The organism is Luteimonas sp. A649, assembly GCF_054072735.1.
On the sequence record NZ_JBSVRQ010000001.1, the window covers coordinates 277,429 to 332,997 of the forward strand.

Here is a 55,569-nt window from a genome sequence, read left to right on the forward strand (position 1 = left end):
TGGATCATGGCGTCGTCCTGCGTGAGTGGAGGGGACGTGCCGCCGGCCCGGGCCGCGGCGGGACCCAGAGTGCGCCGTAACGCACGAAGGCGCCACAGGTTGACCGGAACGCCGTATTCCACGCCCGGGCCTCATGGCATACGTCGTCGACACGGGGTGTCGATAGAATCGACCGCTTCATCTTCCCGTCGCCCCCGCAGAACATGTCCGAAGCCTCCACCCCTGTCCCCAGCCCCAGCCTCCGGGCCTGCTGCGCCGCCGTGCTCGCCCTGGTCCTCGCGGCCTGCGGGGCCGAGGGCGATGCGGGCGGCCGGGGCGGTCCGGCGCCGGCGGTGGTGACCACGGCCGCGGTCGCGGTGCAGCCGTTCAACGACCGCATCCGCGCGCTGGGCACGGTGAAGGCGCGGGAGTCGGTGGAGGTCACGGCCAAGGTCAGCGAGATCGTCGAGCGCGTGCACTTCGACAGCGGCGACATCGCCGTTGCCGGCGCCCCGCTGGTCACCCTGAGCGGCCAGCAGCAGCAGGCCTCGCTCGCGGCGGCGCGTGCCACGGCCAACGAGGCTGACAGCCTGCTCAAGCGGCAGCAGGAGCTGGCCGCGCAGCAGCTGATCGCACGCGCCACGCTCGATACCCAGCGTGCGACGCGTGACAGCGCCCTGGCGCAGGTGCGGCAGATCGAGGCCAACCTGGCTGACCGCGTGATCCGCGCGCCCTTCGCCGGCGTGCTCGGCATCCGCCAGGTCAGCCCGGGCACGTTGATCACGCCCGGCACCGTGATCGCCACGCTCGACGACCTGTCCTCGGTGTACGTCGATTTCCCGGTGCCCGAGGCGCACCTGGCGCACGTCGCCGATGGCCAGCGCATCACCGGCACCAGCACCGCCTGGCGCGGCCGCGGCTTCGAGGGCGTGGTCAGCAACGTCGGTTCGCGCGTAGACCCGACCAGCCGTGCCTTCAGCGTGCGCGCCGATTTCGCCAATCCCGAGCGCCTGCTGCGCCCGGGCATGCTGATGCAGATCGAACTCGAGCGCGCCGAGCGCGAGGCCCTGCTGGTGCCGGAGATCGCCGTGGTCCAGGTGGGTCGCGAATCCTTCGTGTACCGGGTCCGGCCGGACGACACGGTCGAGCAGGTCGTGGTCGGCCTCGGTTCGCGCGCGGCCGGCATGGCCGAGATCGTGGCGGGCATCGAGCCCGGCGACCGCATCGTGATCGACGGCACCGGCAAGCTGCGCGACGGCAGCCCGATCGTCGAGGCCGGGCCGGGCGTCGTCGATACCGACGAGGCCGCCGCACCCGGCGAGGGCTGAGCCATGCTGCTGTCCGATCTTTCCATCCGCCGGCCCGTGTTTGCCACGGTGATGAGCCTGATGCTGATGGTGATCGGCATCATGGCGTTCTCGCGCCTGACCCTGCGCGAACTGCCGGCGATCGATCCGCCGATCGTCTCCGTCGACGTCAATTACCCCGGCGCCTCGGCGGCGGTGGTCGAGACCCGCGTCACCCAGGTGCTGGAGGACGCGCTGTCGGGCATCGAGGGCATCGAGACCCTGCAGTCGCGCAGCCGCAACGGGCGCGCGTCGGTGACCCTGGAGTTCACTCTCAACCGCGACATCGAGGCCGCCGCCAACGACGTGCGCGACGCCATCAGCGGCGTCGCCGACCGCATGCCCGACGAGGCCGATCCGCCCGAGGTGGAGAAGGCCGACAGCGATTCGGACACCATCATCTGGCTCAACATGAGCTCGGCGTCGATGGACACGCTGGAGCTGTCCGACTACGCCGACCGCTACATCGTCGACCGCCTGTCGAGCCTGGACGGCGTCGCCCAGGTCCGCATCGGCGGCCGCCAGCGCTACGCCATGCGGGTGTGGCTGGACAGCGCGGCGATGGCCGCGCGCGGCATCACCCCCAACGACATCGAGGCCGCGCTGCGCGCGGAGAACGTCGAGCTCCCCGCCGGTCGCATCGAGTCCGGCAGCCGCGACTTCACCCTGCGCGTGGAGCGCAGCTACGTCGAGCCGGCGGATTTCGAAGTGATGCCGCTGCGCAAGGGCGACGACGGCTACGTGGTGCGCCTGGGCGACGTCGCCGACATCGAGCTGGCATCCGCCGAGCGCCGCGCCTACTACCACAGCAACGGCCAGCCGAACATCGGCTTGGGCATCGTCAAGACCTCGACCGCGAATGCGCTCGACGTCACGCGCTCCGCACGGGCGGCGGCCGTGGAGATCCAGAAGTCGCTGCCCGAGGGCACCGACATCTTCGTCGCCTACGACGACACGGTGTTCATCGAGGAATCGATCAAGCGCGTGTACTGGACGCTGGCAGAGGCCATCGCCCTGGTGCTGATCGTGATCTGGCTGTTCCTGGGCAGTTTCCGCGCCGCGCTGATCCCGGCGGTGACGGTGCCGGTGTGCCTGCTGGCGGCCTTCATCCCGCTGTTGCTGTTCGGCTACTCGATCAACCTGCTGACGCTGCTGGCGCTGGTGTTGGCGATCGGCCTGGTGGTGGACGACGCCATCGTGGTGCTGGAAAACATCCAGCGTCGCGTCGACCTCGGCGAGCCGCGGCTGGTGGCCTCGGTGCGCGGCACGAAGCAGGTGGCCTTCGCGGTGATCGCGACCACGACCGTGCTGGTGGCCGTGTTCCTGCCCGTCGGTTTCATGGAAGGCAATACCGGTCGCCTGTTCCGCGAACTTTCGGTGGCGCTGGCCGGCGCGGTGGCGCTGTCGGCGTTCGTCGCGCTGACGCTGACGCCGATGATGGCCTCGAAGATGGTGCGCCCGCAGACCGAGGAGAAGTCGAACCCGGTGAACCGCTGGTTCAACGCGCGCCTGGCGTCGGTGACCGCGGGCTACGGGCGCAGCCTGCAGTGGATGGCCGGGCTGCGTTCGCGGCAGGTGTTCGGTGGCGTGATGCTGGTGATGCTGGCCTGCCTGGCGGCGGCCTGGGGCCTGTCGCGGCTGGTGCCCTCCGAGCTTGCGCCGGCCGAGGACCGCGGCTCGTTCTTCGTGTCCATCGTCGGCCCGGAGGGCGCGGGCTACGACTACACGGTGGAGCAGGTGCGCGAGGTGGAGAAGGTGTTCGCCGCGCGCGTGGCCGAGGACGGCTCTGCGATCCGCCGCTACAACACGCGTGCGCCGGGCGGCTGGGGTGCGAGCGAGGAAATGCACACCGGCAACGTGATCGTGTTCCTGGAGGACTGGGACAAGCGCGAGCAGAGCACGGCCGAAGTCGCCGAGTCGCTGCGCGCCGAGCTCGACACGCTCAGCGGCGTGCAGGCGCAGCCGCGCGTGGGCGGCGGCCTGGTCGGCAGCCGCGGGCAGCCGATCCAGATGGTGCTGGGTGGCCCAGAGTACGAGGAGATCGCGGCGTGGCGCGATGTCGTCATGCAGCGCATGGAGGCGCATCCCGGTTTCTTCTCGGTCGACTCCGACTACAAGGAAACCCGGCCGCAGATGCGCGTGGTGATCGACCGTGTGCGCGCCGCCGACCTCGGCGTGAGCGTCACCGACATCGGCCGCGCGCTGGAAACGATGATGGGCAGCCGCCGCGTCACCACCTTCGTGCAGGACGGCGAGGAGTACGACGTGCTGGTGCAGGCCGGGCGCTCGGGCCGCGCCGAGCCCGCGGACCTCGCTGCGATCGAAGTGCGCGCGCGCAGCGGCGAGCTGGTGCCGCTGTCGAACCTGGTCACCCTGAGCGAGCTTGCCGAAGCCGGCAGCCTCAACCGCTTCAACCGCATGCGCGCGATCACCATCAGCGCCGGCCTCGCCCCCGGCTACCCGATGGGCGATGCGCTCGCCTTCCTCGACGACCTGGTGCGCACCGAGCTGCCCGATTACGCCCAGGTCGCCTGGAAGGGCGAGTCGCGCGAGTTCCAGAAGGCCGGTGGCGCCGTGCTGCTGACCTTCACCCTGGCGCTGCTGGTGGTTTACCTGGTGATGGCGGCGCAGTTCGAGAGCTTCATCCATCCCTTCGTGATCATGCTGACGGTGCCCCTGGGCGTACTCGGCGCGCTGATCGGACTCGCACTGACAGGAGGCACGCTGAATCTCTTCAGCCAGATCGGCGTGGTGATGCTGGTGGGGCTGGCGGCGAAGAACGGCATCCTGATCGTCGAGTTCGCCAACCAGCTGCGCGACGAGGGGCGCAACGTGGCCCAGGCCATCGTCGAGTCGTCCACGGTGCGCCTGCGGCCGATCCTGATGACCTCGATCGCGACCGCGGCGGGCGCCCTGCCGCTGGTGCTGGCGGGCGGGCCGGGCTCGGCCAGCCGCGCCACCATCGGCGTGGTGGTGATCGCGGGCGTGGCCTTCTCGACCCTGCTGTCGCTGTTCGTGGTGCCGGCGTTCTACACCCTGCTGGCGCCGTTCACGCGCTCGCCCGAGGCCGTGGCCCATGAGCTCGCGCGCCAGCAGCGCGAGGTTCCGAGCGTGGGCGGCCACGCCTGAGGCGCTCCGCCCCGCGGGCGGCTGTGCATCCGGAGGGGTTGCGTCGCGCAGCCCCTTCGCGTTTGTGTCCCGATCGTGGAGAATCGGGACGGTTCCGGCCCGGGCAACGCGGCGCCGGTGCATCGACGTCGTCCATCCCGGAGCCAGCCTTTGGAACAGATCCTCGATTTCATCAACGCCATCATCTGGAGCAAGGGGCTGATCGCGCTCTGTCTCGGTGCGGGCCTGTGGTTCTCCTTCCGCACGCGCTTCATGCAGGTGCGCGGTATCGTCGAAATGACGCGCCTGACCTTCAGCGGCCAGAAGTCGGATGCGGGCGTGTCCTCGTTCCAGGCGCTGTCGCTGTCGATGGCCGGGCGCATCGGCATCGGCAACATCGCCGGCGTGGCCACCGCGATCGCATTCGGCGGTCCCGGCGCGATCTTCTGGATGTGGGTGATGGGCTTCCTTGGCGCATCGACCTCGTACATCGAGTGTTCGCTGGCGCAGATCTACAAGGAAAAGGACAACGAGGGCCGCTATCGCGGCGGTCCGGCGTACTACATCGAGAAGGGCCTGGGCCTGAAGTGGTATGCGGTCGCATTCGCGGTGGCCACGCTGCTCGCTGCCGGCCTGTTGATGCCAGGCGTGCAGGCCAATGCCATCGCCGACGGCATCGCCAATGCCTGCCAGGGCGGCGCGCTGTGCGGTGACCTCGGCGGCCAGTGGATGGGCATGCCCGCACGCGACGCGCTGAAGCTCGGCGTGGGCGTGGTGGTGGCCTGCCTGTTGGCGATGATCATCTTCGGCGGCGTGAAGCGCATCGCGGCCTTCGCCGAGCTGGTGGTGCCGTTCATGGCGATCGCATACATCTGCACCGCCGTGTTCGTGATGGTCGTGAACTACGAGTTCGTGCCGGACATGTTCCGCATCATCTTCAGCAGCGCCTTCGGCATGCACGCCGGCTTCGGCGCGATGCTCGGCCTGGCGGTGGAGTGGGGCGTGCGCCGCGGCGTCTACGCCAACGAGGCCGGACAGGGCACTGGTCCGCATGCGGCCGCGGCGGCCGAGGTCTCGCACCCGGCCAAGCAGGGCTATGTGCAGGCCTGGGCGATCTACTTCGACACCATGCTGATCTGCACCTCGACCGCGTTCCTGGTGCTGGCCACCGGCATGTACAACGTGCAGTTGCCCGACGGCACGCTGGTGCACGAGGCCCTGCCCGGCATCGAGGCCGGCGCCGGCTTCGTGCAGAACGGCATCGACACCGTGCTGCCGGGCTGGGGCTCGGGCTTCGTGGCGCTGGCGCTGTTCTTCTTCGCGTTCACCACGATCATGGCCTATTACTACATGGCCGAAACCAACCTCACCTACCTCAACGGCCACAAGACGCGGCCTTTGGCCACGACGCTGCTGCGCCTGGCGATCATCGGCATGGTCGTCTTCGGCGCGTACCACAACGCGAAGACGGCATGGGCGCTGGGTGACATCGGCGTGGGCCTGATGGCCTGGCTCAACATCGTCGCGCTGTTCCTGCTGCAGAAGCCGGCGCTGGCGGCGCTGCGCGACTACGAAGTGCAGAAGAAGGCCGGCAAGGAGCCGGTCTTCGATCCGGAGGCGCTGGGCATCCGCAACGCGACCTTCTGGATGCGGAAGAAGTAGGGATGGCAAAGGCCGGCGCTGCCGATGAGATCCGCCTGCACGGCTTCAACGCCGTGCAGGCCGTGTTTGCGCGCCGCCCGACGGCGATCCGCAAGCTGTACCTGGCGCAGGCGCTGATCCCGCGCCTGCAGCCACTGCTGAAGTGGTGCGTCGCAAACCGCGTCGGCTACCGCGTGGTGGAGGAAGACGACCTGCGCAAGCTGGCGGCCAGCAGCCATCACGAGGGCGTGGTCGCCGACGTGCTGCGCGAGGCACCGGTGGCGCTCACCACGTGGCTGGACGACCTGGGCGAAGGCCCGGCCTGCGCGCTGTGGCTGGATGGCGTCGGCAACCCGCACAACCTCGGCGCGATCCTGCGCTCGGCGGCGAACTTCGGCGCCTCGGTGCTGCTGCCCAAGCATTCGCCGCTGCAGCTGTCGGGCGCGGCGGCACGCGTTGCCGAGGGCGGCGCGGAAGCCGTGCCGCTGGTGCGCCTGGGGCGCGAGGACAACGCCATCGCCCAGCTGCGCGGTGCCGGCTTCGCGCTGGCGGCGACGCTGGTGCGCGGCGGCGACGACGCCTTCGCCGTGCCGCTTCCGCAGCGTCTGGTCTTTGTGCTCGGCCACGAAGGCGAAGGCATGTCGCCGGCGCTTGCCGACGCCTGCGACCTGCGCATGTCGATCCCGGGCACCGGCGCCGTGGAAAGCCTCAACGTCGCCGCCGCCACCGCAGTGCTCCTCGCCCGCTGGTGGCAGTCCGTCGCCAACGCGCCCTAGGCGGCTGGCGGGGAAAGCCTTTTGCCACGGATTTACGCGGATAACACGGATCCGTCCGAAGCCAGGGCCGGCACAACGCCATGCACCCAACGCTTTTTCCTTATGGCTCCCTGCACCACTCTTGCCTCGGCTAGATCCGTGTTATCCGCGTAAATCCGTGGCAAAAAAGCTCTTGCTCCATGTTGGCGAACCGAGCTGACGCGGCTTTGCCGCGGTGAAGTGTCAGGGAGCTGCGACCGGGGCGCTGCCGAAGTCGCCTTCCGCCTCGGCCGCCAGCCAGGCGAACACGGCATAGGCCGCCGCGTTCTGCGCCAGCGCGGCCGGGTCGATCTTGTCGAGGGTGTCGTCGGGCGTGTGGTGGAGGTCGAAATAGTCGCTGCCGTCCTGGCCAAGCCAGGCCCAGGCCGCGCCCTTGCCCGTGATCGGGATGAGATCGGGACCCGGGCCGCCCGCGTCGGAGCGTTCTATTCCCAGCGGCGCCAGCGCCTCGGCAATGCGCGCTTCAGCGGCGTCGGCATGCGCGGGCGCGCTGGTGTTGAAGGCATAGATGCGCCCGGCGCCGAAATCGCTCTCGGCCACGATCTGGTGGCGGGTGATGTCGGCGGCGTGCGCGTCGGCGTAGGCGTAGCCACCGTGCAGCCCCTGTTCCTCGTTGGCGAAGGCGACCACGCGGAGGCTGCGCGCCGGGCGGCGCTCGAGGGCGGCGACATGCACCGCCGCGGCCATGGTGATGCCGATGCCAGCGGCGTCGTCGACGGCGCCGGTACCCAGATCCCAGGAGTCGAGGTGGGCGCCGAGCAGCACCACTTCGTCCGGGCGGCTGGCGCCGGTCATCTCGCCGATCACGTTCTGCGAGGTGTATTCGCCGTCCCAGCCACTGTCCAGGGCCAGGCGCATCCGCACCGGCCCGCGCTGAAGCAGTCGGGCGAGCTGGTCGGCATCGGGTACGGCAAGTGCGGCGGACGGCACCGGCTGCAGGCCCTCGTCGAAGCGGGTGATGCCGGTGTGCGGATTGCGGTGCGAGTCGGTGCCGGCCGAACGCATGACGAATCCCGCGGCGCCGGCGCGGATCGCCTCCGACGGTCCGCGGCTGCGCACGCGCGAGCCCGGGCCGTAGCCGCTGCCGTCGCGTGCGCGCTCCATCCGGTAGTCGACGAAGGCGATCTTCCCGACCAGCGAGCCCGCGGACGCGGCTTCGAGCGCGGCGAGGTCGGCGAAGCGGACCACTTCGGCTTCCACGATGCCGCCGGGGCTGCCCCCCAGCGCGGTCAAGGCCAGCGGCTGCGCGTGGGCCCCAAGGACTTCAGCGCTTTCGCTGCGCCGGACCCACTTCGGGAAGGTGACGGGCTCGGTCCAGACGCGGTCGAACCCGAGCTCGGCGAACTTGGCCTTTGCCCATTCCACTGCGCGCGCATCGGCCTCGCTGCCGGCCAGGCGCGGGCCGACCTCGGTGGTGAGCGACTCGGTGATGTCCCAGGCCAGGCTGCTGGCCAGCGCGGTGTCGCGCAGACCCGCGACAAGGGCCATGGCTTCGTCCGGGATGCGGGTTTCAGCGCGGGGCGGCGTGGCGTCCACGGCAGCATCAGCGGCAGTGGCGGGGAAGGTGGCGGCGGCGATGGCCGCGGCGAGCAACATCGGGACCAGGCGCATGGCGCTCCGCTGCAAAAAGGACGGGGTCGCGAGCTTAGCAACTCGCGACCCCGTGCCAATGTGCGACAAGTCCCCCCTGCGGGCAGCGCGCTACTTCTTCAGCGAATCGCGGATCTCGCGCAGCAGCAGGACGTCTTCCGACGGCGCTTCCGGAACCGGCGCTTCCTCCGGCTTGCGGTTGAGGCGGTTGATCGCCTTGACCACCATGAAGATCGCGAAGGCGACGATGGTGAACTGGATCAGCGCATTGATGAACTCGCCGTAGCCGATCACCACCGCGGGTACGGCCTTGCCGGCGGCGTCCACCGTCGCTGCCTTCAGGGTGATGACAAGTTCGGAGAAGTCGACCCCGCCGATCAGCAGGCCGATCGGCGGCATGATCACGTTGTCCACCAGCACCGTCACGATCCTGCCGAAGGCCGCGCCGATGACCACGCCAACCGCGAGGTCGATGACGTTGCCGCGCATCGCGAATTCCTTGAACTCACTCATCATTCCCATCGCGGATCTCCCTGGTTGGCGGTGGTGGCGTGCCTAGCCTACACGCGGCGGCGCGATCCGGCAGCGCAGCACGATGGCATCGCCCAGGCGCGCTTCGCACATGTCGCCGGGCGACAGGGCGGCGACGCCCGCGGGGGTGCCCATGAACACCAGGTCGCCCGCGCGCAGTGCATAGAGCCTGGACAGTTCGTGGAGGATGTCGGGCACGTCCCAGATCAGGCCCGACAGCGGGGCGGCCTGGCGCTCCTGGCCGTTCACGGCCAGCGACAGGCGCAGCGGCGCCAGTGCGCCAATATCGGCGGCGGGCACCAACTCGCTCAGCGGTGCCGATTCGTCGAAGCCCTTGCCCGTGTCCCAGGGCAGGCCGGCCTTCTTCGCCGCGGCCTGCAGGTCGCGACGGGTCAGGTCGAGGCCGACGCCGTAGGCGAAGACCAGTGACTGCGCCGCATCCCGGTCCAGCACGCCGTCGGGCGCGTCGCGGCCCAGCGCCACCACCAGTTCCACTTCGTGGTGCAGGTCGGCGGTGGCGGGCGGGTAGTGCACCGTGCCTCCGGTCACCACGGCGTCGCCCGGCTTCATGAAGAACACGGGCGTGCCGCGCTCGGCCTTCGATGCCGGCGCCTGCGCGCCCATTTCGCGCGCATGGTCGGCGAAGTTGCGGCCCACGCAGTACACGCGGCGCACGGGAAAGCTGCCGCCGCCGCGGACCGGCACGCGGACGGGCGCCGGCGCGGGGATCACGTCGGACATGGAGTGCTCCAGGGAAGGTGTCGCAGGGGGCTCAGTAGGGCAGCGTGTGCACCGGCTTGTCGACGACGCGGTACTCGGCGTCGACCACGTTGCCGGCGCGCACCTGCGGCTTGGCGCGCCCGCCCAGCAGGCGGCGCGCGAGGCCGGCGGCGAGCATCGCCGTGCCGACCACCACGCCGACCACCAGCAGCACGCCCAGCAGCGCCAGCCCGAGCAGGCCGACGGCCAGGCGCAGGAGCGGATGCCGGGGCTTGCGCGGCGCGAACATGGCGCCGAACTGGCTGGCATCGAAGCGAGCGTGGGCGTGGCGGAAAGTGCGGTTGATCATGCGGAAGTGCCAGAATGTGAAGCATTGGTGATGGCACGAGTATCGGACCGATGGCCGCAAAAGATGTAAGTGAAGCGTTAACCGGACCGGCCGAGACGGCGCTGGTGGCGCTGGACGACCTGCCTCCGGGTGGCTTCACTGAAGGCGAGGGGCTGGTGGATGGCAGCGCGGAATCGATCATCGTCCATCGCGATTCCGCCGGATCCGTACGCGCCTGGCTCAACGTCTGCCCGCACGCCGGCCGTCGCCTGGACTGGGCACCGGGCCGCTTCCTGGTATCGAAGGAAGGATCCCTGGTATGCGCGGTGCACGGCGCCAGCTTCGAGACCGTGGGTGGCGTGTGCGAAGCCGGCCCCTGTCGCGGCGAGTCGCTGCACGCGGTGGCGATCGAGGTGCGTGACGGAATGGTCTGGCTGGCCTGAGTCAGAAGATCATGTTCACCATCGCCACCACCACCAGCAGGTAGGCGATCGACAGCGCCGAACCCACCCGCCAGAGATCGCGTGACGAATAGTCGGCGGGGCCGGTGACCATCGAGACCACCGGGTTCGACGAGGTGACCAGGTTGTTCGAGGCCGCCAGCGCCACGATGAGCGCGAACGACGTGGGGTCGCCGCCGGCCGCCAGCGCCAGGTTGATCGCCAGCGGCACCATCACGATGGTCGCGCCGACGTGGCTGATCACCAGCGAGAACGTGGCGGTGAGCGCGGCCACGGTGAACTGGATCACCCACACCGGCAGGCCGTCGGGCAGCTCCTCGATGGTGTGGCCGGCGATCCAGGCGGCGGCGCCGCTGGTGTCCATCGCCCAGCCCAGCGGGATCAGGCAGGCCATCAGGAACACGGTCTTCCAGCTGATCGCCGAATAGGCCTCGTCCATCTTCAGCACGCCGCAGACCAGCATGCCGGCGACGCCGGTCATCAGCGCGATCGAGGTCGGCAGGTCCGAGCCCAGCGCGACCAGGATCGTGACCGCGAAGATCGCCATCGCGACCTTGAACTTGTGCGGCCGCTGCTCGCCCTTGGGGAAGTCGGTGACCACCACGAAGTCGCGGTTGGCCGCCGTCAGCGCCAGGTCCTGCCAGATGCTGTGCAGCACCAGCATGTCGCCGGCGCGCAGCGGCAGGTTGCGGATGTCGTCGCGCAGCACTTCCTTGTCGCGGTTCACGGCCAGCAGGCTGATGCTGTAGTTCTTGCGCAGGGCGAGCTCGGCCGAGGTCTTGCCGATGAACTTCGAGGTCGGCGGCACCACGGCTTCGGAGATGCCCGCGCGGCTGGGGTTGAACAGGTCGCCGAACTCGCGCAGCCGGCTCGACATCCGCAGCATGTTGTTCTGCGCGAAGTCCGCCACCTGCTGGCGATCGCCCATGGCGCCGATCACGCTGCCGACCCAGATGCGGGCGTCGGCCGGCGGCGCCAGGCGTGAATCGTTGCCGGTCTTCAGCGCCAGCAGCAGCGGCGCGCCGTGCAGGTTCTCGGCTTCGCCCAATGCCATGCCCACCAGCGGGCTGTCGGCGCTGACGGTGAGTTCGAACACATCGCCCTCGATGCCGTAGGCGCGCGCGAAATAGCTCTGGGTGCGGGCCGGGGTCACGCTGCCGTCGCTCTCGCCGCCCCGGCCGAGCAGCCTGTCGCCGAAGAAGTGGAAGTAGGCCAGCGCAATCACCAGCAGGGTGAGGCCGATCGGCAGCGGCGCGAACATCGGCAGCGGCTCGAGCGTGGCCACGCCGGACGGCAGGTTGGCGTTGGCGGCGACCAGCAGGTCGTTGAGCAGGATCAGCGGCGAGTTGCCGACCATGGTCAGCGAGCCGCCCATGATGATCGCGGCGCAGATCGGGAGCAGGAAGCGCGACAGCCGCAGGCCGGTGCGCGAGGCCAGGCGCGAGGCCACCGGCAGGTACAGCGCCATCACCGACGGGTTCTGCATGAACGACGAGTTGAGGCCGGCGATCGCCGAGGTGTAGAGCAGCAGGCGTTTCTCCTGGCCCCTGGAGCGCCGCAGCAGCCACGCGGCCAGGCGGTTGAGCGCGCCGGTCCGGTCCAGGCCGGTGCCGAGGATCATGGTGGCGATGATGCTGATCACCGCGTTCGACGAGAAGCCGCTGAAGATGTCCTCGGAGGCCACGAGGCCGGTCAGGCCCAGCACCACCAGCACCACCAGGGCCACGAGGTCGGCGCGTACGCGCTCGAACAGGAACAGCACCATCACCAGCGCCACCAGCCCGAGGACGAGCTTCATGTCGGTGGTGAGGGCAAGCGTGTCCATGTGCTGCGTCTAGTCCCCGGTCCTGTCGTAGAGCAGGTCCCACACCCCGTGGCCCAGGCGCTGGCCGCGGCTTTCGAAGTGCGTCTGAGGCCGCCACTCCGGTCGTGGAACGTGGCCGCGCTCCCCGGCGCGGTTGCGGAGTCCTTCCGTCGCGTCGAGCACATCCCACATCTGCTCCGCATAGTCCTGCCAATCGGTGGCGAGGTGCAAGCGGCCATCGGGCGCAAGCTTGCGCACCAGCAGCGTGGCGAAGGCGTTGCTCACCAGCCGTCGCTTGTTGTGGCGTTTCTTGTGCCAGGGATCGGGGAAGTAGATGCGGACTTCGTCGAGGCTGCCATCGGCGATCTCGTTCTCCAGCACTTCCACGGCATCGTGGTGATAGAGGCGGACGTGTTCGTTGCCATCCTCGGCCAGTGCGTTGAGCAGGCGGCCGACGCCCGGTGCATGCACTTCGATGCCGATGTGATCACGCGCGTGGTCGCGCGCGACGGAATAGCGCAGTGCCTCGCCGTTGCCGAAGCCGATCTCGAGGATCCGCGGCGCGCTGCGGCCGAACACTGCGTCGAAGTCGCGCGGTTTGCCGGCATAGTCCAGCCCGAAGCGCGGCCACAGCGCGTCAAAGGCACGCTGCTGCGCGGGCGTGAAGCGGCCCTGGCGCAGCACGAAGCTGCGCACGCGGCGATGGCCGTCCTCGATGGTGAAGGGCTTGGGTGGTGCCTTCGATCCAGGACTGGAGAACGGGTCGGTCACGAGCGCTGCGTCATCAGCCGACGAGGCCGTCGACCGGCGACGACGCGCTGGCGTAGCGCTTGCGCGGGATGCGGCCGGCGCGGAAGGCGGCGCGGCCGGCTTCGACCGCGAGCTTCATCGCGTGCGCCATCAGCACCGGTTCGCGCGCGCCTGCGATCGCGGTGTTCATCAGCACGCCGTCGCAGCCGAGCTCCATCGCGATGGCGGCGTCGGACGCAGTGCCCACGCCGGCGTCGACGATGATCGGCACGCGGGCGTTGTCGACGATCTCCAGCAGGCTCCACTTGTTCTGGATGCCCAGGCCGGAGCCGATCGGCGCGGCCAGCGGCATCACCGCCACGCAGCCGATTTCTTCCAGCTGCTTGGCCAGGATCGGGTCGTCGGAGGTGTAGACCATGACGTCGAAGCCCTCGGCCACCAGCAGCTCGGCGGCCTTGAGGGTCTGCACCACGTCCGGATACAGGGTCTTCCTGTCCCCCAGCACCTCCAGCTTGACCAGCGTGCGGCCGTCGAGCAGCTCGCGGGCCAGGCGCAGGGTGCGCACGGCCTCTTCGGCGGTGTAGCAGCCGGCGGTGTTGGGCAGGATGGTGTAGCGGTCCGGCGGCAGGACGTCGAGCAGGTTGGGCTCGCCCGGGTCCTGGCCGATGTTGGTGCGGCGGATGGCCACGGTGACGATCTCGGCGCCCGCGGCCTCGGTGGCCAGGCGGGTTTCCTCGAGATCCTTGAACTTGCCGGTGCCGGTGAGCAGGCGCGAGCGGAAGGGCGTGCCGGCGATGACGAGCGCGTCGTCGCCGTGGGTGGGTTGGCTGTTCATTGCGCCATTATTGCGCAAGCTTCGCCTTTCAGCCGCCTCCCAGGGCGTGCACGATCTCGATCCGGTCGCCGTCCTTCAGCGCGTGTTCGGCATGCTGGCTGCGCGGCACGATGGCGCCGTTGACCTCCACAGCTACTTTGCGCCCGGCCAGCTCCCTGGATTCAAGCAGGGCGAGGATGGTGCAGGGGCCGGGCAGGGCCTGCGGCTCGCCGTTGAGGATGATGTCCATGGCGTCATTGTCGCCCGCCGGGGGCGTGATTGCATGTCGCATGGCCCGGACTTGCCGCAGTGCACATTGAGCGCGCGGGCCATGCCGTGGAACGATGGACGGTCACTGTCGGGCATCAGCGCCACGACAGCCCCCCGCAAGGAGCCCTCGATGTCGAAGTCCCGCACCGTCCGTACCGTACTTGCCGCCGCGCTCGCGCTGGCCGTGCTTCCCGTCGCCGCCAACGACCAGCCGTTCTCGCAGACGGTGTTCTTCGGCGATAGCCTGACGGATGCCGGCTACTTCAGGCCGCTGCTGCCTCCGGAGGTGCAGGGCGTCACCGGCCAGTTCACGACCAACCCCGGGCTGGTGTGGGCGCAGTGGCTGGCACAGTTCTACGGCACCGATTCCAGCCCCAACGGCAACGGCCAGGTCGGTGACAACCATGCCGCCGGCGGTGCCCGCAACGGCGTCGACGTCACCGGTGCGCTCGGTTTCACGCCCTCGCTGGCGACGCAGGCCACGCGCTACCTCGTCGCCAACGGCGGCCGGGCCGACCCCGACGCGCTGTACACGGTCTGGGGCGGTGCGAACGACCTGTTCGCCGTCGCGGCCGATCCGGGCAACGCCCAGGCGATCATCGGCGGCGCCGTGGCGGCGCAGGTGGGCATCATCGGCAGCCTGCAGGCCGCGGGCGCGCGCTACGTCCTCGTCCCCAACATCCCCGACCTCGGCCTGACCCCGGCGCAGGTCGCCCAGGGTCCGGGCGCGCAGGCGCAGGCCACGGCGCTGGCCGCCATGTACAACGACGCCCTGTTCGGCACCCTGGCCGCCAACGGCCTGAGCGTGATCCCGGTGGACACCTTCAGCTTCCTGCGCGAAGTGGCCGCGAATCCGGCGGCGTTCGGCATCAGCAACACCACCGGCACCGCCTGCATGCCGCAGATCACCGCGCAGTCGCTGACCTGCAACCCGACCAGCCTGGTCAGCCCCGACGCGCCGCAGACCTACCTCTTCGCCGACGGCGTGCATCCGGCCAGCAGCGCCCATCGCGCGCTGGCCGACCTGGCCGTGGCCGCGATCGAGGGTCCGCGGCAGATGGCGGTGCTGCCGCATTCCGCCGCCGGCACCGGCCGCAACCGCGCCGCGCGCGTGGGCGCCCAGCTGGCCGGCCGTGGCGATGCCTCCGGTTCACGCTGGTGGGCCGACGCGCGCGGCGATTTCCAGCGCTACGACCACGGTGACCACTACGATGGCGTCGGCCCGACGCTGACCGTCGGCATGGACTGGGGCGACAGCGGCCTGGCCTACGGTGGCTTCCTCGGCTACGGCGAGCAGGGCAACGACTGGGGCAAGCGCCGCGGCAACTGGGACCAGACCGAACTGTCGATCGGCGGTTACCTCGGCTGGACCGGCGAATCGGGCGCGTGGGCCAACGGACAGCTTAGCTACACCAGCATCGATTTCGACATCGAGCGCCAGGTCCCGCTGGGCCAGGTGCTGCGCACCCACAGCGGCTCCACCGATGGCAGCAACGTCACGCTGGCGGTGCAGGGCGGCTGGGACTTCGGCGAGGGCGCGCTGCGCCACGGCCCGGTGTTGGGCGTGGTCGCGCAGCGCATCGAGGTCGACGGCTTCAATGAAAGCGATCCGACGCTGTCGACCTCGCTGGCCTACCTCGACCAGGAGTTCGACTCCACCGTCGGCAGCGCCGGGTGGCAGCTGGCCTACACCATCCATGACCACCTGGCGCCGTATGCGCGCATCACCATGGACCGGGAGTTCGAGGACGAGGCTGAGCAGGCCTTCGCCCGCTCGCAGTCGATCGCGGGTTCGCTGCCCTATGCCGTGCCCGGCGTGGAGTACGACCAGTCCTGGGTGACGCTGACCTTCGGTGCGCGCACGCAGCTGTTCGGCATGGATGCCAACATCGGTGCCAGCGTCAACAACGGCCAGAAGGGCGGCAAGCACGCCATGGTGTTCGCCAGCGTCGGCGCCGGTTTCTGAGCGGCCCGGCGCCGCGCGGGTGGTCCCGCGCGGCGTTGCCAAGTCCGGCGGCCAGGTCCTAGACTGGCCGCCTCGTGCGGGCGTAGCTCAATGGCAGAGCTGTTGCTTCCCAAGCAACTGACGAGGGTTCGATTCCCTTCGCCCGCTCCAGCTCACGACCTGGTCCTTGGCCGTCGGGCGTGCTGCCGGCAGCCGCCCGGGCATGCGTCTGGTAATGGGATTCATTATCATCTGCTGCCCAGACCCGAGGAGTTCCCCATGAAGTTTCCGACCGCGCTGCTTGCCGGTGCCCTGCTTGTGTTGTCCCTGCCGTCCATCGCGCAGGCCGATGAGCGCCCCGACCACTTCAAGGGCGAGGCTTCGCCCACGCTGGACGCGGCGATCACCAACCTCGGCGAGTACAACGCGCAGCTCGCAGGGATCCTCGCCAAGGACGAACTCGGTCCGGAGGACACCGCGAAGATCCACGAGCTGACCTACACGCTCGAGAACGCGCTGGCGAAGATCAAGTCCGAAGTCGAGGACCTGGAAGAAACCCTCGAAGACGTGCACGTGGCGTCCGAGCGCTACGAGGTCGATACCGTGAAGACGCAGGGCCGCAAGTACCTCGAGGGTGCGGCGCAGCTGACCCGCTGACGTCACACGCACTGCGCGCATCGGTCTCCACGCTGTTCCAACCGCAATCCCCACCGCGCAGGCGCCCATGAAGCTCGCGATCCTTTCGCGCAACAGCAAGCTGTACTCCACGCGCCGGCTGGTCGAGGCGGCGCGGCAGCGAGGGCACACCGTCCGCGTGCTCGACCCGCTGCGCTGCTACATGCGCATCGGCAAGGACGGTTTCGCGCTGCACTACAAGGGCCAGTCGCTGGCCGGTTTCGGCGCCGTGATCCCGCGCATCGGCGCCTCGATCAACCGCTACGGCAACGCCGTGCTGCACCAGTTCGAGCTGATGGGCTGCCATACGCCCAACCCGTCGGCGGCGATCATGTCCGCGCGCGACAAGCTGCGCTGCCACCAGCTGCTGGCGGCGCAGGGCATCGACATGCCGGTGACCGTATTCGGCGACAACCCCGACGACACCGATGACCTGCTGGCGATGCTCGGCGAGCCCCCGCACGTGATCAAGCTCACCGAGGGCAGCCAGGGGCGCGGGGTGATGCTGACCGAAAAACCCTCGGCCTCGCGCGGCGTGGTCGACGCGCTGCGCGGGCTGTACGCGACTTTCCTGCTGCAGGAGTTCATCGCCGAAGCCGGCGGCGCCGACCTGCGCTGCCTGGTGGTCGGCGACGAAGTCGTGGCGGCGATGCGCCGGCAGGCACCGGAAGGCGACTTCCGGGCCAACCTGCACCGGGGCGGGAGTGCCGAGGGCGTGCAGCTGGATGCGCCGGAGGTGGAAATCGCGGTTAGCGCAGCCCGGGCCCTGGGCCTGGGCGTGGCGGGAGTGGACCTGGTGTCGTCCGCGCGCGGCCCGCTGGTGCTCGAGGTCAACGCATCGCCTGGCCTGGAGGGCATTGAACGTTCCACCGGTGTCGACGTTGCCGGCCGGATCATCGACTTCGTTGCGGCAGGCGCAACCGGAGCCGGGATGCCGTCGCGCAAACGTGTGAGACGTGGTTCCGGAATGAAAGTTTAACGCTGCGTTTAACGCCTCTTTAATCGATCCGCGGGTAGCGTGGCCCGACCGAAATCCCTTAGTGCGTCATCGGATCTCTCCTGTCGTCAGTGGTGGATTGCGGCATCGGGGCAATACTTTTCGGCCCGGGCATTTGCCCGGGCCTTTTTCTGCGCGCGCCGCCATCGCGCCGGGCATGCGGCACCGTGTGCAAGAATCGGCCGCGGCGGAACGCGCGCGCCGCGCAGCGGTCCAACACCGACCCATCCATAGGACCCACGCATGCGCATCCTCGTGATCGAAGACAACCAGGACATCGCCGCCAACATCGGCGACTACCTGGAAGAACGTGGCCATACGGTCGACTTCGCCGCGGACGGTGTCACCGGCCTGCACCTGGCGGTGGTCCACGATTTCGATGCCGTGGTGCTCGACCTCAACCTGCCGGGCATGGACGGGCTGGAGGTCTGCCGCAAGCTGCGCAACGAGGCGCGCAAGCAGACCCCGGTGCTGATGCTCACCGCCCGCGACAGCCTCGACAGCAAGCTCGCCGGCTTCGACTCCGGCGCCGACGACTACCTGATCAAGCCCTTCGCGCTGCAGGAGGTCGAGGTCCGGCTCAACGCGCTGGCGCGCCGCGGCAAGGGCGTGCAGACGCGCGTGCTGGAAGTCGCCGACCTGGAATACAACCTCGATACCCTGGAAGTGCGCCGCGCCGGCAAGCTGGTGCAGCTCAACCCCACGGCGCTCAAGATCCTGCAGTCGCTGATGGAAGCCTCGCCGGCGGTGGTCACCCGGCAGGAGCTCGAGACCCGAGTCTGGGGCGAGGAACTGCCCGATTCGGACAGCCTGCGCGTGCATATCCACGGCCTGCGCGCAGTGATCGACAAGCCCTTCCCGACCCTGCTGGTGCAGACCCGCCATGGCATCGGCTACCGGATCGCCGCACCCGATGTCGCAAGCTGAGGGCGGCGCTCCGGCGCCATTGGTCTCCGGCCGGCGGCGTTATCGGCGCCGGCTGCGCACCCGCATCATCCTGTCGTTCGCGCTGCTCGGGCTCGGGTTGACGGCAATGTTCGCGATCGCGGCGGCCTTTGTGGGCGCGGTGGTCGAGGACCAGGCGGTCGGCGCGGTACTGAAGGAGAACCTCGACGACTACGCCGAGAATTTCTACCGCGACCAGTCCGCCCAGCTGTCGCCGCTGGGCAGCGTGCGCGCCTATGTCTTCGGGCCGGACAAGTGGCACAACGCACAGCCGGACTGGATCGAGCTCGAGTCGGGCGTCTACAACATGAACGGCGTCGAGGACGGCGAGCCGTTCGTCTACCGCCTCGTGGTGAAGAAGGACCCCGAGTACTGGTTCTTCGTCGCCCAGGACATGACCAGCACCGCCGAGGTGCGCGACCGCATCAAGCTGATCCTGATCGCCGCGGTGGTGCTGTTCACCCTGCTTGCCGGCGTGATCGGCTGGTGGTCGGCGGCACGCGTGATGCGGCCGGTGTCGGAGCTGGCGAACCTTCTCGGCTCGTCCGGCAGCAATGCCGGCCCCGGGATGCTGGCACCCCATTTCCCCGACGACGAAGTCGGCGAGCTCGCCACCGCGCTCGACGACTATGCCGCGCGCCTGACCGAAGTGGTGCAGCGCGACCGCGAGTTCAACGCCGACGTCAGCCACGAGCTGCGCACGCCGCTGGCGGTGGTCAAGGGTGCGGTCGAGCTGCTGCTCAGCCGGCCCGACCTGGACGACAAGACCGTCGCGCGCCTGCAGCGCATCCAGCGCGCCGAGCAGCAGTGCACGGACCTGATCAGCGCGCTGCTGCTGCTGTCTCGCGCCGAACGTGGCCACGGCAACACCGACGTCTGCCGCGTCGCCGAGCAGCTGCTGGACGCCCACCGCGCACAGATCGGCGGCAAGGCGCTGGAACTGCGCATGGAAGGCGAGGCGGGGACGCTGGTGGTGGACGCGCCCGAGGCGGCCGTGTCGGTCGCGCTGGGCAACCTGATCGGCAACGCGGTGAAGTACACCACCGCCGGCGAGGTCGTGGTCCGCCTGCACGACCGCGCCGTGGACGTGATCGACTCCGGGCCGGGCCTGAGCCCCGAGGACGCCGCGCACCTGTTCCAGCGCGGCTATCGCGGCAGCCACGCCGAGCACACCCACGGCGGCGGCATCGGCCTCTCCATCGTGCGTCGCCTGTGCCGGCTGTATGACTGGCAGGTGCGGGTGGTGCCGGGCGAGGAGCGCGGTGTGGTGGCGACGCTGCGCTTCGACGTGGATCCGGCGGAGGCGGGTTGAGGCTTACGCCTGCACCGGCTCCAGCCAGCCGTAGTGGTCTGGCGTACTGCCTTCGAACAGTCCGAAGAACAGTTCCTGCAGGCGCAGGGTGACCGGACCGGCCTTGCCGCTGCCGACCTGGCGGCCGTCGACCGAGCGGATCGGCGTGATCTCGGCGGCGGTGCCGCACATGAAGAGCTCGTCGCACAGGTACAGGTATTCGCGCGGCAGGTCGCGTTCGACCACGGTGATGCCGGCGTCGCGCGCCAGGCGGATGATCGAGTCGCGGGTGATGCCATTGAGCAGCGCCGCGCTGACCGGCGTGGTGTGCAGCGCGCCGTCGAAGACCAGGAAGAGGTTCTCGCCTGCGCCTTCGCTGAGCAGGCCCGTGGACGCCAGCGCGATGCCTTCGCCGAAGCCCAGTCGCCGCGCCTCGCGCGCGATCAGCTGGCCGGACAGGTAGTTGCCGCCGGCCTTGGCGCCGGCCGGGATGGTGTTGGGCGCGACCCGCTGCCAGCTCGACACGCAGGCGTCGATGCCTTCGGTGAGCGCGCCTTCGCCCAGGTATGGCCCCATGTGCCAGGTGGCCACGGCGACGTCCACCGGGGTGTCCGCGCTGAGCCCGAAACCGCCGAGGCCGCGCCACGCGACGGGGCGCAGGTAGGCCTGCTGGAATCCGTTCCTGCGCAGGACTTCGTGGCACGCGGCGTTGAGCTCTTCGAGCGTGTAGGGGATCGCCATGTCGTAGATGTGCGCCGAGGCGAGCAGGCGGCGGTTGTGGTCCTGCAGCCGGAAGATCGCGCTGCCCTGCGGCGTCGCGTAGGCACGGATGCCTTCGAACACGGAAGAGCCGTAGTGCAGGCCGTGCGACATCACGTGCGTGGTGGCGTCGGCCCAGGGCTTGATGCCGCCGTTGTGCCAGATCCATTCCGGGTACTGCATGGCGCTGCTCCGCTGTGTGGAAGGCCCATTGTGCCGCAGGCCGGAGTCTGGCCCGCAGTGCTCAGAGCGTGATCCACCAGCAGTCCATGTGCCGACGCAGGCCGAAGGTCGTGCTGGACGGCGTGATGCCGTCGGCCAGTGCCTGGTCGATGCGCAGCGCCACCGGTCGCCGTGGCGAGGGCGGCGTGGCCGGCATCGCTGCGCTGCCGTCGAGGGCCGCCAGCGGTGCGGGCTCCGCCGATGCGACCACTGCCTCGGCGGGGCGCAGTGCGGAAATGTTGAGCAGCGGACGCCGGGCGATCGCATCCAGGCGTTCGATCACCGCATAGCCATTGCTGTGCGACATCCCCACCCAGTGGTAGCTGCGCGCAAGCCGGTTGGTGTCGCCGGCGTCGATCGCCGCGGTGACTTCGAACACCAGGTCCTGCAGTCGCCTTGAACAGCCGCCACGATAGCGCAGCGCGGCGGCACTACCGCTGCCCTCGGTGCGCGGCCGGTTCTCCACCGCGCCCAGGGATTCGCAGCTGCGGTCGGTGTACACCGCGCCGCCATCGGGCGTGGTGCAGCGCCGGACCTGGGCGGCGGCAGGCGAGGGCAGGGCCGCGGCGATCGCCACGGCCGACAGCAGTGCGCCGGCCAGGGCGGGGTGTCGCAGGTACGGCATGGGCTCAAGGGTACAGCGGTGGCGTGCCGCGCAGAAGCGCGCGCAGGCGGTCAGCCGAGGCGGTCGAGCACCGCGATCGTCGGCCGGGCCAGGTTGAGCGTGTAGAAATGAAGCGCCGGCGCGCCGCCGTCGATCAGGCGCTGGCACAGGCCGGCCACCACGTCCGTGCCCAGCTTGCGCACGCTGTCGGCATCGTCGCCATAGGCCGCCATGCGCTTGGTCACCCAGCGCGGGATCTCGGCGCCGCAGGCCTCGGAAAAGCGGCGCAGCTGGGTGAAGTTCGAGATCGGCATGATGCCGGGGACGATCGGAACCTCGACCCCGGCGGCGCGGGCCTCGTCGACGAAGCGGAAATAGGCGTCGGGGTTGTAGAAGTACTGGGTGATGGCGCCGTTGGCCCCGGCATCGACCTTGGCCTTGAAGTGGCGCAGGTCGGCGATGGCGTCCTCGGCCTGCGGGTGGGTCTCGGGATAGCAGGCCACTTCGATGTGGAAGTGGTCGCCGTGCGCCGAGCGGATGAAGGCGACCAGGTCGGCGGCGTGGCGGAACTCGCCGGGGTGGCCCATGCCGGAGGGCAGGTCGCCGCGCAGGGCGACGATGCGACGGCAGCCGGTGTCGCGGTAGGTCAGCAGCAGCGCGGCGATTTCATCGCGCGTGCCGCCCACGCAGGACAGGTGCGGTGCGGCCTCGAGGCCGTGCGCATCGATCAGCCCGCGCACGGTGTCGCCGGTATAGCTGAGCGTCGAGCCGCCGGCACCGAAGGTGCAGGAGACGTACTCCGGCGCGTAGGCCTTGAGCCGCGCCGCGGTGCGGTCGAGCTGCGCGCGCTGCTCCTCGTTCTTGGGCGGGTAGAACTCGAAACTGATCGGTGTCATGGCGTCCGGCAACTGGCAGGGTCGGCGGATCATATCTCTTTATCGCGATGGATGTGAATATAGGAAAGCAAAAGCGTTTGCCACGGATGACGCGGATCTGCGCGGATTCACGCGGATAAAGCCTTTCAGAAAAGATGTTGCCTTTGCCCTATCCGCGTTGATCCGCGTAGATCCGTGGCAAAAAAGCGCTTGGACCCGGCACCCCGCCCGTCGGCGCGAAGCAAGAAGGGCGCCTTGCGGCGCCCTTCGTTTTACATGTGCTGTCGAGGACTGGCCTCAGTAGCGGTAGTGGTCGGCCTTGAACGGGCCATCCACCGACACGCCCAGGTAGTCGGCCTGGTCCTTGGTGAGCTTCGTCAGCTTCACGCCGATCTTCTCCAGGTGCAGGCGCGCGACTTCCTCGTCGAGCTTCTTCGGCAGGATGTAGACCTTGTTCTCGTACTCGTCCTTCTTCGCCCACAGGTCGATCTGCGCCAGCGTCTGGTTGGCGAACGAGTTCGACATCACGAAGCTCGGGTGGCCGGTGGCGCAGCCCAGGTTCACCAGGCGGCCCTCGGCCAGCAGGAACATCGCGTTGCCGTTCGCGAAGACGAACTTGTCCACCTGCGGCTTGATGTTGATGACCTCGACGCCGGCCACGGCCTTCAGCGCATCGACCTGGATCTCGTTGTCGAAGTGGCCGATGTTGCAGACGATGGCCTGGTCCTTCATCGCCGTCATGTGCGCGACGGTGATGATGTCCTTGTTGCCGGTGGTGGTGACGTAGATGTCGGCCTCGCCCAGCGTGTCCTCGACGGTCTTGACCTCATAGCCTTCCATCGCCGCCTGCAGGGCGCAGATCGGGTCGATCTCGGTGACGATCACGCGCGCACCGTAGGCGCGCAGCGAAGCCGCCGAACCCTTGCCGACGTCGCCATAGCCACAGACCACGGCCACCTTGCCGGCCAGCATCACGTCGAGCGCGCGCTTCAGGCCGTCGGCCAGCGACTCGCGGCAGCCGTACAGGTTGTCGAACTTCGACTTGGTGACCGAGTCGTTGACGTTGATCGCAGGCACCAGGAGCTGGCCGGCTTCGGCGAGCTGGTACAGGCGGTGCACGCCGGTGGTGGTCTCTTCGGAGACGCCCTTCCAGTCGCGGACGACGATGGTCCAGAAGCCGGGACGCTCCTTGGCGACGCGCTTGAGCAGGTTCTTGATCACCTGCTCTTCGTGGCTCGACGCCGCGCCGTTGACCCAGGATTCGTCACCCTGTTCCAGCTCGTAGCCCTTGTGGATCAGCAGCGTCACGTCGCCGCCATCGTCGACCACCATCTGCGGGCCGAGGAAGCCGCCCTTGCCGTCGGGGAAGCTCAGCGCCTCGAGCGTGCAGTCCCAGTACTCCTCCAGCGTCTCGCCCTTCCAGGCGAACACGGGGGTACCGGTGGCGGCGATCGCGGCCGCGGCGTGGTCCTGGGTCGAGAAGATGTTGCACGACGCCCAGCGCACGTCGGCGCCGATGTCCTTCAAGGTCTCGATCAGCACCGCGGTCTGGATGGTCATGTGCAGCGAGCCGGTCACGCGCACGCCCTTCAGGGGCGCTTCGGCGGCGTGCTTGCGGCGGATGGACATCAGGCCGGGCATCTCGTGCTCGGCGATGTCGATTTCCTTGCGGCCCCAGTCGGCCAGGGAAATGTCGGCGATCTTGTAATCGCCCTCGGTGGAGAAGGTCTTGACCTGTGCGTTCATGCGGAAGCTCCGGTTTCTGCTCCCTGTCCCGCTCGGGGAGAGGGTGGGGTGGGGAACCGGGCGCCGTTGGGGTGTATTCCGCCGAGCCTGGCCGTGCAGGTTCCACGGTCGCAGCGCCCCTCGGCGGAGCCGGCGATTATATCGCTTGTGCCCCGGCGCGGGGCGTACGGCCGCCGCTTCGCTGGCACGCAGCTGAACAGGTGGCGGCGCGGCTTCGCGAGGGTCTGCGCCGTGCCCGGCGGGGTAGGGCAGGATCTTCGCGGCGGGCAGGAGGCGCTCCGTTGTCGTTCCTTGACCCCATCTGCGCTGCGCTGTACGCAGCATTCCCTAGGGTGTACGGAGTCAAGTTATACCACCGCACTAATATCTGGTGGTATAACTCACCTGTTCTTGAGGAAAGCCGATGGCCCTTTACCGCGAACTCGCCGCATCCGCGCAGACGGCCTATGCCGAACTGCACGAGCTCGTGCAGGTGGCCGAGGCCACGCGCTCGCCTGCGTCGGTCACCGGCAAGGTGGCGTACAAGACCATCAAGGGCTCGCGCTACGCGTATTGGGCTTTCAAGGAGTTGGACGGGCGCAAGCGCGAGTACTACCTCGGACCGGCGGGGCCGGCGATCGACGCGATCGAGCGCGCGCGCATCGCGGGTTCGCCGACGCTGGACGCAGTGGCACGGCAAGCAGCGGCAGCGCTTGCGCACGGCTGCGTCGCAACGCCGCCAAAGCACTTCCGCATCGTGAAGCGGCTGTCGGAGTACCAGTTCTTCCGTGCCGGCGGCCTGCTGGTGGGGACACATGCCTTCCTGGCACTGGGCAACCAGTTGGGTGTCGCATGGGGCAGCGGAACGCGGACGCTTGACCTGGACTTCGCCCATGCCGGCCCCGGGGGCAACATCGCCGTGGCGCTGCCGGCCGACCTGCGGGCGAATGCGCATGATGCGCTGAAATCGCTCGAACATGGATTCCTGCCCGCGCTGGGAGGCAGCAAGGGGATGGCCAGCCTGTACGTGAGCGAGCGTGACCCCGGGCTGCGTGTCGATTTCCTGACGTCCAGCCGGCGCGGTGGGCGGAGCGATGTGCATGCACCCGACCTTGGCGTGTCACTCAGTCCGATGAAGTTCCTCGATTACCTGATGGAGCGGTCGGGGCAGGCCGTGCTGCTGGATCGTGCGGACGCCTGCCTTGTGAATCTTCCGGACCCGGCGCGCTACGGGCTGCACAAGCTGATCGTCGCGCACGAGCGCGGGCCCGCCAACCCCAAGCACGATAAGGACATCGCCCAGGCGCTGGCCTTGATCGACTGGCACCTGCAGCGCGCGCCCCATGCCCTGGCGGATGCCTGGAACGACCTTGCAGGGCGCGGCGCGGGCTGGGAAAAGCGCGCGCGCGCCTCGCTGGCATTGGCGCCGAAGGTGCATGCGGACGTTGTCGCGCGGTTCGATCGCGAGGTTGTCGCCGTGCGTTGAGTGCACGGGCCACCATGACCCTCGCCACGGTACACGCCGTGGCGTCCGGGCTAGGCTCGAGGTTCGTGTCAGGGGAGTCACCCATGCCAAAATCCGTCGCGCGGCCGCGCTTCGCACCGCTCATCCTTTTTGCAGGCCTGCTGTTCGCGACCGCCGCGCTGCAGGCCCGCGAACCCGTGGGCATACTGGCCGATTCCGATTCCGATTCCGATTACCGCCTGCCCACGCCCGCCCTGCGTGCGATCGTGGACGCCCCGCAGGCACCAAGCCTGTCGCTGTCGCCCAGGCGCGACCTCATCGCCTACATGCAGGTGCCCTCGCTGCCGGGCATCGACGTCGTGGCACAACCCGAGCTCAAGCTCGCCGGCCTGCGCATCCATCCGCGCACGCATTCGGCCAGCGCCTTCAGCTTCATCGACGACCTCTGGCTGCAGGCGGTGGACGGCGGCGGCGAACGGCGCATCGAGGGCCTGCCCCGGCCGCTGGCCCTGCGCTCGATGCAGTGGTCGCCCGACCAGCGCCACATCGCCTTCAGCCACGTCGATGCCCGCGCCGGGCGCGTGGAGCTGTGGCTGGTGGATGTGGCCGCGGGGCGCGCGCGCAGGCTGCTTGAGCAGCCGCTGGGCAGCGTGGTGGGCAGCGGCTTCGACTGGTTGCCCGACAGCCGTGGCCTGATCGCCCTGCTGCGTCCGGAAGGGCAGGGGCCCGCGCCTGAGAGCGATGGCGTGCCGGCCGGCCCGAACATCCAGCAGACCAACGGCGACGGCCGCGTGCAGAGCCTGCGGACCTACCAGGACCTGCTGGGGAATGCGCACGACGCGGCGCTGTTTGCGTACTACATGACGAGCCAGCTGGCGCGCGTCGGGCTGGACGGTTGGGTGGAGCGCATCGGCGCGCCGGAGATGTACGTGGGAGCCTCGGTGTCGCCCGACGGCCGCCACCTGCTGCGGCAGCGGCTCGAACGGCCGTTCTCCTATCTGGTGCCGTATTCGCGCTTCCCGCGCCGCATCGACGTCATCGACCTCGGCGGCCGCTTGCTGCACACCGTGGCGGTGCTGCCCGTGGTCGAAGGCCTGCCGACCGGCAACGACGCCGTGGCCACCGGCGTGCGCCGTATCGGGTGGCGCGCCGATGCGCCGGCGACCCTGGTCTGGGCCGAGGCACAGGACGGCGGCGATCCCGCGCGCGAGGTCGACGTGCGCGACCGCGTGTTCGCCCACGCCGCGCCGTTCAAGGGCGAGCCGCGGGTGCTGGCCGACCTCTCGATGCGCTACGGCGGCGTGTACTGGGGCCACGATGGCCTGGCACTGCTGACCGAGTCCTGGTGGAAGACGCGCCAGCTGCGCGAATGGCGGCTTGCGCCCGGTGCATCAATCGCGCCGGCGCTGTTGCGAGAGGGCTCGTACGAAGACCGCTATGCCGATCCCGGCACGCCGGTGATGCAGATGGACGACCGCGGCTTCGCACGCCTGCTCACCACCGGCGATGGCGAAACCATCTACCGCATCGGCGCCGGCGCGTCGGCCGACGGCGACCGGCCCTTCCTCGACCGGCAGGATCTTGCCGGCGGCGTCACCGAGCGCCTGTTCCAGTCGGCGGCGCCCTGGTACGAGTCGCCGTTCGCGCTGCTTGATGCCGATGCCTCGCGCATCCTCACCACGCGCGAGTCGCCGACCGACCCGGCGAACGTGCTGTTGCGCAGGCTCGATGCGGATGCGGATGCGGATGCGGATGCGAGTGCAGGTGCCGGTGCGGATGCCGCGCCGATCGCGTTGACGGACTTCCCGCACCCGACGCCCGAGCTGCGCGGCGTGAGCAAGGAGCAGATCCGCTACGCCCGCGCCGACGGCGTGGAGATGACCGCCGACCTCTACCTGCCGTCCGGCTATGACCCCGCGCGCGACGGCCCGCTGCCGATGCTGATGTGGGCCTATCCGCGCGAGTTCAAATCCGCCGATGCCGCCAGCCAGGTGCGCGGCTCGCCCTACCGCTTCAACCGCATCAGCTACTGGGGTCCGCTGGCCTACCTGGCACAGGGCTACGCCGTGCTCGACGGTCCGACCATGCCGATCATCGGCGAGGGCGACGCCGAACCCAACGACACCTACGTTGCCCAGCTGGTGGCGAGCGCGCAGGCGGCGGTGGACGAGGTGGTGAAGCGCGGCGTGGCCGATCGCGACCGCATCGCGATCGGCGGCCACTCCTACGGCGCGTTCATGACCGCGAACCTGCTCGCGCATTCGGACCTGTTCCGCGCCGGCATCGCGCGCAGCGGCGCCTACAACCGCTCGCTGACGCCCTTCGGCTTCCAGGCCGAGGAGCGCAACTACTGGCAGGCCACCGACACCTACCACGCGATGTCGCCCTTCGACCACGCCGACCGCATCAACGAGCCGGTGCTGCTGATCCATGGTGAGGAAGACAACAACTCCGGCACCTTCCCGATGCAGAGCGAGCGCATGTTCGCCGCGATCAAGGGCCTGGGCGGCACCGCACGCCTGGTGATGCTGCCCAACGAGTCGCATGGCTACCGCGCGCGCGAGTCGATCCTGCACATGCTGGCGGAGACGCACGCGTGGTTGGACGAGCACGTCCGGGAGGCGCCGGCCCGCTGAACGCAGGCGCTGCGCATGATGCTGGACACCTGTTCAGCATCGCGCGCAGCGCTTCGGCGAGGGTTTCCCCCAGCTTCATCGGCTGACCCGCCGGTACCAGAATCGCGGCATCCCCTCGCGAGAGCGTGTCGCCATGCCCACGATCGACTCCAACGTCCGCGCGTTCGAGCAGCATTTCAACGTCTTCGATACCGCGGCCAAGGGCGGCGGCGCCGACGGCAAGGTGAGCCGGAACGACATCGAGGCGGTCGCCAACGGCTCGCAATACACCGCCGAGCAGCGCGCGGCCGCCCAGTACCTGCTCGACAATCCCGACGTTTACGCCGTACTCGACACCGGGCGCGACGGCGGCGGCCTGTATGCGGCCGACGGCGTGATATCCGACCAGGACATGGCCGCGGTGATGGAAAACGCGCCGCTGTTCGAAGACACCGCGCTGTTCACCAGCGACAGTCCCGCGATTCCCGAAGGCGCCTACCCGGGCTTCGATGATCCTGTCGGCGCGGCGGCGCAGACCGAGCAGGTCGGAACGCACGGCAGCGGTGCGGAGTCGGCGGGCACGTCCCAGTTCATGCACTTCGTGCGCGAACACCAGGATGACCCGCAGTGGCTGCAGGACTACTTCGCTGCCCTGGGCGCGGAAAAGACCGCGCAATACCTGGGCAGCGTCGCCGAGCCGGGCCGCTACACCGACCTGTCGGCCGACTACGCCAATGGCGAGATCGAAGCCGTCCGCGGCGCGATCGAGAACATGTACGAAAGCGGCGTGATCAATGATGCCGACATCGCCCGCCTGGTCGAGCACTGGGCGATGGATCGCGGCAACTTCAACCCGGGCGTCGCACAGCTGTTCGGTGGACTGGGCGGCAGCCACGGCCAGGACATGCAGAACGCGTTCTTCCGCGCCGCCGGCGAACTCGCGCTTGCCGGGCAGGACCTGTCCAACCGCGAGTTCCTGTTCTCGGACGAGGCGATCGACAGGCTCAGCGATGGCGACCGCGAAAGCCTCGCCGCCGCGTCGGCCTTCGTGCTGGGACAGACCAGCACCGAGAACCAGGTCAGCCGCATGATCGACCTGCAGGCCGATGGCGACAATGCGGTCGACAGGTTCATCACGCTCGCAATGTCGACGCCGCCCCATGCGGCCGCCTTCGATTCATACACGTCCGATGCCCAGACCGAACGGCTGCGTGATCCGGATGCGCGCGGGATCATCGGGCAGGAGGTCGACTACGACGGCGTCGCGCAGCTGGTCAGCGCGCTCAGCTTCGACTCCGCGCACTTCAGCGGCCCGGGCAACCAGCCGCCGGCGCCGTACAGCCACGCGGCCCTGCAGTCGGTGCGCGACGAGGTCTTCTACAGCGCGACCAACGGCCTGGATGCCAACCGCGACCAGTGGCAGGACAACACGCTGCTGAAGGATGGCCTGTCGCGGATCCTGATGTCCGACTTCGACCGGATGGTGGCCGATTCGACCGGCGGCAACGGCGCCATGCTCGATGACGACCACCCCTTCCCGGAGGCGCTCGAGAACTTCGCCCAGAACGTGCTGTTCACCGATCCCACCGGCAACCTGCGCGACGCCACCAGCCAGTTCCTGGTGGACAGGCTCGGCACGATGATCAACGACGTCAACACGCTCGACGATGCCGCCTTCGCCGACAAATACGACGGCGCCAACCAGGCGCAGGTAACCCACCTCGCCGGCGCCCTGCTGGGTCACATCGACAACGGCCTGGAGCAGGCCGTGGAGGTGGCGAGCGACAAGCACGACGCGCAGCGGAAGGGCCTGGAGTTCGGGCTCGACCTGGCCTGGGCACTGGGCCAGGACGGCCTGAAGCTGCTGCCGGGCGGCAACGTGGTGTCGACGATCCTGCCCGGCTCGATCACCAAGTCCGAAACCTGGGGCGAAATCAAGGGCGAGCTGGAGAAGATGATGAAGGACGGCCTGACCGACCAGGCCGCCGGCTTGCTGCTTGAGAAGTTCCCCGACCTGCACGCCGACGACGCGCTGTCGGGACTGATGCAGGAGCTCGCTGAAGAGGTCAGCGTCGACAACGAGCGCGACTACCTGTCCGCGCTGCTGAGCAGCTACAACTACGCCGACAACAACCCCGCGGCGACCAACTAGCCCCGACACGGGCGATGCAGCCGCCATGGCTGCATCGCCGGGTCCTGGGCTGGACCGCCCTTACTTGATGCGGGCGGCCTTGCGCAGCTCTTCGGCCTTGTCGGTCTTCTCCCACGAGAACGCCGTGGCGGTGTGGGTCTTGCCGGCGTCGTCGGTGTAGCTGACGTCCTCCGGCGTGCGGCCGAAGTGGCCGTAGCTGGCGGTGCGCTGGTAGATCGGGTGCACCAGGTCGAGCATCTTGATGATGCCGTAGGGGCGCAGGTCGAAGTGGCGGCGGATCAGCTTCTCGATGACATCGTCGGAGACCTTCCCGGTGCCGAAGGTGGTCACCGAGATCGAGGTCGGCTCGGCGACGCCGATGGCGTAGCTCAGCTGCACCTCGCAGCGGTCGGACAGGCCGGCGGCGACCACGTTCTTGGCGACGTAGCGCGCGGCGTACGCGGCCGAGCGGTCGACCTTCGACGGATCCTTGCCCGAGAACGCGCCGCCGCCGTGGCGGGCCCAGCCGCCGTAGGTGTCGACGATGATCTTGCGGCCGGTCAGGCCGCAGTCGCCTACCGGGCCGCCGATCTCGAACTTGCCGGTCGGGTTGATGTGGTACTTGGTGCCCTTGTGCAGCCACTTGGCGGGCAGCACGGGCTTGAGGATCTCTTCGCGCACCGCCTCGATCAGGTCCTTCTGGCGGATGCCCGGGGCGTGCTGGGTGGACAGGACCACGGCGTCGATGGCGACGGCCACGCCGTCTTCGTAGCGCAGGGTGACCTGGCTCTTGGCGTCGGGGCGCAGCCACGGCAGCGGCGACTTCTTCTTCTTGCGCACCTTGGCCTGCTGTTCGACCAGGCGATGCGACAGGTGGATCGCCGCCGGCATGAAGCTGCTGGTCTCCCGGGTCGCGTAGCCGAACATCAGGCCCTGGTCGCCGGCGCCCATTTCCTCGGGCTTCTTGCGGTCCACGCCCTGCGCGATGTGCGGGCTCTGCTTGCCGATCAGGTTCAGCACGCCGCAGGTGGCGCCGTCGAAACCGACGTCGCTGGAGTTGTAGCCGATGTCCAGGATCACCTTGCGGGTCAGCGCTTCGAGGTCGATCCACGCGCTGGTGGTGATCTCGCCGGCGACGATCGCCACGCCGGTCTTCACCATGGTCTCGCAGGCCACGCGCGCGCCCTTGTCCTGGCTCAGGATGGCGTCGAGGACGGCGTCGGAGATCTGGTCGGCGATCTTGTCCGGATGGCCTTCGGAGACCGATTCGGAGGTGAACAGGGTGCTGGACATCGGCCTTATATCCCTTGATTCGGATGGAGAGATGGGCGCGCATGATACATGGGCGCGGGGTCGCGTGCATTGTGCCGCGACCGGGTGGCCCACGGCGTCATGCAGCGTTCCATCGCACAGGATGCGTTGCCCGGGCTCCGGCGGCTAGCATCCGCACATGGACTCACTTTCGCAGATCGTGCTCGGCGCCGCCGTCGCCGCCGCCATTGCGCCACCCCGACACCGCCGCGCCGCGCTGCTGGCAGGGGCTGCGCTGGGCACCTTGCCCGACCTGGACTCGCTGCCGATCGCCCTGTTCACCGACGACCCGGTCGCGCTGATGACCCTGCATCGCGGCTTCAGCCACTCGCTGTTCGTGCTGCCGTTGCTGGGATGGCTGCTCTGGGCGTTCTTCCGCAAGCGCGGCGGGCGCGTGGCCGAGGCGCCGCGGCGCTGGTTCTGGGCGATCCAGATGGCGCTGTTGACGCATCCACTCCTCGACGCCTTCACCGTCTACGGCACCCAGCTGCTGTGGCCCTTGCCGCTGCCGCCTGTCATGTGGTCGAGCGTCTTCATCATCGATCCGCTGTACACGATCTGGCTGCTGGTGGCCTGCGTCGCGGCGTTCTTCCTGCGCGAGCGCGTGGCGGCGCAGCGCGCGCTCGCCGCCGGCCTGGTACTGAGCACCGCCTATCTGGGCTGGTCACTGGCGGCCAAGGCCCTGGTGGAGCACGAGGCCGACCGCGCGCTGGCGGCCGTAGGGCTAGTCGATGCGCCGCGGTTCTCGGTGCCGATGCCCTTCAACACCTTCCTGTGGCGGGTGGTGGCGCTTACGCCGGACGGCTTCGTCGAAGGTGAGCATTCGCTGGTCGCGGACCGCCGTCCGATGACGTTCCGCCGCTACATGTCCGACGTCGAAGCGCTGGCTCAGGTGGACGGCTATCCCGCGGTGGCGCGGCTGGCCTGGTTCAACCGCGGCTTCATGAAGGCCGCCGAGCGCGATGGCCGGCTGGTGCTGAGCGACCTGCGCATGGGCGCGGAGCCCGACTACAGCTTCAATTTCGCGGTCGCCGAGCGTGAGGATGATGGCTGGCGTGAGATCCCGCCCGAACAACTCTCCTGGCCCTGGGAGGCGCGGCGGCGCCTGGCTGACATGTGGCACCGCATCTGGAGCGAGCCCCCGTCGGCCTCCAGACCGCCGGCCTAGGCGGGGAACCAGTAGCGGGTGAAATGGAAGAACACCGGCGCGGCGAACACGACCGAGTCCATCCTGTCCATCATCCCGCCGTGGCCCTCGATCATGCGGCCCCAGTCCTTGGCGCCGAGGCTGCGCTTGACCGCAGACAGCGCCAGCCCACCGCACACGCCCGCGACCACGATGACCGTCGACATGCCCGCCGATTGCAGCGGGGTGAACGGCGTCATCCACCACAGTGCGGTGCCGATGCCGACCGCGGCCAGTCCGCCGCCGAGCAGGCCTTCGACCGTCTTCGACGGACTCACCGCCGGCGCCAGCTTGCGGCGCCCGAACAGCTTGCCGAACACGTACTGCATCACGTCGCTGATCTGCACCACCAGCATCAGGTAGAGCAGCAACAGCTGGCCTTGGCCGGCCGGCGCGCCAGGATGCAGGATCATCAGCGCGGGCGCGTGGCTGATGCAGTAGATCGCGACCATCGTGCCCCACTGGATCTTGGTGGTGCGTGCGAGGAAGTCGGTGGTGTCGCCACCGAACACCGCAAGCACGGGCAGCGCGAGGAAGGCGTAGACCGGGATGAAGATCGCGAACAGGCCGTACCAGTGGTCGTGGATCAGCCAGTACTGGAGCGGGATCAGCAGGTAGAACGCGGCCACCAGCGGCAGGTGGTCCCCGGCGCGGGTCGGGGTGAGGGTGATGAATTCGCGCAGGGCGAAGAACGAAATCCCGGCGAACACCAGCAGCGTGGCCACCGGTCCGATCGCGAAGCAGGCGCCGAGTACCGCCACCATGCCCCACCAGGCGCGCAGCCTTGCGTTGAGGTTCTGCACCGTGGCGCCGCCGCCGTCGGATCCGCGTCGCGACAACAGCCAGCCGATGATCGACGCCACCAGCAGCAGGCCGACGATGCCGGAAAACACGTACACCATCTTCGTTTGCGGGCTCATGCCATCGCCTCCACCGCGGCGCGCGCGCGTTCCAGGAAATCCTCGCGCGACTCACCGGCGGCCAGGGCCAGCGGTGCGCCGAAATTGACATTGCAGTACAGCGGAAGCGGCAGCGGCAGCAGCGCGCCCTTGGGCAGGCTGCGGTGCAGCGTGTCGAGGTAGACCGGCACCAGCTCGAGGTGGGGATATTCGCTGGCGAGCTTGAACAGGCCGCCCTTGAACGCCTGCGGCAGGCGTTCCGCGCTGCGCGTGCCCTCGGGGAACAGGATCAGTGAATCGCCCTGGTCCAGGGCCTCACGCACCGGCGCCAGCGGGTCGGCATCGGCGGCCGCGCGCTGGCGGTCGATCAGGATCGCGCGCAGCACGTTGCCCGACATCCAGCCGCGCAGGCCGGGTTTGTCCCAGTAGTCGCGGGCGGCCACCGGACGCACCTCGGCGCGCTGCCGCGGCGCCAGCGCCGACCAGATGGCGACGGTGTCGAGGTGGCTGGTGTGGTTCGCGAAGTACAGGCATTGGCCGACTGGTGGCGCGACCCGCCACTGCGCGCGTGCGCCGACCAGCGTGCGGGTGAAACCCACCAGGACGGCACCGGCGAGCCGCGCGATCACGAGGCGGCTTCCAGCTGCCGGGCGACTGCGCGCAGGCGCGTCCCGCAGGTCAGCAGTGCGCCCGCGGCAATGACAAGCACCGCGATCACCAGCGCATGGCGGCTGCCGGCCCACATCGTCTCGAAGGGAGCGACGATGCAGGCCAGGGTCATCAGTGCCATGCGGTGCTGCTTGGCCATCGGGCCGCGGAAATCCTGCGCCAGCCCCAGTGCGCCGCCGAGCGTGCGGATGTACGCCGTCAGCGCCGCCAGCAGGGCCGCGAGCCAGCCGGCCCAGGGCAGGCCGGCCGCGCAGCCCAGCGCGACCAGCAGCACGCTGTCGGCGATGCGGTCGGGGACTTCGTTGTACAGCGCACCGGTGGGCGTGGACCTGCCGCCTTCCACGGCCACCATGCCGTCGAGCAGGTTGCACAGCAGCCGCAGCTGGATGCCCAGCGCGCACAGCCATGCGCCCCAGGCAGGAAGCCACAGCAGCGCGGCGGCGCCAGCGGCGGCGAAGGCGATGCTCAGCACGGAGATCGCGTTGGGCGTCAGCGGCGATCGCGCGAGCGCTGCGGCGCCCCGCTGGATGAGTGCATTGCCGCGCGCCTTGATCGGCCGGCGCGACGCGTCATGGTCCTGTCCTGGTGACGTCATGTGTTCCCTTCCCTGGGTGGGCGCGATGGCCTGGCCGCGCATCTTGGGAGCTGACTGCGCGCGCTGGCAAGCGCAGCGGTGCGTCAGGCGGCCGCCGGGAGGTCCGGCATGACGCCCGCGGCGAGCGCGTCGAAGTAGTCGCGGGTCAGCTGCAGCTGCATGTCCGCGGTCTGCGCGCGGTTGACCACGCTGCGGAAGGCGGCGTTTTCCGGGCGATCCTTCGCGTACCAGCCAAGGTGCTTGCGAGCGATCCGCACGCCCGCCTGCTCCCCGTACAGCACATGCAATGCTTCGAGATGGGACAGCAGGATGTCGCGGACCTCGCGCAGCGACGGCGGCGGCAGGCGCTCGCCGGTGGCGAGGAAGTGCGCCACCTCGCGGAAGATCCAGGGCCGTCCCTGCGCCGCGCGACCGATCATCACTGCGTCGGCACCGGTGTGGCGCAGCACGGCGGCGGCCTTGTCGGGGGAATCGATGTCGCCGTTGGCGAGCACCGGGATCGACAATGCGGCCTTGATGGCGGCGATGGTGTCGTACTCGGCCTGGCCGGTGTAGTGCAGGTCGCGCGTGCGCCCGTGCACGGCCAGCGCGGCGATGCCGCTGTCCTGCGCGATGCGCGCGATCGCGGGCGCGTTGCGCTGCTGCGCGCACCAGCCGGTGCGGATCTTCAGCGTGACCGGCACGTCCACGGCTTCGACCACCGCCTCCAGGATCCGCGCCACCAGCGCTTCGTCCTGCATCAGGGCCGAGCCGGCCCAGGCGCTGCACACTTTCTTGGCCGGGCAGCCCATGTTGATATCGATGATCTGCGCGCCCTGGCCGGCATTGTGGCGCGCGGCCTCGGCCATCAGCCGGGGCTCGGTGCCGGCGATCTGCACGCTCACCGGATCGGGTTCGCCATCGTGGTCCATGCGCGTGAGCGACTTGCGCGTGTTCCAGAAGCGCGGGTCGCTGGTGGTCATCTCGGACACGGCCAAGCCCGCGCCCAGGCGCTTGCACAACTGCCGGAACGGCTTGTCGGTCACGCCCGCCATGGGCGCGAGGACGACGTTCGCGACGATGTCGTGGGGGCCGATGCGCATGGCCGTATTGTCGCCGATCGCGGGGCACGGGGCCCGCGCACTGGCCCGGGGTCAGGCGCCGGGCGCGCCATCCGGCCAGCGGGCGGCCACATCCCTGGCCAGGGGCATCGCGTCCGCTGCGCCCGGGCGTTCGGTGGACAGCGCGGCATAGCGCGTCGCGAAGCGGACATGGGCTGCGAAGGGCGACGACGGCGCGCTCGCCAGCGCGGCCGCCAGTGCGCCGTTGAAAGCGTCGCCGGCACCGGTGGTATCGACCACGCGGGCCTCGGCGGCCGGACAGCGGTAGTGGGCACGGTCATCGCCGCGCAGGCTGTCCTCGCGGTGCGAGACAAAGCATCCGGCGGCCCCCAGCGTCAGCACCAGGGTGCCGCGCGGCAGCAGGGTGCGGCAGAGCCGATGCAGGCCCTCGCCGTCCATGGACGCGAGCGCACCGGCGTCGACGTCGTCGCCGCAGTGGTAGGTCAGCAGGCTGGCGAACTCGGTTTCATTGGGCGTCAGGACTTCGGCCACCGCCAGCAGTTCGCGGCTGCAGGCCGCATTGGCCGGCGCCGGGTTGAGCAGGGTGTGCGCGCCGTTCGCGCGGGCCAGCCGCAGCGCCTCGACGATCGCGTCCACGGGCGACTCGAGCTGGGCCAGGACCACGTCGGCGGCGGCGATCGCCTCGCCCTGGGCGGCCACGAAGTCGGTCGACAGCGCGGCGTTGGCGCCGGGCCCGATGACGATGCTGTTGCCGCCGTTCGCGTCCACGAAGATGCCGGCGGTGCCGGTGGCCGCGTCGGCGCCTTGGGCGCGCAGGTCGATGCCGTGCGTGGTCGCCAGCCGCCGCGCCAATCGCCCGCCATCGTCGTCGCCCAGGGCGCAGATGAAGGTGGTGTCGGCCCCGGCCGAGGCCGCGGCCACCGCCTGGTTGAAGCCCTTGCCGCCGGGACCGGTCGCGTAGTGGCCCGCCAGCGTCTCGCCCGGGCGCGGCAAGCCCGCGCACTGCCAGACGTGGTCGACGTTGAACGAGCCGGCGACGACGACGCGGGACACGCTGCCGGCCTCAGGCGCCGATGTGGGTCAGCACGCCGGCGATGGTCGCGGTCATCAGCGTGGCGACGGTGCCGCCCAGCACCGCGCGCAGGCCGAACCGCGCAAGGTCCTGGCGGCGGTCCGGGGCGAGCCCGCCGATGCCGCCGATCTGGATCGCGATCGAGCTGAAGTTGGCGAAGCCACACAGCGCGTAGGTCGCGATCAGCCGGCCCTCGTCGCCGAGCGACACGCCTTCGACGCGGCCGTTGACGATGTCGGCCAGCTGCAGGTAGGCGACGAACTCGTTGATCACCACCTTCTGCCCGATCAGCGAGCCGACGGTACCGGCGTCTTCCCAGGGCACGCCGATCAGCCAGGCCACCGGCGCCAGCACGTAGCCGAAGATCGCCGCCAGGTCGGTGGGCTTGCCGATCGCCGCCGCAAGCCCGGTGACGTCGCCCAGCCAGGTCAGCGGGGCGTTGATCATCGCGATCAACGCGATGAAGGCCAGCAGCATCGCGCCAATGTTGAGCGCAAGCTTGAGGCCGTCGCCGGCGCCCGCGGCGGCGGCATCGATCAGGTTGCTGGTGGTCTTTTCGACCTCCATCTTCACCGTGCCGCGGGTCAGCGGCTCGCCGGTCTCGGGGATCAGGATCTTGGCGATCACCAGCGTCGCCGGCGCGGCCATGATCGAGGCCGCCAGCAGGTGCTTGGCGTAGTAGGCCTGCTGCGCGGGATCACCCGCGCCGAGCATGCCCACGTAGGCGGCAAGCACGCCGCCGGCGATGTGCGCCATGCCGCCGATCATCATCGTGATCAGCTCGGACTCGGTCATGCGCGAGATGTAGGGACGCACCGTCAGCGGCGCTTCCGTCTGGCCGATGAACACGCTGGCGCAGACGCTGGTGGTCTCCGCGCCCGACACGCGCATCACCTTGGTGATGGCCAGCGCCATGACGCGCACCACCAACTGCATCACGCCCAGGTGGTAGAGCACCGCCATCAGCGAGGCGAAGAAGATGATCGTCGGCAGCACCTGGAAGGCGAAGATGAAGCCGTAGGTCTGCACGTCCATCAGGCTGCCGAAGATGAACTCGGAGCCCGCGTTGACGAAGCCCAGCACCTGCACGAACAGCTGGCCCAGCCAGTCGAAGACCTCGCGCCCGCCGGGCACCAGCAGCACCAGGGCCGCGAATGCGATCTGCAGGGTCACGCCGGTGCCGACCAGCTTCCAGTCGACCCGGCCCTTGTTGTTGGAGAACAGCCAAGTGATCCCGATGAGCACGGCCAGGCCGAAGAGGCCAAAACCGATCCGCGTCAACAATTCCATCAGAACCCGATCCCCTGGCACTGCCGCGGGCGCGCGGCGACGGAGCAGCGTAGTGCAGGCCCGGGAGGCGGGCAACCGTGCTCAGGGATCGCGGGCCACGATCCGGTTGCCGCCGGCGGCCTTGGCGGCCTTCATCCGGCGGTCGGCACAGCCGAGCAGGCCCGATGTACTGGCGCCGTCCTGCGGCCAGGCTGCCAGTCCGGCGCTGAAGGTGAAGGCGAACGCGTCCTGGCCGCGCTCCGGCAGGAACGGGCTCTCGACCAGGGTCCGGCGCAGGCGGTCCAGGCGTTCCCAGGCGCTGCCTGCGGGGCAGTGCAGGACCATCACGAACTCCTGGCCGCCAATCCGGGCCAGGGCCTCGTTGTCGGCCAGCATCCCGCTCATGGTCGAGGCGATGTGGCGCAGCGCGCGGTCGCCGGCCTTGGGTCCGGCTTCGTCATTGACGCGCTTGAAGCGGTCGATGTCGAGCAGCACCAGGGTGAGCGACGCCGCGGAGTTGCGCGCGGTGGCGAACACGTGCGGCATGCGCTGCAGCAGCCAGGAGCGGTTCGGGAGCCCGGTGAGGCCGTCGTGTCCCGACAGCTCCACCAGCGACTGCATGCGCCGGACCAGGACCGCGGCGGTGCCGGTGGCGATGAGCAGCAGCAGCGCCCGCAACAGGTGCCCGCCGATCCCGAGTTCGCCCCCATCGAGCGGCTGCAGGCCGTCGGCCACCTCGCCACGCGCGTAGGCGGCCGCAGCCAGCAGGATGTACTGGGCCAGCGCAAGGCCGCCGGTGAACAGCGTCAGGCGCCCATCCGCGCGCAGGGCGGTGGAGCCGATCAAGACCAGGTAGAACGACCAGCCGACCGCGGCGTGGAGCGTGGCCGCCGGGTACCGTGTCGCAAGCACCGCGAGCGCCATGGACACCAGGGTGACGTCCCAGGCGCTGGTCGCGAACGGCAGCCAGGTCCGGCGCGTGCGCGTCAGCACCAGCCACAGGAGCGCCATCGCGTTCACCAGGACCACCGCAGCCAGGCAGGCCAGGATCCGGCCCATGCCCGCGCCCGCGGCCGCGGCGAGGAGCGGCAGGGCCAGCGCCAGCACCGACAGCAGCAAGCGCGCGCGGGCGACCAGGCGCTCGCCGCTTCCGCCGAGTTCGCGCATGACTTCGTCGGGCGGTGCCATCAGGCGCCCCAGCGTGTCGCGGATCCCGCCATCGTTGGCGTGCATGGTGCGTGCCGTTCCCCCTTGCCTGTCGGGGAGGATAGCGCGGCGGCGCGCGTACACTGCGGCCCGGGCATGTGAACGGAGTGGTCGACGATGGAATACCGCAGGCTCGGCGCGTCGGGGCTGGCGCTGTCGGCGCTGTCGCTTGGCGCTTGGACCACGTTCGGCAGCGGCATCGCACGCGGCGAGGCGCGCGAACTCGTGGCCGCGGCCTGGGACCATGGCATCAACTTCTTCGACAACGCCGAGAGTTATGCCCAGGGCGACGCCGAGCGCGTGATGGGCGACGTGATCGTCGACCTGCGGCTGCCGCGCGACGGCTTCGCGGTGTCGAGCAAGGTGATGTTCGGATCGGCCGCGGATCCGCTGCCGATGCAGAAGGGCCTGTCGCGCAAGCACGTGCACGACGCCTGCCATGCGGCGCTGAAGCGACTGCGCGTGGACTACCTCGACCTGTTCTTCTGCCATCGCCCCGATCCCGACGTGCCGGTGCTGGAAACGGTGTCCGCGATGGATGCGCTCGTGCGCCAGGGCAAGGTGATGTACTGGGGCACGTCGGAATGGCCGGCCGCCCTGGTGCGCGAGGCGCATGCGGCGGCGCGCGCGAACCAACTGCAGCCGCCGTCGATGGAACAGCCGCAGTACAACCTGTTGCACCGGCGTCGCGTGGAGCTCGAGTACGCGCCGCTGTATGCCGAGCTGGGCCTGGGCACCACGGTGTGGTCGCCGCTGGCCTCGGGCCTGCTGACCGGCAAATACAACGACGGCGTGCCCGAGGGTTCGCGCGCCGCGCGCGAGGACTGGCTGCGTGAGCGGTTGGCCGGCGGCGAGGGCGACGACCGCCTTGCGCGGGCGCGGCGTTTCACCGCGCTGGCCGACGAGCTCGGCGTGCGGCCCGGGGCGCTGGCGATCGCCTGGTGCCTGCGCAATCCGCATGTATCCACCGTGATCCTGGGTGCAAGCCGGGTCAGCCAGCTCCTTGAGAACCTGGGGGCCCTGGAGCTGGCCGGGCTGCTGGATGAAGCGACGTGGCGTCGCGCGGAGTCCGCGACCGCCGGCTGATATTCCGGTTGACAGGCAAATGAGAATCATTAGCATTGGATTCCTCATTCGATGAGGAGCTCCAGATGCTTGCCTCCCGGTCCCATCCGTCCAGCTTCAACGCCGACCTCGACGAACCGTCGTTTGCCGATCATCCGGATCCTTCCGTGTGCGACGGAGAGGTCACCAGTGCGTCCCTGCTGCACGGCCAGCGCGAAGTGCTCATCCGCCACGGCAGCGAGGTCTATCGCCTCCGCCACACGCGCAACGACAAGCTGATCCTCACCAAGTAAGCGTCCCGCCGCGGTCACAGTGGGCGCCCGGCCCGCGTCTATACTCCAGATCAATCATTGGGGAGATGTGGGATGTCCGGAGCAACCTTCATTGCGGCCGTGCTGGCTGTCGCGTTCATCGTCTTTTTCTTCAAGATGGTGCGCATCGTGCCGCAGGGCTTCGAGTGGACGGTCGAGCGCTTCGGCAAGTACACGCACACGCTGTCGCCCGGGCTGCACCTGCTGATCCCGGTGATGCAGGCGGTGGGCCGCAAGGTCAACGTCATGGAGCAGGTGCTCGACGTGCCCTCGCAGGAAGTCATCACCAAGGACAACGCCGTGGTGAAGGTCGATGGCGTGGTGTTCTTCCAGGTGCTCGATGCCGCCAAGGCCGCCTACGAGGTCTCCAACCTCGAGGTCGCCACGATCGCGCTGGTGCAGACCAACATCCGCACCGTGATCGGCTCGATGGACCTCGACGAATCGCTGTCCAACCGCGAGTCGATCAACGCCCAGCTGCTCAACGTCGTCGACCAGGCCACCCATCCGTGGGGCATCAAGGTCACCCGCATCGAGATCCGCGACATCCAGCCGCCGCGCGACCTGATCGATTCCATGGGCCGGCAGATGAAGGCCGAGCGCGACCGACGCGCCGTGATCCTGGAAGCCGAGGGCCATCGCAGCTCGGCGATCCTGCGCGCCGAGGGCGAGAAGCAGGCGGCGATCCTGCAGGCCGAGGGCGAACGCGAAGCGGCCTACCGCGAGGCCGAGGCGCGCGAGCGCCTGGCCGAGGCGGAGGCCAAGGCCACTGAAATGGTGTCCAACGCGATCGCGTCGGGCGACGTGCAGGCGATCAACTACTTCATCGCGCAGAAGTACGTCGAGGCCTTCCGCGAGCTCGCGACCGCGCCCAACGCCAAGTTCGTGATGATGCCGATGGAGACCAGCGGGATCATCGGCTCGATCGCGGGCATCGCCGAGCTGGGCAAGGAAGCGCTGGGCAAGCAGCAGGTCGACACGCGCGCGCGCATCGACGCCAAGCGACCGGGGATCTGAGGTGGCCTGGAGCACGCACACCATCGCCTGGGCCGCGATCGCACTGGTGCTGATCGCGGCGGAGACCTTCATCCCGGGCGCGTTCCTGCTCTGGATGGGCATTGCCGCGGCGGTCGTCTGGATGGTGGTGCTGTTGTTCCCCGGCCTGTCGCTGCTGGCACAGGTGGTGCTGTTCGTGGCGCTGAGCGTGGTCGCGGTGCTGGCCTACCTGAAGTGGGGGCGCGGCCGCGAACGTCCGAGCGACCGGCCACTGCTCAACCGCCGAGCCGAGCAGCTGGTCGGGCGCGTGGTCGCACTGGATCGCGCGATCATCGGCGCTCGCGGTCGGGTGAAACTGGACGACGCCTACTGGGATGTCAGCGGTCCCGAGCTCGAAGCCGGGGCGCAGGTGCGCGTCATCGGGGCCAACGGCATGGTGCTCGAGGTGCGTCCGGTCGACTGAGGCAGGGGCGGGCAATCGGATCGGAGCGTTGCAGCCCTGCGTCGACGCCAGGACCGGGCTGCCCCCACGGGGCGATGCCGGTCGGGGATAATGGTCCTCCGCCGCACAGGAGCCCTTGCCCATGACCCGCCAGACGATCCTCAACGCCTCCCACCGCGCGCTCGGCGCGAAGATGGTCGACTTCGGCGGCTGGGACATGCCGATCAACTACGGCTCCCAGATCGAGGAGCACCACCACGTGCGCCGCGACGCCGGCATGTTCGACGTCTCGCACATGACCGTGGTCGACCTGCACGGCGCGCGCGCGCGCGACTTCCTGCGCAAGCTGGTCGCCAACTCGGTCGACAAGCTCAAGGTCCAGGGCAAGGCCCTGTACACCTGCATGCTCGACGAGCAGGGCGGGGTGATCGACGACCTGATCATCTATTACCTCGGCGACGACTTCTATCGACTGGTGGTCAATGCCTCGACGCGCGACAAGGACCTGGCCTGGATCAACGCCCAGGCGAAGCCGTTCGATGTCGAGGTCCGGGTGCGCGACGACCTGGCGATGATCGCCGTGCAGGGCCCGCAGGCACGCGACAAGGTGCTGGGCCTGGTCCATGGCGACGACCAGGCCGCCATCGCCAAGCTCGGCAAGTTCGCCAGCCGCGACGTCCGCTCCGCCGATGGCGCGCCGCTGTTCATCGCCCGCACCGGCTACACCGGCGAGGACGGCTTCGAGGTCGCGCTGCCAGTCGGGCACGCCGTGGCGTTCTGGGACGCGCTGGTCGCGGCGGGCGTGGCGCCGGCGGGCCTGGGCGCGCGCGACACGCTGCGCCTCGAGGCCGGCCTGCCGCTGTACGGCCAGGACATGGATGAATCGGTGACGCCCTACGAGGCCGGCCTGGGCTGGACGGTGTCGCTGGATGAAGGGCGGGAGTTCAACGGTCGCGCGGTGCTCGAGGCACAGCGCGATCGCGGCGACGCCCGCCAGATCGTCGGCTTGGTGATGGACGAGAAGGGCGTGCTGCGCCACGGCCAGAAGGTGCTGGCGGCGAGCGGCGAGGGCGAGATCCTGTCAGGTACGTTCGCGCCCACGCTGGGCAAGGCGATCGCCCTGGCGCGGCTCCCGGCGGGCGAGCCCGGCGACGTGCGCGTGGACATCCGCGGCCGCGAGGTGCCGGTGCGCGTGGTCGCCTATCCTTTCGTTCGCGACGGCCAGCCCCGCGAGGGCATTTGATCCACCGGCCCGACCCTTCGTTACACTAATCCCCCCACCCCCCAGCAACGCTGTCTCCGGAGCAATGCGATGAGCGAAATCCCTGGCGATCTCAAGTTCATGAAGTCCCACGAGTGGGCCCGAGTCGAAGGTGACGGCAAGGTCACCGTCGGCATTTCCGACCACGCCCAGGGCCTGCTCGGCGACCTGGTCTATGTCGACCTGCCAGGCGTCGGCGACAGCGTGGAGGCGGGCACCGCCTGCGCGGTGGTCGAGTCGGTCAAGGCCGCCTCCGATATCTATGCCCCGGTGTCGGGGACGATCCTCGAGGTCAACGCCGCGCTTGCCGACAAGCCGGAAACGATCAACGAAGACGCGTTCGGGGAAGGCTGGCTGTTCGTGATCGAGGCCAGTGAGCCCGACCAGGTCAAGGAGCTGCTTGCTCCCGACGATTACGCCGCGCTGATCGAAGGCGACGACTGACGGACGCCATCGCCGCGCGACGCGCGGCATCGTGTTTCGGAACGCCGGGCATTGCCCGGCGTTCTTCGTCCGGGCGCGGGAGCGGTTGAAAAGGTCCGCGCACTTTCGCGCAATTCGGTCATTGCAGCACCATTGGTGGCGACTGTCCTTGACCCGTCTGCACGCGACGTACACGCGGGCGCGACGAGCACTCGCGCCGCGCCGCGTCGCGTCGCGTGCATCGGCGCACGCACGGCACGAGCGTCCTGCCGCGCGCGCAAAGCACTTAAAACAAGCGCTTTCCCGCATGGGCATCGACGCATTCCCGTTTCCCCCGTCGCTTGCACCACGCGTCGGCACGCCGCTTTCGCCGACGATGGCGTCGACGCTTGCTCCCGCGCAGCGTCCTTGGGGCGACGAAGGGTGTTGACAGCGAAAAAAACCGTGATTAGGTTTCGCCACAACGACACGTGGCCACGAAGCGAGTGAGTGCGAACCAAGCGACAACGCGCGATACAACTCAGTCCTACCGCCGGATGGTCGGCATGGTGGACTCGGGCGTTGTCTCCTCCGCGAAAACTCGAGGACCTTCGAATCATGCAACCCGCGACGCACTCCGCAGCGGGTTTTTTCGTGTCGAGCAATACCAGATCCGGCACGACGCGCTCTGCGCGTCGTCGGTTGACCGTGGGTCCGACACCCGCGGTGCGTTTCGTACTGGGCAGTAGTACCTGCAAGTCCCACAGACGAGGAGAGCCATCACATGGCCACTAAGAAAGTCGTGAAAAAGAAGCCCGCCAAGAAGGCGGCGAAGAAAACCGCGAAGAAGGCCGTGCGCAAGGCTGCACCGCGCAAGGTCGCCAAGAAGGTCGCGAAGAAGAAGGTCGCGAAGAAGGCAGTGAAGAAGGCCGCCGTGAAGAAGGCCGCGAAGAAGACCGCCAAGAAGGCAACCCGCAAGGTCGCCAAGAAGAAGGTCGCGAAGAAGGTAGCCAAGAAGGCCACCAAGAAGACCGCCAAGAAGGCGGCGAAGAAGGTCGCGAAGCGTCCGGCCAAGAAGGCTGCCAAGAAGGCTGTCGCCAAGAAGTCACCGGCGAAGAAGGCGACCAAGAAGGCCGCCGCCAAGAAGACCGTGAAGAAGACCGCCAAGAAGGCGGCGAAAAAGCGTGCGCCGCGCAAGGCCAAGGCACCGGTCGTCTCCATCCCGGCGGCACCCGCGCCGTTGATGTAAGCAACCCCGATAGCCGTAAACCCGACCCCTCTCCCGCAGCCCAGGCGGGGGAGGGGTTTTTCTTTGGCGGGTCAGCGTGGCTCGGCGGTCGAAGCGGCGGCGCTCGAGCCGGCGGGACCGGGGTGCGGCCGGTCGGCGCGGGGTGACGGTGGTGCGTGCTGCCCGTCGTGGTCGGCGGCGTTGGCCAGCAGCAGCTCGTCCACCTCTTCGAGGTCGACATCCAGCCACTGACGCTGACCCAAGCCGATGGCGCTGTCGAGGATGGTCGGCAGCAGGCCGGTGGGCAGGCTGCTTTCGCCGTTCCACAGCACGACCACGCCGAGGTCGCGCTCGGGCATCAGGGCCATCAGGCCCCGGTAGCCCTGCACCGCGCCCGCATGGAAGACCACGCGATGGCCGGCATATTCATAGACGCGCCAGCCCAGGGCATACCCGGCCTCGTTCACGCGCTCCCGCCGCCAGGACGAGCTGCGTGTCTCCTGCGGCGTCGACACCAGCGGCTGCTGGAGCGTTGCAAGCAGCGGCGCAGGCAGCACGTCGGGGCGCCGCCCCGACTGCGCGATCAGCCACTGCGCCATGTCGCTGATGCTGGCGTTGACGCCCGCGGCCGGCGCGACCCGGTAGTACGTGGGCTTGGGCATCAGTGAACGCCAGCCGCCGCCCGCGCGTACGTGCGGCTTGGCCCAGCGCGGGCTCGCCTGGATGCCTTCAAGGCCGTAGCTCGCATCGTTCATGCCCAGCGGCTTGAAGATGCGCCCGGTGACGGCCTCGCTGAAGAACTGGCCGGTGGCGGCGAACACCACGTCGCCGACCAGGCTGAAGGCCACGTTCTGGTAGCTGTAGCAGTCGCCGACGTCGCAGGTCATGGGCGCGTCGGCGAACCTTTGCACCAGGGTGCGGTAGTCGGCGTTGCGCTCGATGTCGCGGTCATAGGTGTTGCGGCCCAGGCCGACGCGGTGGCTGAGGACGTCGGCGACGGTCAGCTTGCCGGCGGCATCGGGATTGGAGAAGCGCAGCGCCGGCATGAAGTCGGCGACGTTGCTGTCCCAGCGCAGCGACCCTTCGGCCACGAGCAATCCGGTCATGGTGCCGGCGAACGGCTTGGACAGCGATGCCAGGCGGAACACGGTATGCGCGTCGACCGGCTCGGCGGCACTGACATCGGTAATGCCATAGCCGCGCGCGCTGAGGACCTCGCCCTTGTGGACGATGGCCATCGCCAGGCCGGGCACGCGCTGGTTGGCAACCACCATCTGTGCCATGGCTTCGAAGCGGGCGACGTCGAAGTCGCTGGACAACGGCATCGACGTGGTGCCGGGCGGCAGCAAGGGCGATGGACCGTCCGCCACGGTGGCTGCCTGCGTGGCTTCCGCCTGGACATCGGCGGACGGCTGCCACTGGAGTTTTGTCTGCGCCGCAGTACCCGCCGCCATCGGCGTGAGGCATGCCAGCAAACCTGCGACCAGGAAGAGGCGGGGAGGCGTGCGCGCTGCGTCTTTCATCGGGCGTTCCCCCTGCGTATGCTGCGACTGCGGGGTGATCATATGCCCCTGTTTCCGCAATTGCATGAACAAGGGGAGCTTTGATGTCCAGCTTGCTGATCCTGCTCGTGTTTGCCGGTGTGATCGTGGTCGCACTGATGTGGGGCGTGGGCATCTACAACGGCCTCGTCACCGCCCGCAACGCATTCAAGAACGCCTTCGCCCAGATCGACGTGCAGCTGCAGCGCCGCTTCGACCTGATCCCGAACCTCGTCGAGACCGCCAAGGGCTACCTCAAGCACGAGCGCGAGACCCTGGAGGCGGTGATCGCCGCCCGCAGCGCCGCGATGTCGGGCCTGTCGGCGGCCAAGGCCAGCCCGGGCGACCCCGCGGCGATGGCCGAGCTCGGCCAGTCGCAAGGCATGCTCAACAGCGCGCTGGGCCGTCTGATGATGGTGGCCGAGGCCTATCCGGACCTCAAGGCCAACCAGAACATGATGCAGCTCACCGAAGAGCTCACCTCCACGGAGAACCGCGTGGCGTTCGCGCGCCAGGCCTACAACGACTCGGTGATGGCCTACAACATCAAGCGTGAGGTGTTCCCGTCCAACATCCTGGCCGGCATGTTCAACTTCGACGCCGCGGCGCTGCTGGAAATCCCGGCCGACAAGGCCGAGGTCCGCGAGGCGCCCAAGGTCCAGTTCTAAAGCTCGATGAACTTCTTCGAGCAGCAGGCGCAGGCCCGCCGCAGCAGCACCCGCCTGGTCGTCCTGTTCGCGCTGGCGGTGGTCGGCATCGTGCTGGCCATCGACATCGCGGTGGCAGTGGTGGCCGGCCCCAACTGGGGCCTGCTGGCATTCACCACGCTGGCCACGCTGGCGGTGATCGGGCTGGGCTCGCTGTACCGGCTGGCCTCGCTGCGCGGCGGTGGCGACGCCGTGGCCCTGCAGTTCGGCGGCACGCCGGTGCCGCAGGACACCACCGATGCATCGCTGCGCCGCCTGCGCAACGTGGTCGAGGAGATCGCGATCGCCTCGGGCGTGCCGGTGCCCAGCCTCTACGTGCTGGAAAACGAGGGGGCGATCAACGCCTTCGCGGCCGGCTACTCGACCAGCGATGCGGCGATCGCGGTGACCCGCGGTGCGCTCGATCGCCTCAACCGCGATGAGCTGCAGGGCGTCATCGCCCATGAATTCAGCCACGTGCTCAACGGCGACATGCGCCTCAACATCCGCCTGATGGGGGTGCTGTTCGGCATCCTCATGATCAGCCTGATCGGGCGCAAGGTGCTGTACCTCGGGGGTGGCCGCAGCCGCAATGGCGCCGCGATCCTGGTCGCGGCGCTGGTGGCGATCCTGGTGGGCGCGATCGGCATGTTCTTCGCACGCATGATCAAGGCCAGCGTCAGCCGCACGCGCGAACGCCTGGCGGATGCGTCGGCGGTCCAGTTCACGCGGCAGACCGCGGGCCTGGCCGGCGCGCTGAAGAAGATCGCAGGCCTGCCCGAGGGCGCGCGCCTGAGCGACAAGGCCGACGCTGAAGAGGCCAGCCACATGCTGTTCGGCGATGGCGTGGGGTTCAGCGGCCTGTTCGCCACCCATCCTCCGATCCTCGAGCGCATCCAGGCCTTGGAGCCGGGCTTCCGCGGCGAGCAGCTCGAACGCATGCGCGGGCAGTGGGCGATGACGCCGCCCTCGGGCCTGCAGGAAGACCGGATGATGGGCCTGGACGGGCACCCGGGCACGCTGCCGGCGCGCGATGGCAACCTCGCTGTCACGCCACCGATGGTGTCCGCCCAGGTCGGCCATCCGGAGGCGGACGACTACCACCGCGCCGACGCCATCGTCCACGCCATGCCCGACGCGCTGGGCACGCTGGCCCGCTCGCGTGAGGCGGTGCTGCCGCTGGTGCTGGGGCTGCTGCTCGACGACGACGCCGCGATGCGCGGTCGCCAGCTGCCTGAAATCACCGCGCGCCTCGGCGACGCCGTGGCCCAGGGTGCGCTGGCACTGCATCGCGGCGACCTGGCTGCGCTGCATCCGATGCAGCGCCTGCCCCTGGCGTCGATCGCGTTCCCGGTGCTGCGCAAGCGGCCGCGCCCGGAGCTGGAGACGTTCCTCGACACGGTGCATGCGGTGGTGCACTGCGACGGTCGCGTATCGTTGTTCGAGTACTGCCTGGCGCGATTGCTCGAAGTCCAGCTGCGCGAGTCGCTGGACCCGCGCAGCCATGCGCGCTTCGGCCGCCGCAAGCCCGGCAGCGTGCGCCAGGAGTTCGCGACCCTGCTCGCGGTCGTGGCGCACGCCGGCAGCCCGGACGATCCGGCAGCCGCGCAGCGCGCCTACCTGGCCGGCCTGCAGCGCGTGCTGCCGCGGGATCACGTGCCGTACGCGCCGCCGGCCACCGGCGTGCTCGCACTCGACGAGGTCTGGGCGGCGCTTGATGCGCTGGAGCCGCTTGCCAAGCAGGTGATGGTTGAGGCGGTGACCGCCGCGGCCAGCCACGACGGCCGGATCTCGGTGGCGGAGTCCGAGCTGCTTCGCACCATCTGCGGCGTGCTGCATTGCCCGCTGCCTCCCGGACTCGAGGCGGCCTGATGCCCGGCGAGCAGATGGGTACCGGACGGCGCCTGGGCCGTTTCCGGACCGCGCTGTCCGCGTCGCCGCCACTGTGGTGGGCGATGCTGTACTTCTTCAGCCTGCTCTGTGGTTACTACGTGCTACGCCCCGTGCGAGACGCCATGGGCGCCTCGTCGGACGCGGCCGCCGTATTCCCGCGTGGCCTGATCGCGCTGGGCGAGCGCATGGGCATCGAGGTCGGTGACTTCACCCTGCAGCTGCTGTTCACCGCCACCTTCATCGCCATGGTGCTGCTGCAGCCGCTGTACGGGGCGCTGGTGTCGCGCTTTCCGCGGCGCGTGTTCCTGCCGGCGGTATACCTGGTCTTCATCGCCTGCCTGCTCGGCTTCTGGTGGGCCTTCGACAGCGGCATCCCGGGGCGCGGCGCGGTGTTCTTCGTCTGGGTGGCGGTCTTCAACCTGTTCGCGGTGAGCGTGTTCTGGAGCTTCATGGCGGATGTCTTCGACAACGCCAACGCGAAGCAGTTCTACGGCTACATCGGTGCCGGCGGCACCATCGGCGCCCTGGTCGGTCCGGCCATCACGCGCTTCCTGGTGGGGCCGGTGGGCGTGGCCAACCTGCTGCTGGTGTCCGCCGGTTTCATCGCCGTCTGCCTGCTGTGCATCATCAAGCTGCGGCCCTGGGCGCTGGCCCGCGAGCGCAGCCACGGTGGCGGCGCGGACGGGCGCGCGATGGGCGGTTCGATCCTGGCCGGCCTGCGCCTGGTCTGGGAGCGGCCGCTGCTGCGCGCGCTGGCGATGCTGATGTTCTTCGGTGTCGGTGTCGGCACCCTGCTGTACAACGAGCAGGCAGCGATCGTGCGTGCGGCCTTCGATACCGCCGAGGAGCGCGCGGCGTTCTACTCGACGCTCGACTGGGCGATCAACGGGCTCACCATCGCCATCCAGCTGCTGCTGACCCGCTTCCTGCTGCAGCGCTACGGTATCGCGCCGCTGCTGCTGCTGCCGGCGTTCGCGATCATGCTGGGCTTCGCGGCGCTGTCGGCCTCGCCGCTGCCGATGCTGGTGGCGATCGTGCAGATCGTCACCCGTGCCAGCGAATTCTCGCTGGCCAAGCCCGCGCGGGAAACGCTGTACACCCGCGTCGACCGCGAGGAGCGCTACAAGGCCAAGGCGGTGATCGACACCGCGGTCTACCGCGGCGGCGACCTCACCTTCGTGTGGATGCACAAGGCGCTGGCGGCGCTGGGGTCGAGCATGGTGTTCCTGGCCGGCCTGGGTATCGCGGTGGGCATGACCTACGGCGCATGGCGCGTGGTGCGCGCCGAGCGCACGCTCCCGGACGACCCCGCCGCGGAGCCCGTGCATGCGACACCCAAGCCGACGTGACCTCCTGAAGGCCGGCCTTGCCGGTGCCGTTGCCCTGGCCCTGCCGGCCTGCGCGCGCAGCCTCGCCGGCGGTGCCGGACCCGAAGCCGCCGGCGCCGCTGCACCGATGCGGATCCTCGTGCTGGGCGGCACCGGCTTCCTCGGTCCGCACTTTGTCGCCGCCGCGCGCGCGAAGGGCCATCGGCTGACCCTGTTCAACCGTGGCAAGAGCAACCCGGAGCGCTTCGAGGGCGAGGAGTTCGCCGACATCGAACAGCTGCGCGGCGATCGCAAGGTCGACCTCTCCGCGCTGGGAGGCGACCGCCGCTGGGACGCGGTGCTCGATACCTCCGCCTACGTGCCGGCCGACGTCACCCGCGCGGCGCGGCTGCTCGCGCCCCGAGTGGGGCAGTACCTGATGGTGTCGACGATTTCGGTCTATGCGAAGACCGACCGGCGGGGCCAGGACGAGGACGCGTCGCTCGCGATCCTCGCCGACCCGAGCGTCACCGAAGTCACCGGTGAGACCTACGGCGGGCTCAAGGCGCTGTGCGAGCGCGCCGCCGAAGCCGAACTCCCCGGACGCACCACCATCGTCCGTCCCGGGCTGATCGTCGGTCCGGGCGACACCACCGACCGCTTCACCTACTGGCCGGCGCGGGCCGACCGTGGCGGCGAGATCCTCGCGCCCGGTGCGCCAGACGATCCGACGCAGTTCATCGACGTGCGCGACCTCGCGGATTTCCTGCTGCTCGCGCTGGAGCAGCGCCACACGGGGATCTACAACGCCGACGCGCCTGCGGGTTCGATCACCATGGGCCGGCTGCTGGCGACCTGCCAGGACGTGTCGCGGCGCATGAACACCATCCAGTGCGTGCGCGCACCGTGCCCGCAGCCGCCTGGCCACGATTCCACGCTGACGTGGGTGCCGGCGGACTTCCTGGAGGCGCAGGGCGTGTCGCCCTGGCAGGACATGCCGGCGTGGATCCCCGCGACAGGTGATTACGCCGGCTTTGGCCACATCAGCACGGCGCGTGCGCATGCGATCGGCCTGCGCACGCGTTCGCTCGAGGACACGGTCGGTGACACCCTGGACTACTGGCGCTGGCTTCCGCCGGAGCGTCGTGCACAGCCCAAGGCGGGAATCACGCATGAGCGCGAGGCGGCCGTGCTGGCGGCCTGGCATGAACGTGGGCGATGAGCCGAGCCGTCCGCGCACGCACGCGCGTCATGCGCCGTGCTAAGGCCGGCTGGACGCGTCGGATCCGCCTCCATGCTCGTTCGAATGGCTACGGTTGCCGTCCTGCTACTGGCGGAGCATGGTCGACCCGAGGATCGTTTTCCTCCCGTCCGCATCAACCACACCACCTCGTACTACGCGGTGCAGGGCAACAGCATTGGCCGCATACGCGAACAGCTGCGCCACCATGCTCCACAAGGCATGGCCTCGGGGCATGGCCGGACCAGCAGCAGGCTCTCGGTCGAAGCACAGCTCGACCAGGGCGCTGATGGCTGCACCCTCGGGGGGCTGGAGCTGTCGGTGGACATCGTGACGACGCTGCCCGAGTGGCAGCCAGCGCCACATGCCGGAAGAGAGGTGCGGCAGCAATGGCTGGGCGCACTCGGACGGCTCGAGCGCCATGAGGAAGGACATCGCCGCCATGCGACCGAGGCGGCCCACGAGCTGCACGCCGCCTTGCTGCGTCTTGCGCCCGAGGATGACTGCCTGCGTCTGCAGACGAGGGTGGACAGCATGGTGCGCCGGGCCACCTGGAAGCTGCGGATGCGTGACCGGTTCTTCGACGAGCGCACGCAGGACGGACTCCTCGACGATGCTTCCGCGTCATAGCTAGCGTGCGGCGCTGCCGCGGACATGCCCGCTGCCCGACACGTGGGTGGGCAGGCGGGCAGGGAACCCCGGTAACGCGTTGCTGGAGGCCTCAGGCTGCTTCGCGGTTGCCGTCCGGGCGTTCCGGGTTGTAGTACGTCGCCGCGCGCAGCTCATGCGCGTCGAAGTCGTCGACGGTGATCGCGTCGAGCGTCATCTCGCGCAGCTCTTCGAGCTGCACCCGCTCCTCGGCGGTGATCCAGCCCTCGCGCACGCCCTCGTCGAGCTGGCTGGCGAAGTCCAGCGCCTCGATGCCCTTGTTCTTCAGCGCCTTGAGGAACTTGCGCTCCACCGGCTCCGCGGCCACGGCGGCGGCCAGGTAGCTGTTGATGCGGCCGGCGGGGTTGTTCGCGCAGGGCGTGGTGAAGACGCCGGATGCGAGCCGGTCGCGGGCTTCGTTCGGCGTCATCAGCAGCGCCGCGACGCGATGGCCCAGCCGGTCGCCCGGCGCTTCGGCGCGGCGGCCGAGCGGGAAGATCAGCAGCCACATCAGCCAGCCCACCGGGCGGATCGGGAAGTTGCGCAGCGCCGCGGACAGCGCGGTTTCGATCTTGTGCACGCTGTCGTGGTACGCCCACGCCAGCAGCGGGCGATCGGCGACCGGCGTGCCTTCGTCGTGGTAGCGCTTGAGGATGGCGCTGGTCATGTACAGGTGGCTGAGCACGTCACCCAGGCGGCCCGACAGCGACTCCTTGAACTTGAGCTTGCCGCCCAGCATCAGCATCGACACGTCGGCCATCAGCGCCAGGTTGGCGGAATGGCGGTTGAGGCGGCGGAAGAAGCGGCGGGTGTAGTCGTCGCCCGGCGCCCTGCCGAAGCGCGAGCCCGTCACTGCGAACCACACCGAGCGCACCGCGTTGGAAATCGCATAGCCGATGTGGCCGAAGAGCGCGCGGTCGAAGGCTTCCAGGCCAGCCCGCTCGTCGGGATCCTGCGCCGCCTTCATCTCCTTCATCACCCACGGATGGCAGAGGATCGCGCCCTGGCCGAAGATCAGCAGGCTGCGGGTCATGATGTTGGCGCCCTCGACCGTGATCGCGATCGGCGAGGCCTGCCATGCGCGGCCGGCGAAGTTGCGCGGGCCGAGGATGATGCCCTTGCCGCCGATGACGTCCATGACGTCCTTGGCCACTTCCCGGCCCATCTCGGTGCAGTGGTACTTGGCGATCGCCGAGGGCACCGCGGGCACGTCGCCACGGTCGACCGCCGCCGCGGTCGCCTGCGACAGCGCGCTGATCGCATACGCCTTGCCGCCGATGCGCGCCAGCGCCTCTTCGACGCCCTCGAAGCGGCCGATCGACAGCCCGAACTGCTTGCGGATGCGCGCATAGGCACCGGTGGTGACCGCGCCGGACTTGGCGCCGCCGCTGGCGGTGGAGGGCAGGGTGATCGAGCGCCCGATCGACAGGCACTCGCTGAGCATCCGCCAGCCTTCGCCGAAGCCGTTTTCCTCGCCGATCACCTGGCTCAGGGGCACGAACACTTCGCGGCCGTGGATCGGGCCGTTCTGGAACGGCGAGTTGAGCGGGAAGTGGCGGCGGCCGATGTCCATGCCCTCGACCTCGCGCGGCACCAGGGCAAGCGTGATGCCGATGTCGCGGGTGTCGCCGAGCAGGCCGTCGGGGTCGTACATGCGGAAGGCCAGGCCGATCAGCGAAGCCACGGGCGCGAGCGTGATGTAGCGCTTGTCGAAGGTGAGCTTCAGGCCCAGCACCTGGGCGCCGTTCCACTCACCCTTGCAGACGATGCCGAAGTCCGGGATCGAGGTCGCGTCCGAGCCCGCGAAGGGACCGGTCAGGCCGAAACAGGGCACGTCGCGGCCATCGGCCAGGCGCGGCAGGTAATAGTCCTTCTGCGCCTGGGTGCCGTAGTGCATCAGCAGTTCGCCGGGGCCAAGCGAGTTCGGCACGCCCACGGTCGAGCTGACCACGCTGGAGATCGAGGCCAGCTTCTGGATCACCTTGTGGTGGGCCAGCGCGCTGAAGCCCAGGCCGCCGTATTCCTTCGGAATGATCATCCCGAAGAAGCGCCGGTCCTTCATGAACTGCCACATCTCCGGCGGCAGGTCGGCGCGGACATGGGTGATGTCCCAGTCGTCGGTCATCCGGCAGAGCTGCTCCACTGGACCGTCCAGGAATGCCTGCTCCTCGACGGTGAGCTCCGGCTTGGGCTGCGACATCAGGACGTTCCAGTCCGGCGCGCCCGAGAACAGCTCGCCTTCGAAGCCGACCGAGCCGGCCTCCAGCGCGATGCGTTCGGTCTGCGACAGCGGCGGCAGGATCTTGCGGTAGAACTTCAGCAGCGGCGCGGTGACCAGGGGCTTCCGGATCACCGGCAGCAGCAGGGGCACGGCGACCAGGGCGGCGATGGCGATGGCGACCACGGTGGCCGGAATGCTGGCGCCCAGCAGCCAGCAGGCGGCGAGCGCGGCGGCAGTGATGGCCGCCCAGGTGGCCAGGCGCATCCGGTGGTAGGCGGCGAACGCGCCAACCAGCAGCAGGACGAGGAAGGGGACGACGATACTCATGGCACGGTCTCCGCGAGCGCTCGGCTCGCCTTCGGCTGGTGGAAGCCAGTGTGCACCCGCAGACGACACGGCCGCGCACGGGCCATACGGATCAGTATGGACATCGGCACCCGGCGCTGTCAACGCGGTGGCCCGCCGAGTGCTGTCCCGCACCCATGCGTATGGATACACTCGGGGAATGAAGAAGCCTGCGGCAAAAAGCGAACGCAGCCGCCTCAGCGCCGATGACTGGGCCGAGGCCGCACTGGACCTGGTCGCCGAGCTCGGCGTATCCGCGGTGGCGGTCGAACCGCTTGCACGCCGGCTGGGCGTCACCAAGGGCAGTTT

At 69.3% G+C, this 55,569-nt stretch carries 50 protein-coding genes, 1 tRNA gene and 1 riboswitch (2 of these 52 cut by a window edge); of the genes, 27 read left to right on the plus strand and 24 right to left on the minus strand.

Annotated features, from left to right (window positions below; genetic code table 11):
- Positions 1–8: the 5' portion of a cysteine synthase A gene (gene cysK, locus ACW5E8_RS01320; RefSeq protein ID WP_456963704.1), read on the minus strand. It extends 949 nt beyond the left edge of the window; only the first 8 of its 957 coding nucleotides appear in the window; the start codon lies at positions 6–8; its stop codon lies beyond the left edge, outside the window.
- Between the two features lie 195 nt (positions 9–203).
- On the opposite strand from cysK, the gene ACW5E8_RS01325 reads away from it, so the two are divergent.
- From ACW5E8_RS01325 to ACW5E8_RS01340, 4 genes are all read left to right on the plus strand, one after another.
- Positions 204–1,307 carry an efflux RND transporter periplasmic adaptor subunit gene (locus tag ACW5E8_RS01325; protein WP_456963705.1) on the plus strand — a complete coding sequence of 368 codons (1,104 nt, stop codon included), beginning with the start codon at positions 204–206 and terminating at the stop codon, positions 1,305–1,307.
- 3 nt (positions 1,308–1,310) lie between these two features.
- Positions 1,311–4,454: an efflux RND transporter permease subunit gene (locus tag ACW5E8_RS01330; protein ID WP_456963706.1), complete on the plus strand. Its 3,144-nt coding sequence runs from the start codon at positions 1,311–1,313 to the stop codon at positions 4,452–4,454.
- A gap of 150 nt (positions 4,455–4,604) precedes the next feature.
- A complete protein-coding gene (locus ACW5E8_RS01335; RefSeq protein WP_456963707.1) occupies positions 4,605–6,095 on the plus strand; it encodes an alanine/glycine:cation symporter family protein in 1,491 nt (496 codons plus the stop codon).
- 2 nt (positions 6,096–6,097) lie between these two features.
- Positions 6,098–6,850 carry a TrmH family RNA methyltransferase gene (locus ACW5E8_RS01340; RefSeq protein ID WP_456963708.1) on the plus strand — a complete coding sequence of 251 codons (753 nt, stop codon included), beginning with the start codon at positions 6,098–6,100 and terminating at the stop codon, positions 6,848–6,850.
- A 222-nt stretch (positions 6,851–7,072) separates the two neighbouring features.
- Here the strand turns inward: ACW5E8_RS01340 and ACW5E8_RS01345 are convergent, their stop codons facing one another.
- The 4 genes from ACW5E8_RS01345 to ACW5E8_RS01360 form a co-directional block, all read right to left on the minus strand.
- Positions 7,073–8,500, minus strand: a complete 1,428-nt coding sequence (locus tag ACW5E8_RS01345; RefSeq protein WP_456963709.1) for a M28 family peptidase — start codon at positions 8,498–8,500, stop codon at positions 7,073–7,075.
- Between the two features lie 90 nt (positions 8,501–8,590).
- Positions 8,591–9,001 (minus strand): large-conductance mechanosensitive channel protein MscL, encoded by a 411-nt coding sequence (gene mscL, locus ACW5E8_RS01350; protein ID WP_456963710.1) that lies wholly within the window; start codon positions 8,999–9,001, stop codon positions 8,591–8,593.
- Positions 9,002–9,034: 33 nt separating this feature from the next.
- Entirely contained in the window at positions 9,035–9,751 is a 717-nt protein-coding gene (locus tag ACW5E8_RS01355; protein WP_456963711.1) for a fumarylacetoacetate hydrolase family protein, read from the minus strand.
- A gap of 31 nt (positions 9,752–9,782) precedes the next feature.
- Positions 9,783–10,079: a hypothetical protein gene (locus ACW5E8_RS01360; RefSeq protein ID WP_456963713.1), complete on the minus strand. Its 297-nt coding sequence runs from the start codon at positions 10,077–10,079 to the stop codon at positions 9,783–9,785.
- A 50-nt stretch (positions 10,080–10,129) separates the two neighbouring features.
- Between ACW5E8_RS01360 and ACW5E8_RS01365 the strand changes: the two genes are divergently transcribed.
- On the plus strand, positions 10,130–10,501 hold the full coding sequence (locus ACW5E8_RS01365; protein WP_456963714.1) for a Rieske (2Fe-2S) protein: 372 nt from the start codon (positions 10,130–10,132) through the stop codon (positions 10,499–10,501).
- A gap of 1 nt (position 10,502) precedes the next feature.
- On the opposite strand, the gene ACW5E8_RS01370 is transcribed toward ACW5E8_RS01365, so the two are convergent.
- The 4 genes from ACW5E8_RS01370 to thiS are packed head-to-tail and all read right to left on the minus strand — an operon-like array spanning position 10,503 to position 14,137.
- A complete protein-coding gene (locus ACW5E8_RS01370; RefSeq protein ID WP_456963715.1) occupies positions 10,503–12,344 on the minus strand; it encodes an SLC13 family permease in 1,842 nt (613 codons plus the stop codon).
- A 9-nt stretch (positions 12,345–12,353) separates the two neighbouring features.
- Positions 12,354–13,094 carry a tRNA (guanosine(46)-N7)-methyltransferase TrmB gene (gene trmB / locus ACW5E8_RS01375; RefSeq protein WP_456963716.1) on the minus strand — a complete coding sequence of 247 codons (741 nt, stop codon included), beginning with the start codon at positions 13,092–13,094 and terminating at the stop codon, positions 12,354–12,356.
- Between the two features lie 13 nt (positions 13,095–13,107).
- Positions 13,108–13,908 carry a thiazole synthase gene (locus ACW5E8_RS01380; protein ID WP_456963717.1) on the minus strand — a complete coding sequence of 267 codons (801 nt, stop codon included), beginning with the start codon at positions 13,906–13,908 and terminating at the stop codon, positions 13,108–13,110.
- 28 nt (positions 13,909–13,936) lie between these two features.
- The gene (gene thiS / locus ACW5E8_RS01385) at positions 13,937–14,137 is read right to left on the minus strand and encodes a sulfur carrier protein ThiS (RefSeq protein WP_456965202.1); all 201 of its coding nucleotides are present in this window, start codon (positions 14,135–14,137) and stop codon (positions 13,937–13,939) included.
- Positions 14,138–14,287: 150 nt separating this feature from the next.
- Here thiS and ACW5E8_RS01390 point away from each other — a divergent pair, with 150 nt between their 5' ends.
- The 6 genes from ACW5E8_RS01390 to ACW5E8_RS01415 all read left to right on the plus strand — a co-directional run bounded on the left by ACW5E8_RS01390 (position 14,288) and on the right by ACW5E8_RS01415 (position 20,031).
- Positions 14,288–16,123 carry an autotransporter domain-containing protein gene (locus ACW5E8_RS01390; protein WP_456963718.1) on the plus strand — a complete coding sequence of 612 codons (1,836 nt, stop codon included), beginning with the start codon at positions 14,288–14,290 and terminating at the stop codon, positions 16,121–16,123.
- A 76-nt stretch (positions 16,124–16,199) separates the two neighbouring features.
- Positions 16,200–16,273 (plus strand) — tRNA-Gly (locus ACW5E8_RS01395).
- 108 nt (positions 16,274–16,381) lie between these two features.
- Complete coding sequence (locus ACW5E8_RS01400) at positions 16,382–16,759, plus strand: DUF6746 family protein (RefSeq protein WP_456963719.1); 378 nt, start codon at positions 16,382–16,384, stop codon at positions 16,757–16,759.
- 67 nt (positions 16,760–16,826) lie between these two features.
- Positions 16,827–17,756, plus strand: a complete 930-nt coding sequence (gene rimK, locus ACW5E8_RS01405; protein ID WP_456963720.1) for a 30S ribosomal protein S6--L-glutamate ligase — start codon at positions 16,827–16,829, stop codon at positions 17,754–17,756.
- 261 nt (positions 17,757–18,017) lie between these two features.
- Positions 18,018–18,701, plus strand: coding sequence for a response regulator transcription factor (locus ACW5E8_RS01410; protein WP_456963721.1), 684 nt, complete (start codon positions 18,018–18,020; stop codon positions 18,699–18,701).
- Entirely contained in the window at positions 18,688–20,031 is a 1,344-nt protein-coding gene (locus tag ACW5E8_RS01415) for a sensor histidine kinase (protein ID WP_456963722.1), read from the plus strand. The genes ACW5E8_RS01410 and ACW5E8_RS01415 overlap by 14 nt, the downstream gene beginning before the upstream one ends.
- A 3-nt stretch (positions 20,032–20,034) precedes the next feature.
- Here ACW5E8_RS01415 and ACW5E8_RS01420 read toward each other — a convergent pair whose 3' ends face one another.
- From ACW5E8_RS01420 to ahcY, 4 genes are all read right to left on the minus strand, one after another.
- On the minus strand, positions 20,035–20,952 hold the full coding sequence (locus tag ACW5E8_RS01420; protein WP_456963723.1) for a branched-chain amino acid transaminase: 918 nt from the start codon (positions 20,950–20,952) through the stop codon (positions 20,035–20,037).
- A gap of 61 nt (positions 20,953–21,013) precedes the next feature.
- Positions 21,014–21,616 (minus strand): hypothetical protein, encoded by a 603-nt coding sequence (locus tag ACW5E8_RS01425; protein ID WP_456963724.1) that lies wholly within the window; start codon positions 21,614–21,616, stop codon positions 21,014–21,016.
- A 50-nt stretch (positions 21,617–21,666) separates the two neighbouring features.
- Positions 21,667–22,491 carry a methylenetetrahydrofolate reductase [NAD(P)H] gene (gene metF / locus ACW5E8_RS01430; RefSeq protein WP_456963725.1) on the minus strand — a complete coding sequence of 275 codons (825 nt, stop codon included), beginning with the start codon at positions 22,489–22,491 and terminating at the stop codon, positions 21,667–21,669.
- A 276-nt stretch (positions 22,492–22,767) separates the two neighbouring features.
- On the minus strand, positions 22,768–24,216 hold the full coding sequence (ahcY, locus tag ACW5E8_RS01435; protein WP_456963726.1) for an adenosylhomocysteinase: 1,449 nt from the start codon (positions 24,214–24,216) through the stop codon (positions 22,768–22,770).
- A gap of 51 nt (positions 24,217–24,267) precedes the next feature.
- A riboswitch (S-adenosyl-L-homocysteine riboswitch) is annotated at positions 24,268–24,344 on the minus strand.
- 275 nt (positions 24,345–24,619) lie between these two features.
- On the opposite strand from ahcY, the gene ACW5E8_RS01440 reads away from it, so the two are divergent.
- The 3 genes from ACW5E8_RS01440 to ACW5E8_RS01450 all read left to right on the plus strand — a co-directional run bounded on the left by ACW5E8_RS01440 (position 24,620) and on the right by ACW5E8_RS01450 (position 30,427).
- Positions 24,620–25,681 (plus strand): GSU2403 family nucleotidyltransferase fold protein, encoded by a 1,062-nt coding sequence (locus ACW5E8_RS01440; RefSeq protein WP_456963727.1) that lies wholly within the window; start codon positions 24,620–24,622, stop codon positions 25,679–25,681.
- Between the two features lie 83 nt (positions 25,682–25,764).
- Positions 25,765–28,296 (plus strand): prolyl oligopeptidase family serine peptidase, encoded by a 2,532-nt coding sequence (locus tag ACW5E8_RS01445; protein ID WP_456963728.1) that lies wholly within the window; start codon positions 25,765–25,767, stop codon positions 28,294–28,296.
- A gap of 133 nt (positions 28,297–28,429) precedes the next feature.
- Positions 28,430–30,427, plus strand: coding sequence for a hypothetical protein (locus ACW5E8_RS01450; protein WP_456963729.1), 1,998 nt, complete (start codon positions 28,430–28,432; stop codon positions 30,425–30,427).
- Between the two features lie 60 nt (positions 30,428–30,487).
- On the opposite strand, the gene metK is transcribed toward ACW5E8_RS01450, so the two are convergent.
- The gene (gene metK, locus ACW5E8_RS01455; RefSeq protein WP_456963730.1) at positions 30,488–31,699 is read right to left on the minus strand and encodes a methionine adenosyltransferase; all 1,212 of its coding nucleotides are present in this window, start codon (positions 31,697–31,699) and stop codon (positions 30,488–30,490) included.
- Between the two features lie 157 nt (positions 31,700–31,856).
- Here metK and ACW5E8_RS01460 point away from each other — a divergent pair, with 157 nt between their 5' ends.
- Positions 31,857–32,885, plus strand: coding sequence for a metal-dependent hydrolase (locus ACW5E8_RS01460; RefSeq protein WP_456963731.1), 1,029 nt, complete (start codon positions 31,857–31,859; stop codon positions 32,883–32,885).
- Here ACW5E8_RS01460 and ACW5E8_RS01465 read toward each other — a convergent pair.
- From ACW5E8_RS01465 to ACW5E8_RS01495, 7 genes are all read right to left on the minus strand, one after another.
- Positions 32,882–33,823, minus strand: a complete 942-nt coding sequence (locus ACW5E8_RS01465) for a phosphatidate cytidylyltransferase (protein ID WP_456963732.1) — start codon at positions 33,821–33,823, stop codon at positions 32,882–32,884. The two genes, ACW5E8_RS01460 and ACW5E8_RS01465, sit on opposite strands and share 4 nt — an antisense overlap.
- Entirely contained in the window at positions 33,820–34,431 is a 612-nt protein-coding gene (locus tag ACW5E8_RS01470; RefSeq protein WP_456963733.1) for a lysophospholipid acyltransferase family protein, read from the minus strand. The genes ACW5E8_RS01465 and ACW5E8_RS01470 overlap by 4 nt, the downstream gene beginning before the upstream one ends.
- Positions 34,428–35,066, minus strand: a complete 639-nt coding sequence (locus ACW5E8_RS01475; RefSeq protein WP_456963734.1) for a CDP-alcohol phosphatidyltransferase family protein — start codon at positions 35,064–35,066, stop codon at positions 34,428–34,430. The genes ACW5E8_RS01470 and ACW5E8_RS01475 overlap by 4 nt, the downstream gene beginning before the upstream one ends.
- 83 nt (positions 35,067–35,149) lie before the next feature.
- Positions 35,150–36,148 (minus strand): tRNA dihydrouridine synthase DusB, encoded by a 999-nt coding sequence (gene dusB / locus ACW5E8_RS01480; RefSeq protein ID WP_456963735.1) that lies wholly within the window; start codon positions 36,146–36,148, stop codon positions 35,150–35,152.
- Positions 36,149–36,199: 51 nt separating this feature from the next.
- Complete coding sequence (locus ACW5E8_RS01485; protein WP_456963736.1) at positions 36,200–37,180, minus strand: ribokinase; 981 nt, start codon at positions 37,178–37,180, stop codon at positions 36,200–36,202.
- 10 nt (positions 37,181–37,190) lie between these two features.
- Positions 37,191–38,492 (minus strand): NupC/NupG family nucleoside CNT transporter, encoded by a 1,302-nt coding sequence (locus ACW5E8_RS01490; RefSeq protein ID WP_456965203.1) that lies wholly within the window; start codon positions 38,490–38,492, stop codon positions 37,191–37,193.
- Between the two features lie 78 nt (positions 38,493–38,570).
- On the minus strand, positions 38,571–39,701 hold the full coding sequence (locus ACW5E8_RS01495) for a GGDEF domain-containing protein (RefSeq protein ID WP_456963737.1): 1,131 nt from the start codon (positions 39,699–39,701) through the stop codon (positions 38,571–38,573).
- Positions 39,702–39,791: 90 nt separating this feature from the next.
- Here ACW5E8_RS01495 and ACW5E8_RS01500 point away from each other — a divergent pair, with 90 nt between their 5' ends.
- From ACW5E8_RS01500 to gcvH, 6 genes are all read left to right on the plus strand, one after another.
- The gene (locus tag ACW5E8_RS01500; RefSeq protein WP_456963738.1) at positions 39,792–40,760 is read left to right on the plus strand and encodes an aldo/keto reductase; all 969 of its coding nucleotides are present in this window, start codon (positions 39,792–39,794) and stop codon (positions 40,758–40,760) included.
- Positions 40,761–40,825: 65 nt separating this feature from the next.
- A complete protein-coding gene (locus ACW5E8_RS01505) occupies positions 40,826–41,032 on the plus strand; it encodes a hemin uptake protein HemP (RefSeq protein WP_456963739.1) in 207 nt (68 codons plus the stop codon).
- Positions 41,033–41,104: 72 nt separating this feature from the next.
- Complete coding sequence (locus ACW5E8_RS01510; protein WP_456963740.1) at positions 41,105–42,067, plus strand: SPFH domain-containing protein; 963 nt, start codon at positions 41,105–41,107, stop codon at positions 42,065–42,067.
- Position 42,068: 1 nt separating this feature from the next.
- Entirely contained in the window at positions 42,069–42,509 is a 441-nt protein-coding gene (locus tag ACW5E8_RS01515; protein WP_456963741.1) for an NfeD family protein, read from the plus strand.
- 121 nt (positions 42,510–42,630) lie between these two features.
- Entirely contained in the window at positions 42,631–43,731 is a 1,101-nt protein-coding gene (gene gcvT / locus ACW5E8_RS01520) for a glycine cleavage system aminomethyltransferase GcvT (protein WP_456963742.1), read from the plus strand.
- Positions 43,732–43,800: 69 nt separating this feature from the next.
- On the plus strand, positions 43,801–44,193 hold the full coding sequence (gene gcvH / locus ACW5E8_RS01525) for a glycine cleavage system protein GcvH (RefSeq protein WP_456963743.1): 393 nt from the start codon (positions 43,801–43,803) through the stop codon (positions 44,191–44,193).
- Positions 44,194–44,931: 738 nt separating this feature from the next.
- Here the strand turns inward: gcvH and ACW5E8_RS01530 are convergent.
- Entirely contained in the window at positions 44,932–45,372 is a 441-nt protein-coding gene (locus tag ACW5E8_RS01530) for a hypothetical protein (RefSeq protein WP_456963744.1), read from the minus strand.
- A gap of 99 nt (positions 45,373–45,471) precedes the next feature.
- Positions 45,472–46,866: a serine hydrolase domain-containing protein gene (locus ACW5E8_RS01535; protein WP_456965204.1), complete on the minus strand. Its 1,395-nt coding sequence runs from the start codon at positions 46,864–46,866 to the stop codon at positions 45,472–45,474.
- A gap of 119 nt (positions 46,867–46,985) precedes the next feature.
- Between ACW5E8_RS01535 and ACW5E8_RS01540 the strand changes: the two genes are divergently transcribed.
- The 5 genes from ACW5E8_RS01540 to ACW5E8_RS01560 all read left to right on the plus strand — a co-directional run bounded on the left by ACW5E8_RS01540 (position 46,986) and on the right by ACW5E8_RS01560 (position 52,676).
- Positions 46,986–47,588 carry a LemA family protein gene (locus ACW5E8_RS01540; protein ID WP_456963745.1) on the plus strand — a complete coding sequence of 201 codons (603 nt, stop codon included), beginning with the start codon at positions 46,986–46,988 and terminating at the stop codon, positions 47,586–47,588.
- 6 nt (positions 47,589–47,594) lie between these two features.
- Positions 47,595–49,478 carry a M48 family metallopeptidase gene (locus tag ACW5E8_RS01545; RefSeq protein ID WP_456963746.1) on the plus strand — a complete coding sequence of 628 codons (1,884 nt, stop codon included), beginning with the start codon at positions 47,595–47,597 and terminating at the stop codon, positions 49,476–49,478.
- Positions 49,478–50,848 (plus strand): NTP/NDP exchange transporter, encoded by a 1,371-nt coding sequence (locus tag ACW5E8_RS01550; protein ID WP_456963747.1) that lies wholly within the window; start codon positions 49,478–49,480, stop codon positions 50,846–50,848. Before ACW5E8_RS01545 ends, ACW5E8_RS01550 begins: the two co-directional genes overlap by 1 nt.
- Positions 50,826–52,028 carry an NAD-dependent epimerase/dehydratase family protein gene (locus ACW5E8_RS01555; RefSeq protein ID WP_456963748.1) on the plus strand — a complete coding sequence of 401 codons (1,203 nt, stop codon included), beginning with the start codon at positions 50,826–50,828 and terminating at the stop codon, positions 52,026–52,028. Before ACW5E8_RS01550 ends, ACW5E8_RS01555 begins: the two co-directional genes overlap by 23 nt.
- A gap of 72 nt (positions 52,029–52,100) precedes the next feature.
- The gene (locus ACW5E8_RS01560; RefSeq protein ID WP_456963749.1) at positions 52,101–52,676 is read left to right on the plus strand and encodes a DUF922 domain-containing protein; all 576 of its coding nucleotides are present in this window, start codon (positions 52,101–52,103) and stop codon (positions 52,674–52,676) included.
- Positions 52,677–52,767: 91 nt separating this feature from the next.
- Here ACW5E8_RS01560 and ACW5E8_RS01565 read toward each other — a convergent pair whose 3' ends face one another.
- A complete protein-coding gene (locus ACW5E8_RS01565; protein WP_456963750.1) occupies positions 52,768–55,242 on the minus strand; it encodes an acyl-CoA dehydrogenase in 2,475 nt (824 codons plus the stop codon).
- Positions 55,243–55,420: 178 nt separating this feature from the next.
- On the opposite strand from ACW5E8_RS01565, the gene ACW5E8_RS01570 reads away from it, so the two are divergent.
- Positions 55,421–55,569, plus strand: the 5' end (the start) of a protein-coding gene (locus ACW5E8_RS01570; protein WP_456963751.1) for a TetR/AcrR family transcriptional regulator. Its footprint extends 433 nt past the window's final position; the window shows 149 of its 582 coding nt (coding positions 1–149); the start codon lies at positions 55,421–55,423; its stop codon lies off the right edge, out of view.

What these genes read in the sequence shown, in the direction of transcription:
- ACW5E8_RS01325 (WP_456963705.1), top strand. Translation starts at nt 204, where the DNA reads ATGTCCGAAGCCTCCACCCCTGTCCCCAGCCCCAGCCTCCGGGCCTGC.
- ACW5E8_RS01330 (WP_456963706.1), top strand. Translation starts at nt 1,311, where the DNA reads ATGCTGCTGTCCGATCTTTCCATCCGCCGGCCCGTGTTTGCCACGGTG.
- ACW5E8_RS01340 (WP_456963708.1), top strand. Translation starts at nt 6,098, where the DNA reads ATGGCAAAGGCCGGCGCTGCCGATGAGATCCGCCTGCACGGCTTCAAC.
- ACW5E8_RS01345 (WP_456963709.1), bottom strand. Translation starts at nt 8,500, where the DNA reads ATGCGCCTGGTCCCGATGTTGCTCGCCGCGGCCATCGCCGCCGCCACC.
- mscL (WP_456963710.1), bottom strand. Translation starts at nt 9,001, where the DNA reads ATGGGAATGATGAGTGAGTTCAAGGAATTCGCGATGCGCGGCAACGTC.
- ACW5E8_RS01355 (WP_456963711.1), bottom strand. Translation starts at nt 9,751, where the DNA reads ATGTCCGACGTGATCCCCGCGCCGGCGCCCGTCCGCGTGCCGGTCCGC.
- ACW5E8_RS01360 (WP_456963713.1), bottom strand. Translation starts at nt 10,079, where the DNA reads ATGATCAACCGCACTTTCCGCCACGCCCACGCTCGCTTCGATGCCAGC.
- ACW5E8_RS01365 (WP_456963714.1), top strand. Translation starts at nt 10,130, where the DNA reads ATGGCCGCAAAAGATGTAAGTGAAGCGTTAACCGGACCGGCCGAGACG.
- ACW5E8_RS01370 (WP_456963715.1), bottom strand. Translation starts at nt 12,344, where the DNA reads ATGGACACGCTTGCCCTCACCACCGACATGAAGCTCGTCCTCGGGCTG.
- ACW5E8_RS01380 (WP_456963717.1), bottom strand. Translation starts at nt 13,908, where the DNA reads ATGAACAGCCAACCCACCCACGGCGACGACGCGCTCGTCATCGCCGGC.
- thiS (WP_456965202.1), bottom strand. Translation starts at nt 14,137, where the DNA reads ATGGACATCATCCTCAACGGCGAGCCGCAGGCCCTGCCCGGCCCCTGC.
- ACW5E8_RS01390 (WP_456963718.1), top strand. Translation starts at nt 14,288, where the DNA reads ATGTCGAAGTCCCGCACCGTCCGTACCGTACTTGCCGCCGCGCTCGCG.
- ACW5E8_RS01400 (WP_456963719.1), top strand. Translation starts at nt 16,382, where the DNA reads ATGAAGTTTCCGACCGCGCTGCTTGCCGGTGCCCTGCTTGTGTTGTCC.
- rimK (WP_456963720.1), top strand. Translation starts at nt 16,827, where the DNA reads ATGAAGCTCGCGATCCTTTCGCGCAACAGCAAGCTGTACTCCACGCGC.
- ACW5E8_RS01410 (WP_456963721.1), top strand. Translation starts at nt 18,018, where the DNA reads ATGCGCATCCTCGTGATCGAAGACAACCAGGACATCGCCGCCAACATC.
- ACW5E8_RS01415 (WP_456963722.1), top strand. Translation starts at nt 18,688, where the DNA reads ATGTCGCAAGCTGAGGGCGGCGCTCCGGCGCCATTGGTCTCCGGCCGG.
- ACW5E8_RS01420 (WP_456963723.1), bottom strand. Translation starts at nt 20,952, where the DNA reads ATGCAGTACCCGGAATGGATCTGGCACAACGGCGGCATCAAGCCCTGG.
- ACW5E8_RS01425 (WP_456963724.1), bottom strand. Translation starts at nt 21,616, where the DNA reads ATGCCGTACCTGCGACACCCCGCCCTGGCCGGCGCACTGCTGTCGGCC.
- metF (WP_456963725.1), bottom strand. Translation starts at nt 22,491, where the DNA reads ATGACACCGATCAGTTTCGAGTTCTACCCGCCCAAGAACGAGGAGCAG.
- ahcY (WP_456963726.1), bottom strand. Translation starts at nt 24,216, where the DNA reads ATGAACGCACAGGTCAAGACCTTCTCCACCGAGGGCGATTACAAGATC.
- ACW5E8_RS01440 (WP_456963727.1), top strand. Translation starts at nt 24,620, where the DNA reads ATGGCCCTTTACCGCGAACTCGCCGCATCCGCGCAGACGGCCTATGCC.
- ACW5E8_RS01445 (WP_456963728.1), top strand. Translation starts at nt 25,765, where the DNA reads ATGCCAAAATCCGTCGCGCGGCCGCGCTTCGCACCGCTCATCCTTTTT.
- ACW5E8_RS01450 (WP_456963729.1), top strand. Translation starts at nt 28,430, where the DNA reads ATGCCCACGATCGACTCCAACGTCCGCGCGTTCGAGCAGCATTTCAAC.
- metK (WP_456963730.1), bottom strand. Translation starts at nt 31,699, where the DNA reads ATGTCCAGCACCCTGTTCACCTCCGAATCGGTCTCCGAAGGCCATCCG.
- ACW5E8_RS01460 (WP_456963731.1), top strand. Translation starts at nt 31,857, where the DNA reads ATGGACTCACTTTCGCAGATCGTGCTCGGCGCCGCCGTCGCCGCCGCC.
- ACW5E8_RS01465 (WP_456963732.1), bottom strand. Translation starts at nt 33,823, where the DNA reads ATGAGCCCGCAAACGAAGATGGTGTACGTGTTTTCCGGCATCGTCGGC.
- ACW5E8_RS01475 (WP_456963734.1), bottom strand. Translation starts at nt 35,066, where the DNA reads ATGACGTCACCAGGACAGGACCATGACGCGTCGCGCCGGCCGATCAAG.
- dusB (WP_456963735.1), bottom strand. Translation starts at nt 36,148, where the DNA reads ATGCGCATCGGCCCCCACGACATCGTCGCGAACGTCGTCCTCGCGCCC.
- ACW5E8_RS01495 (WP_456963737.1), bottom strand. Translation starts at nt 39,701, where the DNA reads ATGCACGCCAACGATGGCGGGATCCGCGACACGCTGGGGCGCCTGATG.
- ACW5E8_RS01500 (WP_456963738.1), top strand. Translation starts at nt 39,792, where the DNA reads ATGGAATACCGCAGGCTCGGCGCGTCGGGGCTGGCGCTGTCGGCGCTG.
- ACW5E8_RS01505 (WP_456963739.1), top strand. Translation starts at nt 40,826, where the DNA reads ATGCTTGCCTCCCGGTCCCATCCGTCCAGCTTCAACGCCGACCTCGAC.
- ACW5E8_RS01510 (WP_456963740.1), top strand. Translation starts at nt 41,105, where the DNA reads ATGTCCGGAGCAACCTTCATTGCGGCCGTGCTGGCTGTCGCGTTCATC.
- gcvT (WP_456963742.1), top strand. Translation starts at nt 42,631, where the DNA reads ATGACCCGCCAGACGATCCTCAACGCCTCCCACCGCGCGCTCGGCGCG.
- gcvH (WP_456963743.1), top strand. Translation starts at nt 43,801, where the DNA reads ATGAGCGAAATCCCTGGCGATCTCAAGTTCATGAAGTCCCACGAGTGG.
- ACW5E8_RS01530 (WP_456963744.1), bottom strand. Translation starts at nt 45,372, where the DNA reads ATGGAGACGACCGGTGCCTTGGCCTTGCGCGGCGCACGCTTTTTCGCC.
- ACW5E8_RS01540 (WP_456963745.1), top strand. Translation starts at nt 46,986, where the DNA reads ATGTCCAGCTTGCTGATCCTGCTCGTGTTTGCCGGTGTGATCGTGGTC.
- ACW5E8_RS01545 (WP_456963746.1), top strand. Translation starts at nt 47,595, where the DNA reads ATGAACTTCTTCGAGCAGCAGGCGCAGGCCCGCCGCAGCAGCACCCGC.
- ACW5E8_RS01550 (WP_456963747.1), top strand. Translation starts at nt 49,478, where the DNA reads ATGCCCGGCGAGCAGATGGGTACCGGACGGCGCCTGGGCCGTTTCCGG.
- ACW5E8_RS01555 (WP_456963748.1), top strand. Translation starts at nt 50,826, where the DNA reads ATGCGACACCCAAGCCGACGTGACCTCCTGAAGGCCGGCCTTGCCGGT.
- ACW5E8_RS01560 (WP_456963749.1), top strand. Translation starts at nt 52,101, where the DNA reads ATGCTCGTTCGAATGGCTACGGTTGCCGTCCTGCTACTGGCGGAGCAT.
- ACW5E8_RS01565 (WP_456963750.1), bottom strand. Translation starts at nt 55,242, where the DNA reads ATGAGTATCGTCGTCCCCTTCCTCGTCCTGCTGCTGGTTGGCGCGTTC.